Here is a 43,786-nt window from a genome sequence, read left to right as displayed (position 1 = left end):
GGATCACAACTTGATTCAGATTCAGTTTGGTCAAAGTTTAGCAGTGTTGGAATGGTAGAGTCCGTCCGCTCGTTAAATGATGAGACAACAGTTGAGACTCGTTATTTTATTAGTAGCCTTGAAGAAAATATTGAACAGTTTGCTAATGCTATTCGTAGTCATTGGGGAATTGAGAATTCATTGCATTGGATATTGGATGTTGCTTTTAAAGAAGATGAGTCCCGCATTAGGAAAGATAACGCTCCACAAAATTTTGCAATTATAAGGCAGATTGCGGTCAATCTTTTAGGTAAAGAGAAGCGTGTAAAACGAGGAATTAAAAATAAACAGTTCCTCGCGGCGATGGATAACAACTATTTACTAAATATTTTAGCGTTAGCTTAAAATAGTACATCAAAACTTAAGTCGAATATTTCACATGAAGAATTTATCAATTTTCTAGGTAAATATACTTTTATGTACCTCCTAATTAAATTGTTTTCTGATTAATGAATTGTTCATTCAGATGAAGATGAACTCATTGATATTTCAGAACAAGTTTGATTTACTTTGCTTATCGTTTCATCAATTTTTACAATTATCTATGTCATTTTGTAATCTTGCTTAGTTTTTGTTAGTAAATAAGATGCGTTTGCCCTGGCTTACTACTAATTGTGCTGGTAGCGATCGCCTTCTTTCCTCATCAGCTTTTGTAGTAGCGATCGCCTGCTCAATCGCCGTTGCAGGGATAGCTGTCTCAATCGCTTTCAGTAAATCGCTACTTTGTATCTTTGGAGACAACACTGACAAATCTTTGAGATGTACCACGATTCATTTTGATGCTTGGGAACAATGCTTACTTTACCTAACTTTCAGGCTTAACTGAACCGTATTGACTTATACCCCACTGTAATAGTTTTAGATTTTAAAACCACTGCGTTGGTAAAAATTTTTATACATTATAAATAATTATTGCAAGTATATTAATTAGCTTTGCAATGTGTTCCATTTTACACGAGCTTGGGAAGATTTAGCTTTAAAATTAAGTTGGCAAATTATTGCCAGCCTGTAAAAGCAGGAATCTCTATCAAATTAGTGATAACTTTTTGAGATATGCAAACAAAAAACTTAATTGCATCATTCGCATTAGGTATGACGCTAACAGCCATATCTATACTCCCGTCTTATGCGGAAACAAAAACACCAAACTTGTACAATCTCAGTAGTTATAATCACCGTGGATATAGAATCAAGGTTACTTACTCAACGTCAAGCATTACTGGTAGGCCACTTTTCCACTATGAAGACAAAGAACAAACATTAGATTTTACAGGAGATGAAATCCGAACTGCGGAATTGGAAATTGGCACATTAGTGACTGTAACTACCCGCAGGACGGTGGATACTGGTTCTACAACATTTAGCTTGCTTATACCTCGTGTAAATCTAGGAGAAAACAACCAAGCCCAAATTGAAACTGACGGGATCACAACAGTCAACAAATTTTCTACGATTCCGGTATTTAACCAAGGGCAAACACAGACTTATATAATTACCCCATTGAAAGGTACAGCTGAATCTGTGGCATTCTAACTAATCGTCATTCTGATATACAGCAGTTTGCTTTTAATTGAGGTAAAAACGCAGGACTCAAAATCACATATGAAGAGTTTCTACCTCCTGCCTTTTTCAAGTAGCGATCGCAGCCCAAAACAAACCCGTTATCAGGACAGCGATCGCTTCCCTATACCTTGAAAAAGAATATTCATAGTTCGGCGCATGTAAGCTTCTACTGGCTCTGTTGTGGGTTTGAAAATCAGTGCGTAATATAAAGATCCGCTTACAAGGTCAATAATTAGGTCAATATCTGCATCCAAGTGAATTTCACCTCTAAACTTGGCACGTTCTAGGACTTTAGCAAATGCTTCGCGCCTAAGTTGTATATATCTTTTCCAATAAACTTGGGCAAACTGAGGGTTGCTAGATGCTGTACTAATAATTAAAGCTAGTGTTTGACGGCCAAGGGGACTATCTATTTTTTTGGCAGCATTCTCAATGAGGATATCCATATCTCCCCAAAAGCTGCCAGTATCTGGTATTGATATATCCTCTCTCAGGCTTTCAATCGCGTCTGCAACTATTTCTTCTTTAGAAGTGTAACGCCGATAGATAGTAGTTTTGCCCACTCCAGCACGGGAAGCGATCGCTTCTATACTCATGCTTTGGTATCCTACCTCCGCTAGCAAGTCTAACGTCGCTTGCAAAATAGCTTGGTCAGCATGGGTACTACGTGGTCGTCCAGAAATACTGTGAATTTGCTTATTCATCTATAAGTATGGTTCAAGAATTGACTATAAAGCATGATTCTTTAGAAGAATCGCCGTCACTTTTCGGACAAAGAATGTCAGGAAGCTATCACCCCAACTAATGTGATTGTGACAATTTGCTAGTAAACTTTTCAACCTTTGGAAAGATAACCTTGACCAATTATATACGATACGCTACAGTAGCGTATATAAATTTAATACAGTTTTTGCTCTGAAGTTGTAATGACTGAAGTAGCCGCCTGTAAATCAATTATAGTAAAAATACGTTTAAAGGAGTATAAATATTTATAAATATTGCTGAGTTGAAGACAAGTATTTAAGCTTAAATTTAGTTGTTTTATTCTTGTAGGGTATGGAATGAAGCACAGAGACTTTACCTACACTCATCCAATATTGGAAGTTACAATAAATACCAATATTTATAAATAAATATGGCTACCCCTCATAAACAAACTTCTATTAACCAAGCTGGTTATGTGCAAGGATCTTTGAAATGGGCGATCGCTTTCACTGCTTCCTTGGGTGCAATTTTAGAAGTAATTGATACTAGTATTGTTAACGTTGCCTTAACTGACATCCAAGCTACCCTTGGTGCGACTGTCAGTGAGGTTGGCTGGGTCGTTACTGGATATTCTATCGCCAACGTCGTCTTAATTCCTTTGTCGGCATGGCTAGGAGACTACTTTGGGCGTAAAACTTACTTTATTTTCTCCCTAGTGGGTTTTACCATTGCCTCGGTGTTATGTGGGCTTTCCTTGAATCTACCAATGCTGGTTATTTCCCGAATTATCCAAGGTTTATGCGGTGGTGGGTTGTTAGCTAAAGCCCAAGCAATTTTATTTGAGACTTTTCCCCCTGCTGAACAGGGACTTGCTCAAGCAGTTTTTGGAGTGGGAGTAATTGCTGGGCCAGCCATTGGCCCGACCTTGGGAGGTTTTTTGGTAGACGGTTTAGGATGGCGCTGGATTTTCTTCGTCAACATTCCTTTTGGGATCTTAGCAGTGGTAATGTCTTTGCTGTTTTTACCAAAGGATGGTGATAAGACCAAAGCGCAGAATCAAGCTGTTGATTGGTGGGGAATTGGGTTTTTAATTGTAGCCATTGGCTCTATGCAAACCCTGTTAGAGGAAGGTGAAAAAGACGATTGGTTTTCTTCCGGTTTTATTACCTCTTTACTCGTTACTAGCATCATTGGCTTAGGGCTATTTATTTGGCAAGAGATGAAAACAGATCACCCGGCTGTGAATTTGAGAGTTCTCCGTCATCGTTCTTTAGCAGCAGGAAGTCTTCTTTCTGCCTTGGTGGGGATGGGGCTTTATGGGGCACTCTTTGCTGTACCAATATTTGCTCAGAGTGTGCTGCACTTTACAGCAACACAAACAGGACTATTGTTAGCACCTGGGGCATTAGCATCTGCGATCGTGATGATTATATTAGGGAAACTCTCAACCAAAATTGATGCTAGATTTTTAATTGCAATGGGTGCTGTAGGAACATCTGGAGTCATGTTTCAACTGGCAGGAATTACCCCAGAAAGCGGTACAGATGATTTATTTTGGCCCTTAGTATGGCGGGGAGCTTTTACTGTATTGATGTTTCTCCCTTTGAGTTTGGCAACTCTAGGAGGGCTACCTAAACAGGATGTTTCTGCCGGCTCTGGTTTTTATAACCTGACTCGACAACTAGGTGGTAGCATCGGCATTGCCCTACTCACCACTTTGCTAGATCGAAGACAGGCTTTTCATCAAGCCATCCTCTTAGCAAAACTTAGTCCTTATAACCCAGAGACTAATCAACGTCTTGATGCGCTCAAAGGGTTCCTCCAAAGCCAAGGTATGGATACGACAACAGCACAACAACAAGCACTTGCTTTATTAAGTCAAACAGTAAATACTCAAGCTGCCGTTTTATCTTATGCAGATATCTTTCGAGTTGTGGGAGTGGCGTTTATTTGCTCATTACCCTTGTTACTGTTTCTAGGTAAGGGTGGCGCAGGAGCAAAAGCGCCAGTAGGACACTAGTAGTTCACCAAAAAAGGCAGAGGGCAGGAGGCAGGAGGCAGCTATGTATGTCTCCTGCCCTCTGCCCACGACTGCTCATGAGTAAGGGTCTGAAGCCCCTCCCAAATCAAAGATTTGGGAGCAACGAAATTGGTAGGGGTCACAATCCCCTTCCAATTGGTTCCTTCTGCCCTCTGCCCTCTGCCTTCTTGAACAACCCAAAGTTGTCGGGTGGAGGGAGGCAGGGGAGCTGGGGAGCAGAGGAGCAGGGGAGAGATTTGTACAAGTCCTTTCCCTTGTGCCCTTGAAGCTGAACACCATTGAATTTTAACGTGAGTCTCTTGAGTCTCTAACGAAGGCGCACCTACGGGAAGGGCGAAAGAAAACGCAGTTTTCTTAGGAGCAGCTGCACTGGTGGCACGCCACCCGCTATGAATGAAAGAAACACTTTCTTTTCCCATTCCCTACTCCCCACTAAGAGTGTTTCTTGAAAGCGTCCGACGGGCGGCGCACCACCCGCTATGAATGAAAGAAACACTTTCTTCCCCTACTCCCTACTCCCGAATATCACTAAGTTTAGTTTTATCTGTTGAGGCAAGCGTTCTTGAACTGGGGGAGACCAAAACATAAATGTATTCCTGGTAAATAAAGTACTAAAAAATACTCTTTTCTCCCCCAGCCTCCCCAGCTTTCCCAGCTTTCGAGCGTGCCATTCCACACTTGCCTCTTTGAACTGCGCCAAATTCAACTACTTACGTTTTTGTCGTTTGACAGCATAGCCATAGGGTATAGGCCAGTTCGGTGCTTCATCCAAGCTCAACTGAGCATGAATAGACCAGTATGGGTCGCGCAGCAATTCTCGACCGATGAGAACCAAATCCGCACAGCCACGAGTAATGATTTGATTAGCATACTCAGCATCAGTTATTAAGCCTACGGCTGCTGTATTGATTTGAGCTTGTTGCCTGATTTTGGCAGCGAAAGGCACTTGATAACCTTTTTGTACAGGAATTTTTGCGTGAGGCACTAAACCGCCTGTGGAAACATCTATCAAATCAACACCATTAGCTTTGAGTTCACTAGATAAGATGACTGACTGTTGAATGTCCCAACCACCTTCTACCCAATCAGTAGCAGAGATACGAACCAAAAGTGGCATTCCTTGAGGTATTTTACCTCGTATGCGTCTTGCCACTTCCAGTAATAAACGCATTCTATTTTCTAAGGAACCACCATAAATGTCTGTACGCTGATTACTCAACGGTGAAAGAAAAGAATGTAACAAGTAACCATGAGCCGCGTGGATTTCAATAACTTGAAAACCAGCTTGTAGCGCACGGTCTGCCGCAGTAACAAACGCGATAATGACTTGTTCAATACCATCCTCATCAAGGGATGTTGGAGGAGGGCTATTATCATGAAACGCAATTGAGCTTGGTGCAACTGTAGTCCAGCCCCCTTGTTCAGGTGTTAGAGGTGTACCACCTAGCCAAGGAACATTACAACTTGCCTTGCGTCCAGCATGAGCCAGTTGAATACCCGCGACTGCTCCCTGTTGGCGAACAAAACGCACAATACGTGCCAATGGTTCAATCTGAGCATCGTTCCATAGACCCAGATCACCAGGTGTAATTCGTCCAGTAGATGTTACGGCTGTTGCTTCCACCATAATTAAACTAGCACCACCAACGGCCCTGCTCCCCAAGTGAACAAAGTGCCAGTCATTGGCTACTCCATTCTCTGCTGAATATTGACACATTGGTGACATTCCTACACGATTTGGCAGAGTTAAATCTCGAATTGTTAATGGACTAAATAAGTCCAATTCAGGTATTTCTTGGTCATGTAAACAAGCCGATTGGCATCCGTAATCAGGCAAAAATTGTAATTCCTTTGGAGCTATGGATGATGAAAGATTTATTGTATTATCTGTAGTCATATCTTTTTTAAATATTTTACTCTGCAAATTAATAACTAAACGTAAGAATTCAGCACCCAGGAGACAGAAGTCAGAATTTATAAGGATTTCAGTACTATTTCGATATTCATTTATCAAATTGTCTTCTGATTCAATACTATTCTGGCTCCTGAATTCTGACGGAGTGAATTCTTACAACTAAACTTCAGTGTAGATTGTGAAAAGTCATTTGTTAAGCACTAGTTTGCTCGACATAACCTTGAATATTTTCTGGTTCAAAGGAGCGTAGAATATGTGTAGCTTGGCGGGTTAAATCCTCTGTTCCTTTAACCACTATTAAATACTTGCCTGCATTTAAACGATTGCGATATGCCAAAGCATCACCACTGCCTACGCTTATACCAACTGCACCACCTACTAAATAAGCACCTAAGACACCAGAAGCCGCTCCTAAAAGCCCACCAATCATATGACTGCCGAACTCACCCAGTGCAAAAATTTCAATACCAGTTAGATAATTAAAGGCATAACCAGCTATAAATCCAAAAGGTACTAGCCAGTATAATAATCGCTTTGCCTGTTTTTGTGCTTGTTGCTTTGGTTCAATCAGCTTGTAATCATCAGCACTTTTATAACCACTTCCCAAAATATCTACTTGGTTTGGAGACAAACCATCTTTTGTTAAAGCAGAATAAGCTGCTTCTGCTTTTGACTTATCTGGTAAAACTGCAATCAGGTAATTCATCAAGAAATTCCAACTAAATTATTTTCAAAAGCTCTATGAAATAAGCTAACTATTAATCACGTTCTCCCAACTACCGCCTCTGCTTGTGCAGAGTCAGTGCCACCGTGTTTAACTTTAACTAAAGTTTGCTAATATGGACATCTTCTTTGTGATGTTAATAATAAGAAAAATCTCTTTCTCCAGGGGGTAAAAATGTCGTTGAAATATGCTAAGCTCCTGACATGAGACTACGTAAGCCGTTGCATTAATATATTCCTTTTGCGATCACAATCCCCCGACTACAAATAGCCAACCTATACCCGAATGGCACTAAGAAAAGCTCTAAGCTATGCGGAGTAGGAGCTACAGCTTTAATGCCCAGTCGTGCAGTCATGGCATGAGTCAGGCGATCGCTGATGGAAGGATAATGTACAGTTGTCCAAAAATTTTTGTCGGTAGAAAAAGCTTACTCGTCCGTGAAATACTTTTATGAGAACGAGCAAGCACATACGATAACTACTACTGTGACACTACGAGTACAAATTCTCAAGGATAAATTTAGCCAGAGTTTAGGGCTACCGTTTAAAGAACTGTTACCAGAATCGGTAATCAGACAAGCCATAACAGAGCTAAAAATAAAATACAAAAAGCGATTATTTGACCCAATCATAACGCTGTGGGCATTTTTATCTCAAATTCTAGATAGTGATAAAACTGTACGCAAAGAAATTTATGTTTATTTACTAGCTTACAATCTACTTCGTAGCTTAATGTGGTCGGCTGGAACTACTTATAATACTCCTCCCTTACGCTTATCCCTGCAAGGTACTCGTCATCATTTACTTAATTTTATCCCCAAATTAGAAGCCGCTAACTTTAAAAAACGGTTTAGACTTTACCGCACTTTACTCAAAATTATTGTTCACAAGACTGTTCCTGACCGTCCCGCACGCAATGAACCACGAGTTATTAAACGCCGCCCCAAAGCTTACCCCAGATTGACCAAACCCCGGCACGAATTACGTAAGCAATTGCAGAGTGCTTAAACCACAAGCTTTTCAGCTTTTCTTAGTGCCATTCCTCCCTACTCCCTACTCCCCACTCCCAGCCCTAGCTGTGGTCTATGCATCTGAAAATAGCTGTAATATTGCCGTTTCCAAGCTGTGTCTAAAGACGTATTAAAACCAAACTAAAAATATACAGCATTTGGATGATGGCCCTCTTCAGGAGTATACTAAACTGCTTATTAATAACCAATAATAAGCTGATCTGCATCGCCCTTAAAGAAATCAGAATTGTACCTAAGCTAATGTAAATCCAAGTTGCATAATCCTCGTGTTCGCGTAGCGTCTTTGAAAGGATAAGACCGTCATTAGCCATTAGTCCTTTGTAAATACAAATGACAAAAAACTAATGACAAAAAACGACGACTACAAGTGATCATGCAATTTAGATAAGTTTTAGCTTACTAACTAAAAATGCAACTTACATGCTGATTAGCTTAGCCAACTTGCTACTAACAAAATAGCAGGATAAAAGTTATATGCCGTTATCGAACCAGCTTCAAAACTGTTCTGTACTTCAGAAACTCCAAAAGGCTGTTGACTTTATAGAGTTGATTAAAAAATTACATCAACTCTACATTAACATAGTTACTGCTCAATTCATAGATTTTGGGAAAACAACAGTATTTTTCAATCCTTTCCTGAGAATACAAACAATTCTGAGCAATGATAGAAAACATTTTGTTTTCAAAGAAGATTGGGAAGATCAAGTAAGGCTAAAAGGCATAATTTCCCATTTAGTTTTTGCAATTACTGTGTCATTAAGATTGCGTCGGATTTTTGCAATATTAATGACATTAGTAATTCTATGGTGGGGAATGATGCCAGAAGTCGCCATAGCTCAAACTCAAACAACATCTCCTCCACAAGAAAGCCCAACTCAAACCCCACCAGCCCCAAGTTCAATACAACCTTATCTAGATCGAGCGATTAAGCAGGTGAGCGAGTTTCGTCTCGATAATGGACTCAAATTTATTGTTTTGGAACGGCATCAAGCACCAGTAGTTTCCTTTATCACTTATGCAGATGTAGGTGCAGTGGATGACCCAGACGGAAAAACTGGTATAGCTCACTTTCTAGAACATTTGGCATTCAACGGTACAACGCGCATTGGTACAAAAGACTATCAAGCAGAGAAACCGCTGTTAGACCGCTTAGAAGAGTTGGATGCTCAAATTAGAGCTGCAAAAGCTGAGGGGAAACAAGATGAGGTTGCTCGGTTGCAAGCCGAGTTTGAGCAAGTAAAAGCGCAAGCAGCCAAACTAGTTAAGGACAATGAGTTCGAGCAAATTATCACACAAGCAGGAGCTACAGATTTAAATGCTGACACTTCTACAGATGCCACCCGTTATTTTTACAGCCTTCCTGCTAATAAGTTGGAACTGTGGATGTCGCTGGAGTCAGAGCGATTTCTAGAACCAGAATTTCGTCGCGGGTTTTATCAAGAAAAAGATGCCGTTTTGGAAGAGCGACGCTTACGGGTGGACAACTCACCTACTGGACTGATGAGAGAGAAGTTTCTCGATACTGCTTTCAAAGTCCATCCCTATAGACGACCAATAAGTGGTTATGAAGAAGATATCCGCAACTTAACACCAAAAGATGTGCGGCAGTTTTTTGAGACATACTATGTACCAAGCAATTTAACCATCGCTATTGTCGGAGATGTCAACCCAGCTGAGGTTAAAAAACTGGCACAAACTTATTTTGGACACTATCAAGCCAAACCAAAACCAATTTCCCAAATTCCGGCCGAACCGCCGCAGACACAAATGCGGGAGGTGACTTTGCAGCTACCATCTCAACCCTGGTACTTTGAAGGTTATCACCGTCCGGCGCTTAGTCATCCAGATAATGCAGTTTATGACATCATTGGCAATTTATTGTGTTGTGGGGGCAGGTCGCGGCTGTATGAGTCTTTGGTAGAACAGCAGCAGTTAGCACTATATGTAAATGCGATCCTTAGTGAGCCAGGCAACAAATACCCGAATTTGATAGTTTTCTTTAATCCTACGGTTTCTGGTGAAACCGTAGATGAGTTGGCAGCAGCTTTACAAAAGGAAATAGAGCAATTGAAGACTGAGCCTGTTTCAGCGAATGAGTTGCAACGTGTGAAAACCCGAATCAGAGCGGGTTTATTAGCTAGCCTCAATTCCAATATGGAAATGGCTGAGCAATTGTTGGAATATGAGGTAAAAACTGGCTCATGGCAGAATTTATTTAAGTATTTAGATGCAATTGCAGCAGTGACTCCTGCTGATATTCAGCGAGTGGCAAAAACAACGTTTACACCTGAAAATCGCACTGTTGGCAAGTTGTTGTCGCAACAGGGGTGAAACGCACAGAGATTTGCAGCAGGCTAATGCAAAAGATGCAAAGGAATTAGATATATGCACAGGTACAAGGTGAATAGTAGAAAGCAGAAGGAAAATCACCGTACCCCTTTGGGGAAGCAAGCTAGCAAGAACGTCTTTGACAGGAGAAGTTCCAAGCAGCACAAGCCGGCGTTTAGACTTCTCTCAAAATTTAAAATTCCCAAAAGCAAGAGGTTTTTTTATGCTTTGAGTCTTGCTATTGCCTTTTTAATTGTAATTTTTGACTTGACTGTGGCAGTGCCAGCAACGACAAAGCATTATACCGAGTTGCAGTTTGCCCCACTACCTGAGATTAAACTACCCAAGTATGACCGATTTGTCTTACAAAACGGCATGGTTGTGTATTTGGCGGAGGATCATGAGCTACCTTTTGTGGGTGGTACAGCATTAGTGCGTACAGGGAGTCGCTTGGAACCAGCAGATAAAGTTGGTTTAGCTGATGTTGTTGGAACAGTAATGCGAACTGGGGGAACTGAGAAACATTCCCCTGATGAACTAGACGAGATATTGGCACAACGAGCAGCTGGGGTGACAACTGACATTGGCGAAACTTTTGGCAGTGCTGATTTTAGTACACTCACTGAAGATTTAGAAACAGTGTTTGGGCTATTTGCTGAGGTGTTGCGAGAGCCTGTGTTTGATCAGGAAAAGGTAGATTTGGCTAAGGCTCAGTTGAAAGATGGTATTGCCCGTCGCAATGACAATCCAAATAGTATTGCGGGTCGGGAATTTCTGAAGTTAATCTATGGCAAAGATAGCCCTTATGCCCGCACACCAGAGTACGCAACGGTAGATCGGATTACTCGTGAAGACTTGCTGAACTTTTACCAACAATATTTCCACCCCAATAATATAATTTTGGGGGTTGTAGGGGACTTTGACACCAGTAAAATGCGATCGCTCATCGAAACTCAGTTAGGCGATTGGCAGCCCAACCCCAACATCGCTAAACCCCAATTACCAGAGGTATCGCCAGCAAATACAGGTGGTGTCTTTTTTGTCAATCAGCCGCAATTAACTCAGAGTACTATTCGTATGGGACATTTAGGAGGACGCTTAGATAGTCCTGACTATGGGGCGCTGAGTGTGTTGAATGAGGTATTAAGTGGGGATAGTGGACGTTTAATGAATGAATTGCGATCGCGTCAAGGGTTAACTTACGATGTACGAGGTTTTTGGAGTCCCAACTACGATTACCCTGGACTGTTCATTGCTGGCGGACAAACCAAATCTCCTAATACTGTACAGTTTATCAAGGCTTTACAGACTGAAATCAAGCGTATCCAAGAGGAAAGAATAACACCAGAAGAACTAGCTTTGGCTAAAGAGTCTACACTCAACTCCTTTGTATTCGAGTTTCAACGCCCTGGACAAACCTTGTCACGGTTGATGACATACGAATATTACGGTTATCCTGCGGATTTTCTATTTCGACAGCAAAAAGCCATAGCAGCAACCACAGAGGCTGATGTACAACGGGTAGCACAGCAATACATCAAACCAGATAATATGGTGACTCTGGTAGTGGGAAATCAAACTGCTATTCAACCACCTTTGACAGAGATAGCAACACAAGTGACACCGATAGATGTAACGATTCCTGGTTCAGGGGCTACCCAAGACTAGGCATTGTATAACAGTGAATTAATTTGGCAAGCTGGGGGAGCAGGGGAGTAAGTGTATATATAGTTGACACCGAATCAATGACTACTAAATACTAGTCCTTAATCCCCCATCTTCCCCAGCTTTGACAGTTTTTATTAGTGCCATTCTACACAGATGGCTTTAGAAATAACTCCCTGATTTTCGATGTTCGATCGCAGTTACGCCATCATTCTCTAACACTTCTCCTTTATCGACTACGGCATAAATCAACAACCTATCACCACATTCAATCTGGTTTTGTACTGTACATTCTAAATAAGCTAATGCCTCATTCAAAATCAAAGAACCATTCAGAGCAGTTCGTGTAGAAAGATTAGCAAAAGGATTATCGCCTAAAGCGCTATGACGAGAAAAATATCGTCGGATGTTTCTTCCTTCTTTGAGAATATTGAGTACAAATTTATCACCTGGATGACGCATTAAATCTGCGTTCTGCTCTTGAGCAATGGCAATCATAATTCCTGGTGGGTTAAAAGTTGCTTGAGATACCCAAGAAGTTAAAATTCCTTTGTGGTTTTCTCCGTCACGAGTTGTGACAACACACAAAGAGCCAATGATTCGCCCTACTGCTTGTTCAGTCCGGTCTATTTTCGCTTCTGTGACAGCTTGGCGAGGAGTACGCAGTTTTTTGGTTTTTTTCAAGGTTTGGGCAAAGGCAGCACCTGCTTGTTGGCATTGTTGTAAAATCTCAGGTGTAGGACTAAACCGCACTCGAATAGTTTCAAACCCTAATCGATAATTGGCATCTTTGAGCTTACTTTCTATTACATCAACTGCTTCTCCACTCCAACCATAGGAACCAAACACACCTGCTAACTTAGTTTTAGCTGCTGTTGATAAGACAATTCCTAAAGCTGTTTGAATTTGCGTTGGTGCGTGACCGCCTAAAGTGGGTGAGCCAATAATAAAGCCGTCGCAAGCTTCTACAATACGGGTGATCTCTGCGGGGTCTGCTAATTCACAATTGATTGACTCAACATTAACTCCGTTTTCAATCAAACCTTGGGCAATACCATTAGCCAATATTGCTGTATTTCCATAAGCAGAAGCATAAAGTAAAGCCACACTTAACTCTTGAGATTTTTGTTCTTGAGACCATTGACGATAGTCAAAGGTAAAACGGCTGAGGCTATAACGCACAATTGGGCCATGAGCAGGGGCATAAAATTTTGCTCCCAAAGCTGTTAATTTGTCTAAGGCAACTTCAACTTGTTTAGCCTGGGGTGCATGAAGACAGTCAAAATAGTAACGACGCTCTGCATCTAAGGCTTTCCAGTCTTCATCAAATAAGGTATCTTCGCAAATATGAGCGCCGAAAAATTTGTCTGTGTAGAGAATTTTGGTCGCAGGATCATAGGTACAAAGTCCATCCGGCCATCGAGGAGTTGGTACCGTGATAAATGACAGTTCATGTCCTTGTCCTAAATCCAAAGTATCGTTAAAGCGCACGGCTTGGATGCGTGATTCCCAGTTAGGAAAAGCAGTTTTAAGAGTATTAGCAGTAGGACGAGAACAAATTAAGGTGACTTGAGGAGCTTGAGCAAGCAATACCTCAAGGGTAGCTCTGCGGTTGGGGTTGACGTGACCCAGAACAATATAATCAAGGGTAGTGAAGTCTAGGTGTTGTGCTAGCTGCTGGAGATAAATTTCTGTAAAAGATTCACCAGGAGGGTCGATGAGAGCTTTTTTATCAGCTTGGATGAGATAAGAATTTGCGGTGGTTCCCCGTTGACGGGAATACTCAACCTCAAATTTTAGTCTTTCCCAAGTCCGCGATCGCAAGATTATAGTATTTTTACCAATTTCTGTAACTTGAACATCTCTAGGACGGTTGGAGGTGATTGTAGTTGCAGACATATTAACCTCTGTTGGGAATTGGGAATTGGGAATTGGGAATTGGGAATCGGGAATTGGGAATCGGGAATGGGGAATTGGGAATGGGGAATGGGTAATTGGGAATGGGGCATTAGTTATTTCTCCTCATCACCCCATCACCCTATCTCCTCATCTCCCCTGCTCCCCTGCTTTGTCTTACTCCCCAGTCTACAATTTCGACTTGGTTTGACTTTTATAGCGTTGAGATATTTGTTGTTCCGGATCGATGCCTTCAAAGGTGGGAGGTAGCCAAACTCGCAAAGTTAATAGTATTCCTAGAACTAGTAAGAAGGCACAAGTCGCTAAAACTTGGCTCCAATTAGTTTCTAAAATACCTTTGACGATGACTTCTCTTAAAGCAGAAACAATGGAAACTTCCACAGCTACGCCAATAGATATTCGTTGTTCTTGTAGGTAAATAATTAACAGTCGGAATAACTCAACTAAGATGAGCAAGAAGAGTATATCAGCAGTAACAACATGAAAATCTAGAGGGGGAAGCAGGGAGAGAAACATATCTCTTACCTGTAACACCATGAAGCTAAATAAACCTATACACAGAGAAATTACAATCACATCTTGGATTAATTCCAAGCTTCTGACAATGCGTCCGCGATTAATTTCATATAGGGAAATTGGGTTATCTTCAACAGGCTTATACATGGTTTTTTGAGAGGGGGAAGGGGAAGGAGAAGGGGTTTTAACTCTTGACTCTTAAACAATGCCTAATGACAACTGACAAAGGACTAATGACAAATGCCCATTTAGTAATGATTGCCAATTTTGCGATGATGGACGGCGGTAAGTGCATTTACTTTGGCGACTCTTCCAGTTTGGACGGTGCTATAAATGACCCAATGGTCGCCGCAGTCCATACGGGTGGTAATTTCACATTCTATATAAGCTAGAGCGTCAGCGAGAATAGGAGAGCCATTATTAGCAGGATAGGTTTTCACTCCAGCAAAGCGATCCGCACCAGGAGTAAAACGTTTAAGAAAATGTTTCATTAATGCTTGATAGTTTCCCTCTTCTAAAACGTTGAGAACGAAGCGATCGCCAACATGCATTAAGGATTCTATTGCTCGGTCTTTGGATACAGCGATCGCTACTCCTAAAGGATTCAAACTTGCTTGGGTCACCCAAGAAGCTAACATGGCACTTTGAATTTCTCCTTTTTTGGCGGTTATAATGTATAGTCCGCTGCTAATACGTCCTAGGGATTTTTCTAATTCTGTGTTGATGGATTTAATTTGTTTGATTGTGCGATCGCGGTTTAACCATTGACCCATATCTGTACCCGCTTCATCGCAAAGTTGTAGTGTTGCTGGAGTCGGATTTTCTTTGACTAAAATAGGGGTAAAAGCTTCTGTTAAACCCAATTCTTGAAATTTATTGCGTAAAGGGTAAATGGGTTCATCTTCTCCTCCTCCTGACTCTACTAAACCAATAGATTGCTTCCTATGAGCAGCAGCTAAGATAGTGCTTAAAGCAGCATGAGCCGCCACTGAAGATTGTGCTGGCATTCCAATTACTAAACCAGAGGCTTGTGTGGCTAATTCTCTAATTTCTTGAGGCTCAGCACTATTAATATCGACTAATTCTACTGCCACACCTGTTTTTGCACATCCATGTGCTATTGCACGCACTAAATGCTCACTATAACCGTAATCTTCTGCGTAAAATAGGGCTACTAAAGTATCTATTTTTGCTTGTTCTAAGCTCCAGTTTTGATATAGCGAAACCCATTGTGGAATATAGTTTTGTAGTAAAGGCCCGTGTCCAGTTGCAACTGTTTTGATTTCTAAGTTTTCAATTCGCTTCAAAGCTGCCAAAACAGAGCGAGCATTCGGGCCCATGAGACAATCATAGTAATATTTGAAATCTTCCTCTATTAATTCTAAATGTTCATCATAGGTATGATCATCACAGTAGTGCATTCCAAACACATCACAGGTGTAGAGCGTGCTAGTTTTGTGGTCATAAGTAAAGATGGTGTCAGGCCAGTGTAAGTTAGGTGCAGAAATAAATTCTAATTCGTGACCATTACCTAAATCTAAGCGTTCTCCGCTTTTCACCAGTTTTGATTTAAATGGCTGGTGAACCATATTTTCCAGGAATTGAATAGCTACCTTAGCACCAACAATGGTAATAGAAGGAGCTAATTGCAAGATATCTTTGACTAAAGCGCTATGGTCTGGTTCTGTATGACTAATAATTAAGTATTCTATTTTACTAATGTCAATTACGCCTGATAGTATCTCAAGATATAACTGCTCAAACTTGCGGTGAGAAGTATCAATTAAGGCAATTTTTTCTCCCTGAATCAGGAAAGAATTATACGTAGTTCCATTTCGTAAACCAAATTCGACATCAAAACGTTCTCTATCCCAGTCTAGACAACGAATAGCAGTTGTTTGAGCAGCAATTTCGACGGTTTGAATGGTTAAACGTCCTGGATTAGAAATATTTTGATTAATTTTAGTGATTGCAACCATTAGTTTTTACCAAAATTTTGTCTAGAGGAAATTTGCTTATTACTATATTTGCTTGAAATACTCAAATGGTAAAATGCTAATTTTTAAAGGTCATCATTAGAAATAATTATTGTTGATTACTATGGAATTACCATTGAATTACTCAATGTTGAGCATTAGTTTTTTTTCAAAAATTAGAGATAAACTAAGTCTTCAGTTAGATTATTTACTCATGTCGGCAATTTTTCTGCTGCTGTACAACAAATCAATTAGGATTGCTATATACTCTTATTGATAGTTCTTATGAAAATCTTGCAAGTTCTGGAACAAAGGTTTTCACAGGTTCCGATTATTGATATTCAACCACTGATTTGTGGAGAGGGCGATCGCCACGCAGTTACAGCGCAAATTGGGCAAGCGTGCCGTGAGTCTGGGTTTTTCTATATTGTTGGACATGGGGTAGATCAAGGCTTGCAACAGCGACTAGAACAGCTTAGCCGCCAGTTCTTTGCCCAAGATTTAGCAACTAAGCTGGAAATTCGCATGGCATTGGGTGGTAAAGCATGGCGGGGATACTTTCCGGTGGGAGGTGAACTGACATCAGGTAAGCCTGACTTGAAGGAAGGGATTTATTTTGGTGCCGAGTTGGACGCAGATCACCCACTGGTGAAAGCTGGTACACCCATGCACGGTGCTAATTTATTTCCCCCTATTCCTCTGTTCCGTGAGACAGTCCTAGAATACATGGCAGCTATGACACAGCTAGGACATACCCTAATGGCTGGTATTGCCCTCAGCTTGGGATTGCCAAAATCTTACTTTGCTGATCGTTACACAAAAGATCCCCTAACATTGTTCCGCATCTTTAACTATCCTCCTGATTTGTCACCATCACACGGTGAGACTAGATGGGGTGTTGGTGAACATACAGATTACGGTGTTTTGACAATTCTCAAGCAAGACGATTCTGGGGGATTGCAAGTGAAATCAAAGTCAGGTTGGATTGCTGCGCCTCCGGTTCCTGATTCCTTCGTATGCAACATCGGCGATATGCTCGATCGCATGACGGGAGGATTGTATAAATCAACACCGCATCGTGTTCAGAATCAAGCGGCAAGCGATCGCCTTTCATTCCCCTTCTTCTTCGACCCCAACTTTGATGTTGAAGTTAAGCCAATTGAATTAAAGGGTTTAGAAGTAGTGGTTGACGACAAAAACGAACGCTGGGATCAAGCTAGTGTTCACGACTTTCGCGGAACGTATGGTGAGTATGTGTTGAGTAAGGTTGCCAAAGTTTTCCCACAGTTGCGTGACACTGTTTTATAGAAATTGTGTTGTTAATACCAATTTGAAAAAAGAATGCAACAGATATTTTGTAGGGGCGATTCGTATCAATATTAATTTTTATTATTTTTCAATAATCTTTTTTGGATCAGTATTTAATATACAGCAGTTTTCTTTGGCATAAAGTACAAAAACTACAGGTTTGGAGACAATTTGATATCTACCTCTTGACAGAGATTACTCAACCCCATAGAGTAAATCTACGGTAATACGACTGAAATTTAGGTGTATAGAAAGTGGGTACAAGTTCCAGAACGGATCGGTACATAATTAAGCGTTTTATTTTGCTAAGTTTGGCAGTTTTGTTAGTAGTTGTAGTTACACCAAGCTTTTTGCATCAGTCAGCGCAAACTGTAGCCCAGACTACCAACACGAAGACCGCCAAGGCTACCAACGTAGTGACTGATTGGAATGAGACAGCCATCAAAGTCACCCAAGCCGCCGCAGTGAGTGCTACATCTCAGTTTCGGGCTTTGGCAATCACTCATGCAGCGATATTTGATGCGGTAAATGCTAGCGATCGCCGCTATACTCCTTATGCAGTAGATATTAAAGCACCCAGTGGAACTTCCATAGAGGCGGCGGCAGCATCTGCTGGATATAGCGTTCTAACGAGCCTTTACCCAGCACAGCAAACAACACTTGACGCCGCGTTGACAGCTTCATTAGCAAAGATTCCAGAAAGTCAAGGGAAAACAGACGGGATTAATCTTGGGAAGCAAGTTGCGACAAAAATTATCGCCCTACGCAGCCAAGATGGATGGGATGCAAAAGTAGACTATAAACCTGGAACTGGGCCAGGAGTTTGGCAACCTACCCCGCCGACATTCGCCGCAGCACTGACACCACAAATTGCCAAGGCGACTCCATTTACATTCAAAAATATTGACCAGTTCCAAGTTCCCCCTCCTTTAGCTTTAAACAGTGCACCATATGCCAAAGAGATTAACGAAGTAAAAAGCATTGGAGGCAAAAACAGTAAAGTCCGAACTGCTGACCAAACCGCAGCGGCTATTTTTTGGACTGTACCAACTCCACTAATTTGGAATGCAGCAGCAAGGGCAGCAGCGATCAAGAAAGGTATTGATATTCTTGATAGTGCAAGACTGTTTGCCCTGCTTAACTTGGCAGGTACAGATGGATACATTGCTGGATATGGAATTAAGTACAAATACAATTTCTGGCGTCCGGTAACCGCAATTCGTAATGCTGATGTTGCAGGCAATCCAGCGATTTCTGCTGACCCCAATTGGGAACCGTTACTGATAACACCAGCGCATCCAGATTACATTTCTGGACATTGCGTATCGTCTGGCGCACCAGAGCGGATTTTACAAAAGTTTTTTGGCAGTGACAAGGTAAATTTGAGTTTTACTTTTCCCTTAAACACTGGTGTTACACGTAGTTACACTAGTTTTTCACAAATTGGCAAAGAGGTTGGAGAAGCTCGAATTTGGGGTGGTATTCATACCCGTACAGCAGATATCCAAGGAGAAAAACTTGGTTATCAGGTTGCTGACTATGCCTTCCAAAATTTCTTGCGACCAATTAAAAAGTAAAGACACACCATCATGTGTCTCTATAAAAGTCAGGAGGTTGATAAATTCTACTCCTGGCTTTTTTTCTTTGCTGGCGTTGCTGAACTTGAGTTTTCTTCAATTAATTAACCATTGGAATTAATCAACTTAATCACGAGAAGTAATAGTATTCATCCTCTAGACGATTAATAATTGGTTCTGCTGGTAGATTGAATGTCAATGTTGGGATTGCTATTGTGTATTTGTCAGTAAAAAACGTTTATCAAAGTAAAACAATGAATATTCTTGCTTGGATTGTTTTAGGTCTAATTGCTGGTGCTATAGCAAAAGCTATCTACCCTGGTCATCAAGGCGGCGGAATCTTAGCAACAATCTTATTAGGAATCATTGGTGCTTTTGTTGGTGGTAGTTTGGGTGTATTCTTCAGTACAGGAAACTTTGCACTAGCAGCTCCCACACTCAGCATTCCCGGTATTGCAGTAGCAGTTCTTGGTGCGATCGTTGCAATTTTCTTGTGGAACGCGTTAGCTAGCCGCAGTGCTTTGTAATATCTGAAATCTTGCTTAATTAATAGTAAACATCAGGGAACTCCTTTTACTATATTTTCTCCCTGAATTTATATAAAACAATAGCGCCTACCTGTATTTAGGTGGGCGCTACTATTATTTTGATAAATAACACAAATTTCTGATTATGAGCATTGGCTTTTGAGCTTGCCAATCAGAGAATTGAGATTAATCTGAGAGGGCCAACCTTGAGGAAGATTTGCAGAATTATATCCTCTGTCTTTCAACCCTTGAATAAATTGGTTGCGGATGTATGTAGTATCAAAATTCCCAAGCCCATCAAAATAAACATCAGTCAGATGAGCAGGGTCTAAAGCCATTTCACCTTTATATACTGCACCATCGTTGGAATCATCCCAACCCCAAGGTGCATTAGCAGAATTTGTACTGCAAGTAGGTGTACCAGCACCACAACCACCACTAGAATCTCCCTTAAAAGTTCCCCAGCTAGCAAAAGTCGAAGCAGAAGAACTTGATAAAGAGGCTTCATCTAATTGATGTTGCCACATTCCATTAGCAGCAAATACATCAAGCAATTGATATTGCACATACCTATCATTCCCCGAAGCAGGAAGTTCTGCTGTAGTTTCCGAAGGATAGTAAATAATCCCATCTTCACTGCTAGCACCTTCAAAATCTCCAGCATAAGGCCAAGCTTTTAGTCCATGACCTTTAGCTTCTTGAGTTGTTAATGGGTGCAGTGAACCACTGTAACTATTCATTGTCAGTGTGCCATCAATATTTTCTGCACCATTTTGTAAAGAACTACCTGTTGGGGTGTAAGAGTAAAAATCTGTATGAAATACAGTGACAACGCCCTCTAATTTACCAAAAGCTGAACCATCCTTGCGGACTATTGCTAGTAAACCCTCTAAATCATTTTCGTGTTCTTGATCAAAAGGAATATCAGTCCAGTCTTGAGGATGGAAAAAGGAATATGTAATGAACCAATGAGTACAAGTTTCAGCTACAGAATAGTAAGCATGAGCATTCAGAGGATATTGGGAAAGGTTATCCCAGTTATTCGTACCTTGCCAATCGCCATCATAATTAAATCGTGTAATGTAATCTCCACTATACTTAGTGCTATCTGTGTCTTGATAGTGAATAGGGGCATGATATAAAGCTAAAGCTAAATCAGTAGCAGATTGAGAAATTACTTTTGTATCTGTCAAAATACCAATGACTATTGCTACAAGTAGTCCAAGAGCAACAAGAAAAAGTTTTCTGAAACTCATCTAGTCTCACCTTCACTCATAAACAAGGTTCAGCATAAAAGCCTATATTTAAGAATTGGTAATGACTCAGGTTAACATTATCAACAATCTTGATTTGGCAGTAGCCAGTCTACATGGTGTTATATCGTGTTCGGTTAAAGACTTATCATTAAGACTGCAAGGGAGCAGGGGAACTCGGGGCCCCCACGACCGAAAGGGAGTGGGGATTAGGGGTGAAGGGGTGCAGGGAAGAGGATTTTAAGGTTGATGTACACATACTCCCAATTATAAGTAATAAGCGCGAACGTGATGTTAGCAGCGATCGCCTATAAACATTTTAGAAACCTTGCTCTTCAGGTGGCAGCAATCCAGACTCTTGCTTGGAGCCATTCAAAGAGGAATAGTTGCAATGGCGATCGCTCTTTGGGCGCAGCACGCTAGTACTATGTCTAAGATTCCAGAGTGCGATCGCAGCCACAACATCTGCTGGACTTTCATTTTTGACTAAACAGGGCGGATTCGACTAAATCAGACCCCAATGAGTAACAACTGGTACGAACATTTTCTGGTACTGACAATAAAGCTATATTGTGAGGATATGTAAATCCCTCTTTGAAATCAATGCAACTTTTCACAATTGTCCATGAATCTGCAATCGCTGTGGGTAAATGTTTGTCAAATCCATGATTTGTAGCATCTTGATATTCCTGTTGTAGTTTCTTCAAGGATTTTAAAAACCGCGCCTTTTGTTTGGCGTGTGATTGGCGTACGGCACAAATCTCACGAGCTGCTGCTAATGTTTCTTTCTCGTCCCAAGCTGTCACCTCTTTTACATCTGCAATACATTCATTTAGCTTGATTCGTGTGGGCTGGGAGTCGCCATCTAAATTGGGGTTTGCTGCCCAAGTCTGGATTGTACCTGAAACAAGTATGGCAATTAATATAGCCAAAAATCCCAAAATCACATTCTTGCAGACAATTTTAATCATAATTTTGCTTTTTATACCGTTGATGGTGCGATCGCCTACTTTCCTCTTTGAATGAGGTTCAGTAGTTATTCCCCCTGATAAGCAATTTTTATTACTGCTATCAGCCTTTTAGTGTCAAGTCCTGTTGACTATTTGTAACAATTTTGTTATATTACTTAACATAAGGAAACAAACAAAAGAAAAAACTATGTACACCACAGTTAATGAAGACGGCGTTCTCAACAACTATCCCACTGAACCCCAGGTATACTGCGCTGAGTACCCAGCAGTTTGGGAACAACGTAACTACGTTTTACAAGGTGCAGTTGCAGCTATATTTGTTAGTGCTTTAGTTTTGGTTGCTTTTGCAGTTAGCTAAGATTTTTAGATTTCAGTATTGGTATCTCCCATCGACAGAAAAGATTTATCACCCTCGGTAGTTAACACCGGGGTTTTTTGTTTGGGGGATTGTTCAAGTTTCCTCTAGTTGGGGAGCGATCGCACAAGCTTATATTAACGGTACTTATTACTTGTAAACCCAATATCAAAGTGCATCATTTAGCTACATATAGTGACGATATTTCTTTCCCCTTTAATGGGAACTCCATTGATATAATTTTTCCTAGAATTATCTATAGTGTTAATTTTTTGACCAGTAATAATAGTACCTACCTCTGTACTTTTAGGTTGAATTTTTGGCTGACTCGGATTTTTAGTAATATTGACTATATAAACACAATGATAATCTTCATCAGGCTGGCAATAACCTCCCAAAAAAGTTTCTGCTTGGCTAGGAGTGATGTCTTGTAGCAGTAAGTCTACATCAGTACCATGAAATTCTGAATCTATCATTTTACTCCTTATTGGTAAAAATCAAATTAGATTAAGTAACATGTGTTTTCATTTATAAAGATATTAGATAAAAATAAAATTATCCTCTAGCTATAAATAAAAGTAGACCTTTGGTAGTAGCTATCAGTTAGCTTTTGTGGCGTTGTTGAAAGAGTAATGTTTAACTTCGGAGCATCGCCCCACCCGTCAAACGAGGAAAAATTGCAATGGCGATCGCTTGCTTTAAATAGTACACTAGTACTATTTAAATTACCCAGTGCGTTCGTCGCAGACGTTGGCGCAGCCATCGTTGCTGCTCTCAACTAATTATTAGAGGATAAAGGCGATCGCGGGTAAGGAGTGCGATTGCGGCGATCGCGCTGGCTCCCCAACTGCCTCACCACGTGACTGGCTCCTAAGTTTACCTCAAAAAATAACTTTGGCACAGCAAGGGTTCCAGGAAAACAGACAAACTTCAAAAACTGTTACAACAGTTACGCGAAATACCTTGTAAACTAGGATTCCGCCTAAATGCAGAAGTTAAAAGTATAGTGAAGTGTTATTGGTCAAATGCATCGCAAGCGATCGCCTATCTCAAACAAACACTCCGAACTGGGAAAAAAATTCAAACCCCCGAAGCTGTATTTGTCGTAGCTTGAAACTCTAATGCAGGCTTTTATTTCGTGTTAGTAGATTAAGGAATACTAAATGCCTAAATGGAAATTAGTAACAGAATTTACATTTGATAGCGCCCATTACATTAAAGATTATGATGGGCCATGTGGTAGGATGCACGGACACACTTACAAAGTACGGATTGAGGCAACATCATCAAAGTTACACTCTTCACAATACTGTCCCCATGCAGTTATGGTTGCTGATTTTAAAACTTTACGCTGGGCTAAACAAGATGTGACAAAAGGGGGACTAGATCACTGTATCCTCAATGAAGTATTACCTCCTGAGTATGAAACAACAGCGGAAATGATTGCCAAATACATCTATGACGTAACTAAGAAGCAAGTGCCATCTGATGTCCAGCTAAAAATTGCAGTGTCAGAAACTCCTAATTCTTGGGTAGAGTATGAGGATGATTAAATCAAATAATCGCATTTTTGCAGCAGCTGGCTCACCATTAAACGAGATACATTTTTATATGACACAGCTATTATTGAGTCGTACAATTTTCGTCAAGTAACTTCTCCGCAGCTGCATTATAGCCTTTACTGGAGTCACTTTCAGTCTTCAAAATATAAAATCCTCCCTGCTTTCTTCCTACTACAGCAATACTTTGGTCAGCCATCTTTTGCGAGGAATGCAAGGATTTTTTTACAAGATAGAAAGGGTTATTATTTGTAAGCGATGCATTATCTAATCGCATTACATTATATTCGTTATTTAACAATTGAATGCTAAACTTTTGAAAATTACCCTTGGGAATCTGATTATCATTCTTCTTAAGCTCCATACTCACATTTTTATCAACACAAGACATATGAATATGTAATTGATCCTGATGGCGAGCTTGTTTGGAATTAATAGCTAATCCATATTGATCTCGGTATTGCACCTGAGATTTCTTTAAGGGTATGTACTCTCTGGCTTTTTCCCATGCATACTGCCAATATGGCACTGAGCCTGCTTGTGATACATTAGGGTCTTCTATACCTGTGATTTTATCAGTTGGGAGTAATAAATATTCAACTGAATTCTGACCATTTGCTACAGCGTATCTATTGCCAAGATTAACATACACACATGGGTCTGGTTTAGGAGGCTGTCCTTGCTCATTTGCAACACATTTCTGGACTTTGTGCCAGAGGTAATCTCTGCCGTTGTTACCTAATGCTTGTGAATTGGAAATAGTAGTTAAGCTCACTTCTACTAAATAAGTTAATAATATTGCTAAGAAAATTTGAGCTTGTTTCTTCATATAATTACCTTGATATTAATTGATGATTAATCAAATTAATTAACCTCTATTTTTTTGTAATCAATACTGTTGATAAAACCGTACCTCAAAAATCCAAAACTTCTAATTTGATGACAAATTTTGCTTTCCTATCACTTCAAAATATTTACAGTTCAACGTAAACCTTAATCACCAAATTTAAAGATTGTAAATCAAAAAAACATACCCCAAAAGGAATAGTCCAAAAGCTGTAAATGAAATAACTAATTTTGCTAATACTAAATATCAGAACGGCCCTTGCACTTTGGGCGTTATAACCCGCTAAACTGTTAGAGGATGTTTGAAAAGTCGTAAAGTATACTAATCTCGATTACTGCAAATTCTCAGACTTAGAAGTTGAGAAATGGCAAGAGTTCTACTGAAAAACTCGACAAGCTAAAAATAACGCGATCGCTTTACACGAGCGATCGCTCCTAGAAACCATTGATATCATGTCCGCCTAATTCAGTCATGGCAAAGTGCGATCGCATAAACCGCTATAGTAGTAGCCTGCCAAAAAGATTTTGACAGGCACAGAATTGGGTAAGGGGTAAAGGGTAAAGGTTTTTAATTTCTTTCCCTTTCCCCTTTCCCCTTTCCCCGGTCTTCACCTGTCAACATTTCCGTGGTGAACTAGTAGTAAGTCCCTTTGAAATTAAACATCTAAACTATGCGACTTATCTTAGTTGAAGATGAACCAGATTTAGGTACAGCACTTAAAGACATACTGCGTCATGAGGCGTATGTAGTTGACTGGTTTGTTGATGGTGATCAAGCATGGCAATATCTGGCAAGTGGATGGACTCAGTACACAGTGGCGATTTTTGATTGGATGCTACCAGGACTTTCAGGGCTAGAGTTGTGTAAAAGACTGCGCTTAGAAAATAATTCTTTGCCTGTATTAATGCTGACAGCCAAAGATCGGATGGAAGAAAAAATTATTGGCTTAGATAGCGGGGCAGATGACTATTTAGTAAAGCCATTTGATATGCCAGAATTGTTAGCAAGATTGCGGGCATTACAAAGGCGATGTCCTCAAATTCAACCCCGCCACCTGCAAGTAGGTTGCCTCACCCTTAATTACAGCACCCATGAAGTAATTCGTCAGTATGCCAATGGTAACAAGCTGGTCAACTCATTAACCATCAAAGAATTTCAATTGCTGGAACATTTGATGAAGCATCCTAACCAAGTTGTCACTCGAAATCAACTCATTAATCAGCTTTGGGAAATTGGGGCAGAACCCATGAGTAATGTGGTAGCAGCCCAAATTCGTTTACTCAGACGTAAACTAGAACAAGATAACAGTGAGTCTTTGATTGAAACCATTTATGGTGTAGGGTATCGTCTGAATGTGTAAAAAACTCTACACCAATTGCGCCCCTAGAGTTATTGTTTATGGCGAACGGGGAAGAGTTACCAATTCCCTATCCCCAAGTCAGTAGGCCCTTGATCCCCAGTCCTTAATTCCGAATTTTTGCTTGTGGAACGTAATGAACTGTTCTATGTAACTCGCCTACGATTAGCAGGTTGGTATGCACTAGTGATGGGCTGCATTTTAGGCGTATCTGGTCTTGGAATTTATCAAGTTGTTGCTCATGCCTATCACGAAACCATAGACGAAGGTTTAGAATCAGTAACCAAGGCACTGCATAAAAGTATTGAACCTGTTTCGGGACAACCCAAACAATTAAAGCAACTAGCTAAAGAACTTTCCTTAAATGTTTGCTTGACTCAGGCAAATTGTCTGTTATCTCAAACAGCAAAAATCCAGCATCCACTCACCGAAGTAGCAGATCCGGTTACTTACTATCTGCGCTTGTTAGATCAGTCAAAAAGACCGCTTACCATCGCGGGAGTGCAACTTGAACAATTACCTATAGCTTCACCAGAAATACATCGGCAAACACTAACAGACAAATCGGGCATACGATATCGTCAAATCAGTTTAACACTACGTACTCAATACCAGCTTACAGGCTATGTACAAGTGGGACGAAGCCTGAAAGACCTAGACCAGCATCTTGCTGCTTTGAGATTAGCTTTATTATTAGGTTGGCCTGTAACCATGATTGTCATCGCTATTTGCAGTTGGTATTTAGCAGGTCTAGCAATGCAGCCTGTTTACCGCTCTTATCAACAAATGGAACAGTTTACAGCCGATGCAGCTCATGAATTTCGTACTCCCTTAGCAGCAATGCACTCCACCATTGATGCTGCTTTTAGGTTGTATGGACAATCAGGGTCAGAGTTGCTAACTGAGCCAGTCAATAGAACTTTGCAAGTTTTGAAGCGGCAGACTGCTAGGCTGTCCAAATTGGTGGGAGATTTATTGCTGTTGGCGAGGCTAGACCAGCAACAATTGGCAGGCGAATATCAACCTTGTTGTTTGAATGATTTAATCAGCGACTTAGTTGAAGAACTGGCATTTTTAGCCACAGAAGCCCAAGTAAAGTTAATACAACAGGTGCAAAGTCCCAAAAAACTTTACGTTTTAGGCAATGAAGAACAACTTTATCGCTTAATTTCTAACTTGATGATCAATGCTATTCAAGCCACACCTAGTGAGGGACAAGTTACAGTGGCTTTAGAGCATAGTGAGCGCTGCGCCTTCATTATCGTGCAAGATACAGGAATTGGTATTGCTCCAGAACATCACAGTCAAATTTTTAACCGCTTCTACCGCATCAATAAAGACCGTTCTCGTGCTTCTGGAGGGTCTGGGTTAGGATTAGCAATTGCTAGTGCGATCGCCAGAACTCATAAAGGTAGTATTCAGCTATACAGCCAGATAAATAAAGGCAGTACGTTTACAGTCAAACTTCCTTTGCAACAGTGAACAAAAAGATGTGCAACTTAGGTGCGCTACAGCTGATCTATCATTTGGCAGATATAAATTTCATTTTAATTTCATATTTTATCGACAGACTATAAACAGGTATAAACAAAAAATATTTTTGATATTTTAGGAAACCCGTGCAACGCACTGCCTCCCCCAATACTACTCGCTTTGTGCATTTTGAACTCAGAATTTAGTTTGGGGAAAAGGTTAAAGGGGAAAAGTTAAAGGTTTTTTCTTTCCCTTTTCCCCTTCCCCTTTTCCCCTTAACCGACAAGTATTGCTGCCTCCCCTACCTGTGTCAATTGATCCTACTATTGTGCAACGCCAAAATATGTTGGTCACGGGAAAAATTCTTTGGTTAAGGCTTTCTCGTCAACTGCTTCGACCGAGGCGTTTGGCTTTCGTTGAAGCTTGCTTGATTGGTTTAGTTTCTGGACTAGCGGCAGTTCTGTTAGGACAAGCAGTAGACTGGGCAGGAGCATGGCGAGTGCATCTTTCTTATCTTTGGCCTGCCTACTTAATGCTACCAGCCATTGGACTGGTAGGGGGAGTTTTAGCTGGTTGGTTAGTAGAGCGCTTTGCACCTGAAGCATCAGGTAGTGGGATGTCCGAAGTGAAAGCGGTATTGGCTCGCGTGCCGATGCCGTTAAATCTGCGGATTGCTTTGGTAAAGCTAGTGAGCGCTACACTAGTGCTAGGTTCTGGAATGCCTTTAGGACGGGAAGGGCCAACTGTACAAATTGGGGCAGCTTTGGCAAATCAACTGAGTAACTGGGTGCCAACTTCACCAGAGCATCGGCGCCAACTCATCGCCGCCGGAGCTGGGGCTGGGTTAGCTGCGGCTTTTAATGCACCCATTGCTGGTGTACTTTTTGTAGTAGAAGAACTATTGCAAGATGTGTCAGGTATTACTCTTGGCACTGCTATTTTGGCTTCTTTTATCGCTTCAGTCATCTCCCGCCTTTATGGCAGTCACAGCTTAGATCTGAATTTGAATTTAGCAGTTACCCATACAACCTTCTTTGCTCAGGAAATCCCTTTCTATGTAATTTTGGGAATCCTAGCTGGGCTACTGGGTATTGTGTTTAATCAAGGTGTTATTGCCAGTCTAGGAATTAACCGCCGTTTGCTAAGCTTGAGTTTACCCTGGCGCATGGGAATTGCTGGCTTAGTCACTGGTGTTGTGATAGCTTTGTTGCCCGTGGCTTTTCGCAATAATGCAGGGCTGAGAGAGATTCTACTTATAAGTAATACTGGTTGGCCATTTGCAGCGATCGCTTTATTAGTCCAGTTTACCCTGATTATATTAACATACGGCTCTGGAGCGCCTGGGGGTTTGCTGGTTCCAACCCTGGCATTGGGAGCTGCCCTTGGCTACTTAGTAGGTGCTATCGAACAGAGTTTGCTGGGAATGAGTGCTGCAACAACCTACGCCCATGTAGGTATGGCTGCGTTTTTTAGCGCCGTCTCCAAAGTACCAATTACAGCAGTCATTATTGTTTTCGAGATGACAACTGATTTCAATCTAGTGCTACCACTAATGATTGTGTCTGTAATTGCTTACTTAGTAGCGGAAAAAATTGACCCTCGGTCGCTCTACGACCTGCTACTAGAGTGGAAAGGCATTCATATCACAAAAGAACCAAGCACAGAGGGGCTGTTAGCACAATTAAACGCCGCAGATGTGATGCAGCGGCGTGTGGAAACTCTCTCTAGCCAGATGAGCATTGATGAAGCAGTACAGGCATTTTCTGATTCCCACCATCGCAACTTTCCAGTTTTAGCCAATGGGAAACTTGTTGGTATAGTGACTCAGAAAGATTTAATTAATTTTTCCTCGCAACAGTTAAGTAGAAATAGAGCTATTAGCGAGATTATGACTCCAGAGCCAGTGACAGTCAGTCCCACAGCGACCTTGGCTCATGTATTGCATCTACTCAATCGTTATCACCTGGGTTGCTTGCCTGTTACAGAAGGTCGAAAGTTAGTAGGAATTATTACTCGTAGTGATATTATCCGCGTAGAAGCAGAACGGCTGAGTGGGAATACTCAACAGGTAGAACCGAAATCAGCACCTTCTTATGTAATTTATCAAACTCGCGCTCCAGCTACAGGCAAAGGCAGGTTGCTAGTACCACTTTCACATCCACAGACAGCCCAAACTTTACTAGAAATGGCAGCAGCGATCGCAAAAGATCGCAATTACGAAATAGAATGCTTACAAGTAATTATCGTTCCACCTAACCGCATTCCATCTGAAACACCAGTATCAATTGCCAAAAGCCTTCAGCTATTGCAGCAAGCAATACTGTTAGGAGAAGATTGGCGAATTCCCGTTCACACACAGATTCGAGTTGCCCATAATGTCGCTGGGGCAATTTTGGAGACTGTGAAAGAACGACACATTGACTTGGTGTTGATGGGTTGGAAAGGCAGTACATCAACTCCTGGTAGAGTTTTCAGCCGCGTGGTGGACACTGTAATTAGACAGGCAGCTTGTGATGTTGTCTTGGCTAAATTGAATCATCAAAAAGACTTTGACCGTTGGTTGCTGCCAATGGCAGGCGGCCCTAACTCTAGCCAAGCAATTCAGTTATTGCCTGCTCTTGCTTGTTTAAGTACATCGCCCCAAATCAAGTTATGCCAAGTGTTTCAGCCTAATGAATCCATTGCGGACACAGCATTACTAGAAAAATCTGTCAACTTTCTTCAACGTCGAATTAATGGTCAGGTGATGGCTATTCCAGTGCGTGCTAATTCTGTTAGTGAAGCTGTACTTGAGTGTGCCCAGCAAGACAACAGTGATGTGATTGTTCTAGGTGCTAGTCGTGAAAGTCTACTACAACAGGTAATTCAAGGAAATATTCCAGAGAATATTTCTCGCAAAAGTAATTGCACAGTTATTATGGTGCGGAGTAAAACTTGACCGGAACGGGGTGTAGGGTGTGGGGTGTAGGGGGAGAAAAATGATACAAATAATTTCTCCTCTGCTCCCTTGCACCCCTGCCCCTCTGCTTGCCTAAATGTAAATGTATCAACTTTAAAGTGAAACAGTATCAGGTTTGTTGTCCGAATCCATCTAAAATTTTATAGACTGTCACCCTCGCCTGCATGAATACTCAAATGCGCTCTAATTCTCCAAATATCTATTCAATTTTGAGTCAAACTCAACGCTTGCGAATTAGTGATGGAGAGATGAAACCCGTTTTAGATGGTTGCACCCATACTTCAAAGTTACTCGTACTTATTTGGTCGCAGTTGGGAGATTTTGATAATTTAGAATACGCTTGGTGGCTGCTCAAAGAAAAAGAACAGATCCAAGCCAGAGGAATCACAATTCGCGCTATTGGAATTGGAAACCGTAATTCTGGGATCAAGTTTTGTAAATATACGGGCTTCCCTCAAGAATGGTTGTTTGTAGATCCAATAGCTGAAATTCACGGTATCTTAGGGCTTTATCGTGGTTTATCTATACAATTACCCATGCTATCAAGCTCACAAAAAGCTTGGCTAAATTTAATGTTAATGTGTGCAGGGATTGGCAGCCCTGGAACTCTGAAGGAAGTTTTTCGAGGTTATAAAGGTGATCAAAAAGCTCCTCAGTTAATTGCTGATGAGGAAGTTGTGCGGGGTACACCTTTACCACCAATAAAAGGTTCGTTTTTCAAAGCAGCTGGAGGAAAAGGTTTTCAGCGTCCATTTGAACTAGCAACCCTGCGCCTGCGAAACATGACCGAAGTTTTGAGCAACTGGAATGTTTACGTACCAGATTCATCTTATTTGACACAACGGGGAGGAACTTTTCTATTTGATTCTCAAGGAAATTTAATCTACGAACATCGCGATCGCGGTATTCTTGGTTTTGCCGAAAATATGAGCTATCCCTTATCTTTTCTATATAAGTAATTGATTGAATCTGCTCATACTTTTTGGAGACATTTATACGTTGCCCTTCCCTCAATTACGATCATTGCGATTAGATGCCGACAATTGAATCATCTCCAAGGAAGATATACTTAACTGAACTGTATTGAATTAAAAAGTAAAAGTAGTCCGTAGAATGCCGATGGTAACGGGGTCACTCTCTGATGAATGTCCCGGTTCCAAAATATGAATTATGCCAGGAGTAATGCTGAGGTTATCTGTGACTTGGAAACGATAAAATGCTTCAATATGAGTAGTTGTTCCTGGCTGTCCTCCTGCACGTCCTAAACCTGTATTGATAAAGTCAGGCACATTGTTACCCACAGGTAAGGTACTACTAATAATTTTAGGTGGTTGTCCGATATAAATACCGCCTAAATTTCCCTTGGCAAACAAATCAGGGAAATTTGCAAACACCATATAATTCGTCGTTTCTACAGTTCCTGATTGCCCAGCTATATGTGAATTAGTATAACCTCCCCACGCACCTAAAGTTAAGCGGGGCGAAATTTGCCAATTGACGGTAGCACCAACAGCATTAGTTTGTAAGGGCGCTGATTTTCCTGTGCTGCTATTAACTGTAGTTAAGCATTCGTCACCAACAAAGGTTAGTAAACAACCATCTGAAGAATAATTATTTACATAATACAAACTAATATCAAAGGCATCAGTGGGTGTTAACAAAAATTGCACACCTGTAGTCGTGTTGCCATCAAATAAACCACTGCGTTCACCAGGATTACCAGCTTTATTACTAGTATAAATTGCTTGCAAACTGGCACGTTTTGCAAACTGCCAATCTATAGCTATCCCACCCTGTCCGTATCCCATATTTAGAATTGGATTTCTTTGAGCAAACAAAGATAATGGCCCTGTAGCACCGCTTTCTACTCGATTTGGCCCTCGGAAAGCAGTAGGCATACTCACGTTGTTTGTTCCTATCATCACTGCAAAGTTATCAGTGACTAGCCAATGATAATGCAGGTCATTGAGAATTAAGTTATCGGTGGGAAATTCATAGCCCAATATCACGTCATTGCGAGAAACGCGATCGCGTGTAACATCATTATTGTTAAATCTTGGTGCAGTCCCACCTTTACCAAATAACAGACTGGTGAATAAATAACTACGAGGGCTAAATTGACTAGTTAAACTCAGCTGGCTCAAGGATATAACATTAGCGTTTATGCCGCCATCATCTGTATCTCTTATACCATCTCTAGGATTAACATCACCACGATTGCTAGTGCGACCTTGAAAGCCAATTATATGCAGTCCAGAGAGTTTAGTTGTGGTAGAAAATTGATTGGCTGCAATTTCAGCGTTGCGGGTTTCTAAACTATCAACTCGACCCCGCAAAGTTGTTAATTCAGCAGTAAATTCTGTCTGTAATCTTTGCAAAGTTGCTAAATCTTCGCGGGTAACTAATTCTTTGCTTGGTGTAGCAACTGATATGATTTGATTGATACTATCTAAACAAGCATTCACACCAGCAGCAAATTCATACCGACTTACAGGGCGATTACCTCGATATTTCTTATCTGGATAACCAGCGATGCAACCGTAACGTTCTACTAAAGACTGCAATGCTTGGAATGCCCAATCTGTGGGTTGTACATCGTTTAGTTGTGAAACCGATGTGATTTGTGCCATCGGTTCGGTATGTGCTTGTAAAGTCTGGTCTTCAACAGAGGTAGAGTCTATTGGGGTAGATGGTGAGTTTAAATATAAATTTTGGTCTACTATGGTATCTCTATAATCTTGGGCAATGGCTTTTTGCGCGACTGCGTGAAATCCCGCAAATATTAACCATGTAAATATCCAAACTTTGCCGTTCATACGGGTCATTAATTTAGGGTTCAACTTTCTACACTCTACTCCCACACTTAAGCACGAGTGTATTCACAATCATCTAGTAATGACATGAGAAATTTTACTGAGTTTTAGCGATCAGCTGAGGAATTTACCGAATTGGTCTAGGTGAGGCGATCGCACTTTGAACAGCCTTGTTGCTAATTGTTGATTAACTACGCTTATCCCGACATCCCCGCCCACAGGCCACAGCATCGCCAAGCTTGCCTCTTGATGTTTAAGCTATGAACAGTTAACCTTAATCTGTTGTGAGTGATTTAGAACAAGCACATAGTTAGCCCCAGTCCCATCTCCCTCGAAAAAAAATCGCTCTCAACACGACTTTTAATCGAGTTACGGCATATCACCGTATAGAGGTGATGGTATCCAGTACTCTGGACGACCATTGTTTTGAATCACTTCGTCAAAGATTTTGATGAGCCAGTCCTCAAAAGAGTTAGCAATTATGTGTTCTGCTTGCCACTCTTCAAACGAACAATCATGCTGACAATCAAGTACTTTGTATTCTGAATTGGCATAAGTTGTGATATCAAAACTACAAAAATCACCTGTAGCTATATAGCCTAAATAACAAAAAGCAATATACTTTTTCTCGCTATCTTTCTCAACGTAGACCTGATCTTGATCTTGATTAAATGGAACAATAGTACTTGTGCTATGAATCAAAATTCCACTATCAGCTAACCAGGGCAAAGTAATTTCAAATCTCGGCTGTTCGCTGCAAAAAACATTTGCCCCATTGCTAAATTTCAAAAATTCCTTGTAACTATGAGGCAGAATAAATCCTAGTTCTGCCTCACATCGCTGGATTTCAGCTTGACTAGCAGGAGGGTTGAATTTAAACCCTAATTCAATGTTTTGCTTGTCTAATATTTGTTGTGCCTGCTCAACTTTTTGTGGGAGCCATGTATACATAAGTCACTCCAGTAGCTATTTAGGCATAATTCCCGACAAAAAGGCGATCGCCGCTATGAGGCTATTAGTTCTCACCTACCATTTAGGAGCGAAAACACTTCTGTCCTCTGTGTTTTTTGTAAATGCTTTTTTAACTAATTTTAATTTTTAAATATTCTTTTACACTCAGTAAATCTACTATTGCCCTACATTATTCAAGTAATTCTTCACGAAAAGCGGCTTTGGTAATGGGTAATAGGTAATGGGTAATGGGCCAATTACCTATTACCAAATTCCTCGTCCCCTTGTGGACGAGAAATTTTAATTCTGCCTTTTGTCTTGTCTTGTAAAGATTTTAGACAACGTTTGCGAGCGCGTGTATAAAAGAAACAATCTTTGGACTGACTGAGAACTAACATGGCACATCGCTCGCGCAAGCTGACGCCAAAATTTTTTAAACGCAATCAGCCTCGTACAGGTACGGTTAAACGTATTTCCTCAAAAAAACGGGAAAAACCCCAAAAGAAAGGTTGGCTATCTTCATCACTAGTATTAGTAATTTTACTGAGCAGTCTTGGCTTAGTTATGGCTTTTGCCTGGTTTAGTATTTTGTTCATGTTTAATCCAGAAAAAATAGGTTGGTTGAATAAATTTTTACCAGGATGGGCGCAAATCCCACTGGGCTATAGTGAACCTCCTCAAACGCTGCAACAAATTAAAGACAAGCTGAGTCAACAAAAACAAATAGCTGGCACAACTCTACCTTTGGATGATCAGGAAAACTCGTTCTTATTGCCAGTTATTCAGCAGCGTGCTAATTGTCAATCTAATTGTCAAGAAGTTGTGGAACTGAGGGTTTATCAGCGTTCAACAGATTCAGAAGTGCAATCACAGCCAGAAAAATACTTTCGTTTGGCGCATTATCTACCTGTAACTGGGCCGGAAGAATATGAAGCGATCGCTCCTTTGAATGCTGTAACATCAGAAAGCCACGATAGCAACATTACCCTACCTTTAAATGAAGTCAAACGTGTAGAAGGTGATGGACAATCATCAGGGGTTTGGTTTGATTTGCGGGGTCATCGCCAACAAGGAATTTATGCGATCGCCTACGGTGAGATTGTGTACTACAATCCAGAACGCACTAACCTACAACAAATGTTGTCTTGGACAAGCCCCACTGGACAATTGCCCAAATGGCAACAAGTGACTGGCGATGGTGCTAAAGAATTAGTTATTGATCAAACTGTAGGTTTGGAACCGCAGTTAAATGTTTACCAAGTCAAATCAGTTAAACTGTACCTCAAGCCAATTCAACTAGAAGCAATTTCCCTCAAACCTCCAGCTTTTAAGAATTCTGCTTACGAAAATGCTTTGTCAATTGCTCGCAGTGGCTTGTGGACACCAGCTTTTCAATGGTTACAATTTATCCAGAAACAGCATAAAAAAACTTTACCAGCAGCAGCCCAAGCCCAAATTGATGTGATTCGCTTACACGCCCAATTGAGTAAAGCCCAAGCAGAGAAAACTTGGGCCAGTCCTGGTCAACAAGCCCTAGCAGAGTTGATTGATGGTCGCTGGGAAAAAGCTTTACAAGTGTTTGCAGCATCACCTGAAAATACACAGGAAATTGCTAGTCTATTGAAAGCAGATACTGGGCGCTTGTGGAATCGTACAGTAGCAGCGTTGCAGGTGAAGCCGGATAGACCAGAGGTGCAAGCTTGGGCTGCTTTGATTTTGGCAAGTAAACATGGAGAAGAACGTGCCAATTCTTGGTTAAAGGAGCAACCAAAAATTACACAGGCTACCCTTGTCTATATTCAAGGTCTGTTAAAAACCCTCAAGGGTGATGCGGCAAAGTTACAAAACTCTTCTAAGCACCCCAGCCTGATTGTAGGTGGCGTGCAACCCATCTCTCAAGTTAAGTCTGACGAGTGGCTACCAGCAAACCCCAAAGCAGACATCAAACTCACAAATAACCAAGTTTGGTATCAGGTACAAGTCAGTGCATTTCATGACGGTAAACGCTGGCTAAATTCACCTTTTACAAATTTGCCAGTACCCAAAAATGCCCCAGCGAAATATCTATGGGAAACTTTGGGAATTAATTCCGACCCTATCATCCAGATAACTGTTTGGCTACCAAATGGTGAACAGCAAGCAACTACTGCCACTATCAAAGGGGTGCAACTACAAAATGGAGTGCTGCGGCTGTTAGCTGCGGGAGAATTGATTTCCCCTTCCCCTTCCCCTTCCCCTTCTCCACGATCTTTAGCTTTAACAAATAATGCATTGGAATGGGTGCAGCCATCTCCTATAACTCTTGCAGAACTTTATCAAAAAGACCCACGAGTAGTAGAAAATATGTTACCGATTGTGTGGCGTTCTCTACAACAATCAGGTCAGCTTGCAAATGGTGAGGTTCCTAAGTTCTCGCAGATTCAAGACCAAATAAGTGATTGGCCCGTTCAGCTAATTGACTTAACAAATGATAATAAGCCGGAAACCGTGCTAACTATCTCACCACAAGCTATAGCATCTTTAAAAAATTTAACATTGACAAATCAGGAAAGTGATAAAACTGCTTACCTTTCCTGCACCTTAATTTTGTCTGATAGTGGTAAGGTGATCTACACTGATTTTCAAAAAAATTCACAACAAGCACTGACAGCGATCGCCAAGATTTTAGGTGATAGCTCTCTAGCCTTGCTAGTGGAAGATAGCAATAATTATAGTCTCAAGCGCTGGTCTGTTAAAAATCAGCGCTTTGAATAGTAGCTGCTTGCTAAAATTCAGACCATAGAAGTACAGCGATGGCTGCGCCAATGCCAAGGGCGAACGCTAGCCAAGGAACTAACTTACTCTTCTTGTGCGGTAGCGGCTTGCCGTTGCTCCTTCAGGTTTTGCAATTGCTCCAACAATGAGTCCACTTCTGCTTGCAAACATCTCAACTTGAGTTGCTGATCGTCTTGGTAACAAGATTTGCTCAAATCTTTTACCCAAAGAGTTTGGGATTGGTGTTCGGAAACACTAGATGAAGAATAAGTAGGCATTGCTCAATAATCCACAAATTAACTCACACCTTTAGTAAATAATATAATAATGTAAGTTTAAGATTTGTTAAATGATTGTATATTTTCAATCACTTACGCTAATACATTACTGGTGTTTTAATAAGTGACCGCGATTGTCTAGGTTGTGTTCCGCAGGGGTGCAGGGGGGATGGGCTTTCAATGGCATCAACTTCCCCGCCAACGCTGACTTGCCGGCAGTCCGCGATGTCTAGCAAAAAGCCGCTACTCTTCTCCTTCGGAGACGCTAACGCGAACGAGAAGGCTTCGCCAACGCGTCTACGCTCGTCGCACTGGTAATCGCATCTGAACACTTACCCGAAATAACTAGCATCTTCAACATTCTCATGCACTGAAGCGCTTCATCAGTCGTGTTCGTCAGCGTGTCGAAGGTGTTTTTCACGAAAAATCTGATACAAATTTTTTCTCCTCTGCCCCCCTGCCCCTCTGCTTGCCTAAATGTATCAACTTTAAAGTGAAACGGTATTACTCCCCTCTCCTTGTAGGAGAGGGGCTGGGGGAGAGGTCAAAACTAGCACTTGTCGAACTCACGTTAAAATTACACAACCTTTATGAAGGTTGGAAGCTTGCTAGAGAGACTTAACGGGAAAAGTCAGATTAGTGATGAGGCATTTGAGGCTTTAGTTCGCTATGCTTGTTCTATTTTTAGAGAAAATGAATTAGAACAAAGAGTGCAAGTTGCTTTTGAGCAGAAGTTTATGGATTTTTGGGAATCAAAATTATCTTATGCACTAGAGAAATATATTAATACGAAGTGAAAGAATATCTGAAAATTTAACTAGGTCTGTATTGTTGATATTAGAGTTATATGTCTAATCCAGAAGATGAAACAAATAAAGATTTAGAGACTTTAAAAGAAAATCAAGATAGTGAAAATGAATATTGAATAGAAAAATTACCTGAATAATTAGAAAATCTTCCACCACAAATCAAGAGATAAATAAGAACTTTTCTTTCTATGGGGCGCTTATCTACCTCTTCGATTTCGCCACTTTTAGATAAAGATGTAGCGGTTTATCAGGATATTCTCAGAATCCTTATAATATTTGGTGGGGGATTTGGCAGCGGTATGGGTTTTCAGAAATACTTAGACCGTAAAAATAAATAAATTAGGGATATATAGCAATCCGATTTGATTTCTGAATCACTCGTAGAGTTAAGGGACTGGGAAGAAGGAATAAAGGTGTACTGAGTTTTGTTCAAAAATCAAATATGAGTCCTATAGAGGTATAGTGATTATAACTTTACATAAGTTATAAAATTTTTAGTAGCTATGTCAGTTAAAGTTGGAGACACTGCACCTGATTTCACTCTACCTGCCCAAAATGGCTCAACTGTGAGTTTGAGAGATTTTCGGGGCAAACAAGCCGTTGTCCTGTACTTTTATCCCAAGGACGACACCCCAGGATGTACAGCGGAATCCTGCGCTTTCCGCGATCAGTATGAAGTGTTTAAAAATGCTGGCGCTGAAGTAATTGGCGTCAGTGGCGACTCCAGCGAATCGCACCAGCGATTTGCTGCGAAGTACAATCTCCCTTTTACCCTCTTGAGTGACAAGGGCGACCAAGTGCGGAAGCTATATGGCGCAACAGCAGCTTTTGGTTTGTTCCCTGGTCGCGTGACTTACGTTATTGACCAGCAGGGAGTTGTGCAATACGTGTTTGATTCCATGTTCAACTTTAATGGTCACGTTGAAGAAGCCTTAAAAACCTTGAAACAGCTTGCAGCAAGGTGAGGAGTTAGGAGTTAGGAGTTGGGAGTTAGGAGTTAGGAGTTATTTCTCCCCTATCTCCCTCATCTCCCTCATCTCCCTCATCTCCCTACTCCCCAGTCACTATTTATTCGAGTGCAACTTGTCCGGTATGACAACATGGGTATGGGCTGATTTGCCATTCTTGCCGTTGGTATGACCGTTACTGTTACGGGGTTGAATTACACCATAACCGCCGTGGTTGCGTTCGTATATTACGTTAATTTCTCCAGTTTCCGCATTGCGGAACATATAAAAGTCATGTCCCACCAGTTGCAGTTGTTCTAAAGCTTCTGCAAGGGTCATTGGGGGCATAGAAAAATATTTGGTACGGACGACTTCGTTGGGTAATTCGGGAGTGCGATCGCCAATTAAATCTGCTGCTACTGGTTCTGGAACTAATGCTTCGTTAGTTGGTTGGGCTTGAGTTTTCTTATCTTGTCGCCTTTCTTTATATTTACGCAGTTGACGAGCAATTTTATCTGCTACTAAGTCAATGCTGGCGTATAAGTTTTCACTGCTTTCCTCGGCACGGATGACACTACCATTGGCATAAATAGTTACTTCAGCCGCTTGCTTGGGATTGATTCGGGGATTACGGGCTACGCTTAGGTGGACATCCACTTCGTTTGTAATGTTCTGAAAGTGACTAACTGCTTTTTCAATCTTTTGGTGTACGTAATCCCGAATTGCTTCAGTAATTTCAATATTTTTGCCGTGGATGACAAGCTTCATGTAAACTCTCCCGCTCAATATTTAAAGTGAATTTGTTTTGTATGAAAAGAAGCTGCGGTCAGATATATAACTACCGCCAAAACAAATCGTGATCTATTTTGATATACTGTTGCACTTCCTCTAACTTGGCTGTATCTAAGTTGTTATCAAACATACCCTTGATCGACCTCCCAATTTTATCTGCGCTGGTTTCCAACTGGTTCTAAGGCAATGGGATGGCACACAGAACTATCGAGTAATGCAGTCTCAGCAATAGTTCCTATGACTGTTGTCTTCGTCAAAACAACGTTTACACAACTGTCAGTGGTTATTCCTTTTATATTCCAGGAGATTTGTTTGCTGTTGATAGATAACACAAGTTTTTGTGGAAGTTTTATCCGGTTTGAAATGCAAACAGTTGATTAGAGCTATCAGCCAATGTATTTATTCTTATTGTCTGGCGTGATGCTGCTTGTAGAGAATTCCTCCCAACACCTATTAAGGTTATATATTCAAACTAGCACTTTGTATTTTCTAATGCAGGTTCCGTTGATGTTCCTTTAAAATCCTTTGCATAGCTTGACAATTGTTGATTCCAGTCTTGCAAGTTGAAATATATTTGGTCAATAACCCAGTTGATTTTTGGCATGATCCGTAGTAATAGCCCAACCCATAACCGCTGTTTGTTATATAACACTGGATTAATGCCATACTTGGATGCTCATAGATGGCAGCGATCGCTACTCACTGAACGCATTCATAACCCTAGTCTAGATGATGTGTTAATCTTGCTGGAGCATCCACCAGTCTACACTTTGGGGCAAGGAAGCAATCCAGAATTTATCAAATTTCCTCTTGACAAAAGTAACTTTGAAGTGCATAAAATCGAACGTGGCGGCGAAGTTACTTACCATTGTCCCGGTCAACTGGTAGGGTATCCGATTTTAAATCTGCAACGTTATCAAAAAGATTTGCATTGGTACTTGCGGCAACTTGAAGAAGTATTAATTCGTGTACTGGCAGTTTACGGGTTACAAGGCTCACGCATTCCGTCTTTGACTGGTGTTTGGTTAGACGGACGGAAAGTTGCTGCTATTGGCATTAAAGTCAGTCGTTGGATTACGATGCACGGTTTTGCATTAAATGTTTGTCCTGATATGACAGGCTTTGAACGCATTGTCCCCTGCGGTATTGCTGATAAACCTGTGGGGAGTTTAGCCCAATGGATTCCGGGTATCACTTGTACTGAGGTACGTTCTGTTGTCGCCAAGTGCTTTGCTGAGGTGTTTGGTGTGGAATTAGAAGAAAAAGTGCTGAGTGCTGAGTGCTGAGTGCTGAGTTAGGAGTTAGGAGTTAGGAGTTAGGAGTTAGGAGTTAGGAGTTAGGAGTTATTCTCTTTGTCTCCCTCATCTCCCTCATCCCCCCTGCACCCCTGCTCCCCTGCGGTAAGATTTTTAACGAACCGCCAAGGCGCAGAGGGCGCAGAGAGGGAAGAGGGATGAAGGCTGGATTTGTTGTGAGTTGGTTGCGGTTGTGTGTGGTTGTGGGTTTGAGTTGTTTGTTGTTGGCTGGCTGTGGGGTGAATTCTGGTGTGGGAAAGACTTTGCGGGTTGCTACTGAACCGGCGTTTCCACCTTTTGAGTTTCGAGGTCAAGGTGGTGAGTTGCAGGGTTTTTCTATTGATTTGATGAATGCGATCGCTACTGCTGCTAGTTTTAAGGTGGATTTTCAAAGTTTGCCTTTTGATGGCATTATCCCAGCTTTGCAAGCGAAAACGGTTGATGCAGCCATTAGTTCGATTACTATTACCCAGGAGAGGGCGAAGACTATTGCTTTTTCTCGTCCTTATTTTAAGGCGGGGTTGGCGATCGCTATTCGGGCAGATAATCAAGCTATCACTAACTTTGATAGTCTCAAAAATAAAAAAATTGCAGTGCAACTTGGTACAACTGGTGCCGAAAAGGCTAAGAGTGTTCCCGGTGTACAAATTCGGAGTTTTGATTCTGCACCTCTAGCCCTTCAGGAATTAGCTAATGGTAATGTGGATGCGGTTATTAATGATGCACCTGTAACTTTATATGCAATTAATACAGGTAATCTCAAGGGTATTAAGGTAGTGCAGCAATTGCTGACGGAGGAGTTTTATGGCATTGCTACAGCTAAAAATTCTCCCAATTTGGCATTAATTAATAATGGTTTGGATAAAGTTCTCAAAAAGGGCACTTATTCTCAAATTTACCAAAAATGGTTTAAAGCTGAACCGCCATCATTACCAACTAAATCACCTTTTGAGAACCAGGCTGGTGCTGGTTTATCTGGGATATCCGCGTCAATTAATGTGATTGTGCAGGCTTTCCCCGTTTTATTACTGGGGGCGTTGGTAACGCTGCAATTGACGATTTTTTCTGTGGTGCTGGGTATGATTGGGGGTTCCCTCATTGGCATTGTACGCCTTTCTCGGATTGCACCTGTGCGTTGGGCAGCGAGGGCTTATGTGGATTTTTTCCGGGGAACACCTTTGCTAGTGCAAATTTTTATGATTTACTTTGGTTTACCTGCGATCGCTCAACAACTCGGTTTCACTTTTAACTTTGATCGTCTCACAGCTGGGGTAGTTGCTTTAAGTTTGAATAGCGCTGCATATATTGCCGAAGTTGTCCGCGCTGGGATTCAATCAATTGAAGTAGGACAAACGGAGGCTGCACAGTCACTAGGTTTAAGTCCTCTGCAAACTATGCGCTTGGTGATTTTTCCCCAAGCTATCCGCCGGATGATACCGCCTTTAGGTAATGAGTTTATCAGTTTATTGAAAGACACTAGCTTAGTTGCAATTATCGGGTTTGAAGAATTGTTCCGCAAAGGACAGTTAATTGTGGCGGAAAACTATCGTGCTTTTGAAATTTACGCGGCTGTGGCTTTGGTGTATTTGTGTTTGACGTTGCTTTCTTCTCAAGCATTTAGTCGCATAGAAGTGTGGATGAATCCGATTAAACGGTACAAGAAACAAAATTAGGAAACTCTAAGAAAATAGCCGTAGTCGCATAGGTTAGTACAATGTTTATTGCTCAAAGCCGTGAAATAACTGGGTTTATACTCAGCACTCAGCAGTAGAGACGATTCGGCGAATCGTCTCTACTCAGCACTACTGAAGCTTTATATACCTTTACAAATCGAGTTTGTTTTCTGGAGTCAGTGAGGTAAACACGTTAGTGTGAAGTTGCTGATTTATGAGGCAAGGGGGCGATCGCGCAAATGTAGATAATCAAGAGTGCCTATTACATTGTTTAAAGTTATGTAGCCTTTTGAGTACAGCCCATCTGCCACTGCGGTAAACTATGCCTTGATTATGATTCTTTCGCAGAGAAGAACACTCGAAAGGAGCCGTTTTTTCATGTCTCATACCGTAAAAATCTACGATACCTGCATTGGTTGCACCCAATGCGTCCGCGCTTGCCCCACTGACGTACTGGAGATGGTTCCTTGGGATGGCTGTAAAGCTGCTCAAATTGCCTCTTCACCCCGCACAGAAGACTGCGTAGGATGCAAGCGTTGTGAAACTGCTTGCCCCACCGACTTCTTGAGCATTCGGGTTTACCTGGGGGCTGAAACGACTCGCAGTATGGGTCTGGCTTACTAAGAAATCTCCTTCACGATTTCTCACTTAGCCCACTGTTAGGTGTCTCCATAGCAAGCTACTTTAGCATCGCCAAGAGGAGATAGGGGGACAAGGAGATGAGGGGGATGAAGAGGATGAGGGAGATGAGGAGGATTTTATTTTTCTGTCTTCCTCATCTCCCTCATCCTCTTCATCCCCCTCATCTCCTTGTCCCCCTATCTCCTCTTGGCGATGCTAAAGTAGCTTGCTATGGAGACACCTAACAG

At 41.3% G+C, this 43,786-nt stretch carries 40 protein-coding genes; 23 read left to right on the top strand and 17 right to left on the bottom strand.

Annotated elements, in window-relative coordinates; translation table 11 throughout:
- A partial coding sequence (locus tag I8748_RS20760) for an ISAs1 family transposase (protein ID WP_198126451.1) occupies positions 1 to 384 on the top strand: 384 nt, incomplete at its 5' end.
- 219 nt (positions 385 to 603) lie between these two features.
- Here I8748_RS20760 and I8748_RS20755 read toward each other — a convergent pair.
- The gene (locus I8748_RS20755; protein ID WP_198126450.1) at positions 604 to 807 is read right to left on the bottom strand and encodes a transposase domain-containing protein; all 204 of its coding nucleotides are present in this window, start codon (positions 805 to 807) and stop codon (positions 604 to 606) included.
- A gap of 285 nt (positions 808 to 1,092) precedes the next feature.
- Here I8748_RS20755 and I8748_RS20750 point away from each other — a divergent pair, with 285 nt between their 5' ends.
- Positions 1,093 to 1,572 (top strand): hypothetical protein, encoded by a 480-nt coding sequence (locus I8748_RS20750; RefSeq protein ID WP_198126449.1) that lies wholly within the window; start codon positions 1,093 to 1,095, stop codon positions 1,570 to 1,572.
- 131 nt (positions 1,573 to 1,703) lie between these two features.
- On the opposite strand, the gene I8748_RS20745 is transcribed toward I8748_RS20750, so the two are convergent.
- Positions 1,704 to 2,306: a TetR/AcrR family transcriptional regulator gene (locus I8748_RS20745; RefSeq protein ID WP_198126448.1), complete on the bottom strand. Its 603-nt coding sequence runs from the start codon at positions 2,304 to 2,306 to the stop codon at positions 1,704 to 1,706.
- A 431-nt stretch (positions 2,307 to 2,737) separates the two neighbouring features.
- Here I8748_RS20745 and I8748_RS20740 point away from each other — a divergent pair, with 431 nt between their 5' ends.
- Positions 2,738 to 4,327: a DHA2 family efflux MFS transporter permease subunit gene (locus tag I8748_RS20740; RefSeq protein ID WP_198126447.1), complete on the top strand. Its 1,590-nt coding sequence runs from the start codon at positions 2,738 to 2,740 to the stop codon at positions 4,325 to 4,327.
- 727 nt (positions 4,328 to 5,054) lie between these two features.
- Here the strand turns inward: I8748_RS20740 and I8748_RS20735 are convergent.
- On the bottom strand, positions 5,055 to 6,245 hold the full coding sequence (locus I8748_RS20735; protein WP_198126446.1) for an NADH:flavin oxidoreductase/NADH oxidase: 1,191 nt from the start codon (positions 6,243 to 6,245) through the stop codon (positions 5,055 to 5,057).
- 211 nt (positions 6,246 to 6,456) lie between these two features.
- Complete coding sequence (locus tag I8748_RS20730) at positions 6,457 to 6,969, bottom strand: hypothetical protein (RefSeq protein WP_198126445.1); 513 nt, start codon at positions 6,967 to 6,969, stop codon at positions 6,457 to 6,459.
- Between the two features lie 455 nt (positions 6,970 to 7,424).
- On the opposite strand from I8748_RS20730, the gene I8748_RS20725 reads away from it, so the two are divergent.
- The 3 genes from I8748_RS20725 (at position 7,425) to I8748_RS20715 (ending at position 12,013) form a co-directional block, all read left to right on the top strand.
- Positions 7,425 to 7,994 carry a hypothetical protein gene (locus tag I8748_RS20725; RefSeq protein ID WP_198126444.1) on the top strand — a complete coding sequence of 190 codons (570 nt, stop codon included), beginning with the start codon at positions 7,425 to 7,427 and terminating at the stop codon, positions 7,992 to 7,994.
- Between the two features lie 809 nt (positions 7,995 to 8,803).
- Positions 8,804 to 10,348 (top strand): M16 family metallopeptidase, encoded by a 1,545-nt coding sequence (locus I8748_RS20720; protein ID WP_198126453.1) that lies wholly within the window; start codon positions 8,804 to 8,806, stop codon positions 10,346 to 10,348.
- 54 nt (positions 10,349 to 10,402) lie between these two features.
- A complete protein-coding gene (locus I8748_RS20715) occupies positions 10,403 to 12,013 on the top strand; it encodes a M16 family metallopeptidase (RefSeq protein WP_198126443.1) in 1,611 nt (536 codons plus the stop codon).
- 159 nt (positions 12,014 to 12,172) lie between these two features.
- Here I8748_RS20715 and I8748_RS20710 read toward each other — a convergent pair whose 3' ends face one another.
- The 3 genes from I8748_RS20710 to I8748_RS20700 form a co-directional block, all read right to left on the bottom strand.
- A complete protein-coding gene (locus I8748_RS20710; protein WP_198126442.1) occupies positions 12,173 to 13,909 on the bottom strand; it encodes a diflavin flavoprotein in 1,737 nt (578 codons plus the stop codon).
- A gap of 186 nt (positions 13,910 to 14,095) precedes the next feature.
- Positions 14,096 to 14,590 (bottom strand): phosphate-starvation-inducible PsiE family protein, encoded by a 495-nt coding sequence (locus I8748_RS20705; protein WP_198126441.1) that lies wholly within the window; start codon positions 14,588 to 14,590, stop codon positions 14,096 to 14,098.
- Between the two features lie 101 nt (positions 14,591 to 14,691).
- On the bottom strand, positions 14,692 to 16,422 hold the full coding sequence (locus I8748_RS20700) for a diflavin flavoprotein (RefSeq protein ID WP_198126440.1): 1,731 nt from the start codon (positions 16,420 to 16,422) through the stop codon (positions 14,692 to 14,694).
- Positions 16,423 to 16,704: 282 nt separating this feature from the next.
- On the opposite strand from I8748_RS20700, the gene I8748_RS20695 reads away from it, so the two are divergent.
- From I8748_RS20695 to I8748_RS20685, 3 genes are all read left to right on the top strand, one after another.
- On the top strand, positions 16,705 to 17,727 hold the full coding sequence (locus I8748_RS20695) for an isopenicillin N synthase family dioxygenase (RefSeq protein ID WP_198126439.1): 1,023 nt from the start codon (positions 16,705 to 16,707) through the stop codon (positions 17,725 to 17,727).
- Positions 17,728 to 17,981: 254 nt separating this feature from the next.
- On the top strand, positions 17,982 to 19,304 hold the full coding sequence (locus tag I8748_RS36090; RefSeq protein WP_198126438.1) for a vanadium-dependent haloperoxidase: 1,323 nt from the start codon (positions 17,982 to 17,984) through the stop codon (positions 19,302 to 19,304).
- Between the two features lie 254 nt (positions 19,305 to 19,558).
- Positions 19,559 to 19,831: a GlsB/YeaQ/YmgE family stress response membrane protein gene (locus tag I8748_RS20685; protein WP_198126437.1), complete on the top strand. Its 273-nt coding sequence runs from the start codon at positions 19,559 to 19,561 to the stop codon at positions 19,829 to 19,831.
- A gap of 143 nt (positions 19,832 to 19,974) precedes the next feature.
- Here I8748_RS20685 and I8748_RS20680 read toward each other — a convergent pair whose 3' ends face one another.
- The gene (locus I8748_RS20680) at positions 19,975 to 21,087 is read right to left on the bottom strand and encodes a hypothetical protein (protein ID WP_198126436.1); all 1,113 of its coding nucleotides are present in this window, start codon (positions 21,085 to 21,087) and stop codon (positions 19,975 to 19,977) included.
- Positions 21,088 to 21,442: 355 nt separating this feature from the next.
- On the opposite strand from I8748_RS20680, the gene I8748_RS35775 reads away from it, so the two are divergent.
- Positions 21,443 to 21,574, top strand: a complete 132-nt coding sequence (locus I8748_RS35775; protein WP_263976195.1) for a hypothetical protein — start codon at positions 21,443 to 21,445, stop codon at positions 21,572 to 21,574.
- Here the strand turns inward: I8748_RS35775 and I8748_RS20675 are convergent.
- Entirely contained in the window at positions 21,561 to 22,055 is a 495-nt protein-coding gene (locus I8748_RS20675) for a hypothetical protein (protein ID WP_198126435.1), read from the bottom strand. The genes I8748_RS35775 and I8748_RS20675 overlap by 14 nt on opposite strands.
- A gap of 187 nt (positions 22,056 to 22,242) precedes the next feature.
- On the opposite strand from I8748_RS20675, the gene psb34 reads away from it, so the two are divergent.
- On the top strand, positions 22,243 to 22,413 hold the full coding sequence (gene psb34 / locus I8748_RS20670) for a photosystem II assembly protein Psb34 (protein ID WP_198126434.1): 171 nt from the start codon (positions 22,243 to 22,245) through the stop codon (positions 22,411 to 22,413).
- A 179-nt stretch (positions 22,414 to 22,592) separates the two neighbouring features.
- Here psb34 and I8748_RS20665 read toward each other — a convergent pair whose 3' ends face one another.
- The 3 genes from I8748_RS20665 to I8748_RS35770 all read right to left on the bottom strand — a co-directional run bounded on the left by I8748_RS20665 (position 22,593) and on the right by I8748_RS35770 (position 23,311).
- Entirely contained in the window at positions 22,593 to 22,886 is a 294-nt protein-coding gene (locus I8748_RS20665) for a hypothetical protein (RefSeq protein WP_198126433.1), read from the bottom strand.
- A gap of 86 nt (positions 22,887 to 22,972) precedes the next feature.
- A complete protein-coding gene (locus tag I8748_RS34690; protein ID WP_214662682.1) occupies positions 22,973 to 23,173 on the bottom strand; it encodes a hypothetical protein in 201 nt (66 codons plus the stop codon).
- A gap of 15 nt (positions 23,174 to 23,188) precedes the next feature.
- Positions 23,189 to 23,311 carry a hypothetical protein gene (locus I8748_RS35770; RefSeq protein ID WP_263976191.1) on the bottom strand — a complete coding sequence of 41 codons (123 nt, stop codon included), beginning with the start codon at positions 23,309 to 23,311 and terminating at the stop codon, positions 23,189 to 23,191.
- A gap of 262 nt (positions 23,312 to 23,573) precedes the next feature.
- Here I8748_RS35770 and I8748_RS20655 point away from each other — a divergent pair, with 262 nt between their 5' ends.
- Positions 23,574 to 23,963 (top strand): 6-pyruvoyl trahydropterin synthase family protein, encoded by a 390-nt coding sequence (locus I8748_RS20655; RefSeq protein ID WP_198126431.1) that lies wholly within the window; start codon positions 23,574 to 23,576, stop codon positions 23,961 to 23,963.
- A gap of 70 nt (positions 23,964 to 24,033) precedes the next feature.
- Here the strand turns inward: I8748_RS20655 and I8748_RS20650 are convergent, their stop codons facing one another.
- Entirely contained in the window at positions 24,034 to 24,798 is a 765-nt protein-coding gene (locus I8748_RS20650) for a CDP-diacylglycerol diphosphatase (RefSeq protein ID WP_198126430.1), read from the bottom strand.
- A 688-nt stretch (positions 24,799 to 25,486) separates the two neighbouring features.
- On the opposite strand from I8748_RS20650, the gene rppA reads away from it, so the two are divergent.
- From rppA to I8748_RS20630, 4 genes are all read left to right on the top strand, one after another.
- Positions 25,487 to 26,176, top strand: a complete 690-nt coding sequence (rppA, locus tag I8748_RS20645) for a two-component system response regulator RppA (RefSeq protein WP_198126429.1) — start codon at positions 25,487 to 25,489, stop codon at positions 26,174 to 26,176.
- Between the two features lie 123 nt (positions 26,177 to 26,299).
- Positions 26,300 to 27,655, top strand: coding sequence for a two-component system sensor histidine kinase RppB (gene rppB / locus I8748_RS20640; RefSeq protein ID WP_198126428.1), 1,356 nt, complete (start codon positions 26,300 to 26,302; stop codon positions 27,653 to 27,655).
- A gap of 334 nt (positions 27,656 to 27,989) precedes the next feature.
- Positions 27,990 to 30,584: a chloride channel protein gene (locus I8748_RS20635; protein WP_198126452.1), complete on the top strand. Its 2,595-nt coding sequence runs from the start codon at positions 27,990 to 27,992 to the stop codon at positions 30,582 to 30,584.
- A gap of 185 nt (positions 30,585 to 30,769) precedes the next feature.
- Entirely contained in the window at positions 30,770 to 31,564 is a 795-nt protein-coding gene (locus I8748_RS20630) for a peroxiredoxin-like family protein (protein ID WP_198126427.1), read from the top strand.
- Between the two features lie 129 nt (positions 31,565 to 31,693).
- Here I8748_RS20630 and I8748_RS20625 read toward each other — a convergent pair whose 3' ends face one another.
- Positions 31,694 to 33,430 carry an iron uptake porin gene (locus I8748_RS20625; protein ID WP_198126426.1) on the bottom strand — a complete coding sequence of 579 codons (1,737 nt, stop codon included), beginning with the start codon at positions 33,428 to 33,430 and terminating at the stop codon, positions 31,694 to 31,696.
- A gap of 357 nt (positions 33,431 to 33,787) precedes the next feature.
- A complete protein-coding gene (locus I8748_RS20620) occupies positions 33,788 to 34,369 on the bottom strand; it encodes an SMI1/KNR4 family protein (RefSeq protein ID WP_198126425.1) in 582 nt (193 codons plus the stop codon).
- Between the two features lie 396 nt (positions 34,370 to 34,765).
- On the opposite strand from I8748_RS20620, the gene I8748_RS20615 reads away from it, so the two are divergent.
- Complete coding sequence (locus I8748_RS20615) at positions 34,766 to 37,123, top strand: hypothetical protein (protein ID WP_198126424.1); 2,358 nt, start codon at positions 34,766 to 34,768, stop codon at positions 37,121 to 37,123.
- Positions 37,124 to 37,206: 83 nt separating this feature from the next.
- Here I8748_RS20615 and I8748_RS20610 read toward each other — a convergent pair whose 3' ends face one another.
- The gene (locus I8748_RS20610; protein WP_198126423.1) at positions 37,207 to 37,401 is read right to left on the bottom strand and encodes a hypothetical protein; all 195 of its coding nucleotides are present in this window, start codon (positions 37,399 to 37,401) and stop codon (positions 37,207 to 37,209) included.
- Positions 37,402 to 37,991: 590 nt separating this feature from the next.
- On the opposite strand from I8748_RS20610, the gene I8748_RS20605 reads away from it, so the two are divergent.
- The 3 genes from I8748_RS20605 (at position 37,992) to I8748_RS20600 (ending at position 39,175) form a co-directional block, all read left to right on the top strand.
- Positions 37,992 to 38,198 (top strand): hypothetical protein, encoded by a 207-nt coding sequence (locus I8748_RS20605; protein ID WP_198126422.1) that lies wholly within the window; start codon positions 37,992 to 37,994, stop codon positions 38,196 to 38,198.
- 200 nt (positions 38,199 to 38,398) lie between these two features.
- Positions 38,399 to 38,548: a hypothetical protein gene (locus I8748_RS35235; RefSeq protein WP_225896490.1), complete on the top strand. Its 150-nt coding sequence runs from the start codon at positions 38,399 to 38,401 to the stop codon at positions 38,546 to 38,548.
- Positions 38,549 to 38,713: 165 nt separating this feature from the next.
- On the top strand, positions 38,714 to 39,175 hold the full coding sequence (locus tag I8748_RS20600; protein ID WP_198126421.1) for a peroxiredoxin: 462 nt from the start codon (positions 38,714 to 38,716) through the stop codon (positions 39,173 to 39,175).
- A 99-nt stretch (positions 39,176 to 39,274) separates the two neighbouring features.
- Here the strand turns inward: I8748_RS20600 and hpf are convergent, their stop codons facing one another.
- Entirely contained in the window at positions 39,275 to 39,925 is a 651-nt protein-coding gene (hpf, locus tag I8748_RS20595) for a ribosome hibernation-promoting factor, HPF/YfiA family (protein WP_198126420.1), read from the bottom strand.
- A gap of 626 nt (positions 39,926 to 40,551) precedes the next feature.
- Here hpf and lipB point away from each other — a divergent pair.
- The 3 genes from lipB (at position 40,552) to psaC (ending at position 43,541) form a co-directional block, all read left to right on the top strand.
- Positions 40,552 to 41,235, top strand: a complete 684-nt coding sequence (gene lipB / locus I8748_RS20590) for a lipoyl(octanoyl) transferase LipB (protein ID WP_198126419.1) — start codon at positions 40,552 to 40,554, stop codon at positions 41,233 to 41,235.
- Positions 41,236 to 41,402: 167 nt separating this feature from the next.
- Positions 41,403 to 42,917 (top strand): ABC transporter permease subunit, encoded by a 1,515-nt coding sequence (locus I8748_RS20585; protein ID WP_198126418.1) that lies wholly within the window; start codon positions 41,403 to 41,405, stop codon positions 42,915 to 42,917.
- 378 nt (positions 42,918 to 43,295) lie between these two features.
- Positions 43,296 to 43,541 (top strand): photosystem I iron-sulfur center protein PsaC, encoded by a 246-nt coding sequence (gene psaC, locus I8748_RS20580; protein ID WP_012411495.1) that lies wholly within the window; start codon positions 43,296 to 43,298, stop codon positions 43,539 to 43,541.
- Positions 43,542 to 43,786: the final 245 nt, after the last annotated feature.

The sequence above is a fragment of the Amazonocrinis nigriterrae CENA67 genome (assembly GCF_016056305.1).
Classification (GTDB): Bacteria; Cyanobacteriota; Cyanobacteriia; order Cyanobacteriales; family Nostocaceae; genus Amazonocrinis; species Amazonocrinis nigriterrae.
The sequence above is the reverse complement of the archived record's forward strand: the minus strand, read 5'-3'. Positions and strand labels throughout refer to the sequence as shown.

Bases quoted from the DNA above. Each gene is read 5' to 3' on its own strand.
- I8748_RS20750 (WP_198126449.1), top strand. From the start codon at position 1,093: ATGCAAACAAAAAACTTAATTGCATCATTCGCATTAGGTATGACGCTA.
- I8748_RS20745 (WP_198126448.1), bottom strand. From the start codon at position 2,306: ATGAATAAGCAAATTCACAGTATTTCTGGACGACCACGTAGTACCCAT.
- I8748_RS20740 (WP_198126447.1), top strand. From the start codon at position 2,738: ATGGCTACCCCTCATAAACAAACTTCTATTAACCAAGCTGGTTATGTG.
- I8748_RS20735 (WP_198126446.1), bottom strand. From the start codon at position 6,245: ATGACTACAGATAATACAATAAATCTTTCATCATCCATAGCTCCAAAG.
- I8748_RS20730 (WP_198126445.1), bottom strand. From the start codon at position 6,969: ATGAATTACCTGATTGCAGTTTTACCAGATAAGTCAAAAGCAGAAGCA.
- I8748_RS20720 (WP_198126453.1), top strand. From the start codon at position 8,804: ATGACATTAGTAATTCTATGGTGGGGAATGATGCCAGAAGTCGCCATA.
- I8748_RS20715 (WP_198126443.1), top strand. From the start codon at position 10,403: ATGCACAGGTACAAGGTGAATAGTAGAAAGCAGAAGGAAAATCACCGT.
- I8748_RS20710 (WP_198126442.1), bottom strand. From the start codon at position 13,909: ATGTCTGCAACTACAATCACCTCCAACCGTCCTAGAGATGTTCAAGTT.
- I8748_RS20705 (WP_198126441.1), bottom strand. From the start codon at position 14,590: ATGTATAAGCCTGTTGAAGATAACCCAATTTCCCTATATGAAATTAAT.
- I8748_RS20700 (WP_198126440.1), bottom strand. From the start codon at position 16,422: ATGGTTGCAATCACTAAAATTAATCAAAATATTTCTAATCCAGGACGT.
- I8748_RS20695 (WP_198126439.1), top strand. From the start codon at position 16,705: ATGAAAATCTTGCAAGTTCTGGAACAAAGGTTTTCACAGGTTCCGATT.
- I8748_RS20685 (WP_198126437.1), top strand. From the start codon at position 19,559: ATGAATATTCTTGCTTGGATTGTTTTAGGTCTAATTGCTGGTGCTATA.
- I8748_RS20680 (WP_198126436.1), bottom strand. From the start codon at position 21,087: ATGAGTTTCAGAAAACTTTTTCTTGTTGCTCTTGGACTACTTGTAGCA.
- I8748_RS20675 (WP_198126435.1), bottom strand. From the start codon at position 22,055: ATGATTAAAATTGTCTGCAAGAATGTGATTTTGGGATTTTTGGCTATA.
- psb34 (WP_198126434.1), top strand. From the start codon at position 22,243: ATGTACACCACAGTTAATGAAGACGGCGTTCTCAACAACTATCCCACT.
- I8748_RS20665 (WP_198126433.1), bottom strand. From the start codon at position 22,886: ATGATAGATTCAGAATTTCATGGTACTGATGTAGACTTACTGCTACAA.
- I8748_RS34690 (WP_214662682.1), bottom strand. From the start codon at position 23,173: ATGGCTGCGCCAACGTCTGCGACGAACGCACTGGGTAATTTAAATAGT.
- I8748_RS20655 (WP_198126431.1), top strand. From the start codon at position 23,574: ATGCCTAAATGGAAATTAGTAACAGAATTTACATTTGATAGCGCCCAT.
- I8748_RS20650 (WP_198126430.1), bottom strand. From the start codon at position 24,798: ATGAAGAAACAAGCTCAAATTTTCTTAGCAATATTATTAACTTATTTA.
- rppA (WP_198126429.1), top strand. From the start codon at position 25,487: ATGCGACTTATCTTAGTTGAAGATGAACCAGATTTAGGTACAGCACTT.
- I8748_RS20635 (WP_198126452.1), top strand. From the start codon at position 27,990: ATGTTGGTCACGGGAAAAATTCTTTGGTTAAGGCTTTCTCGTCAACTG.
- I8748_RS20630 (WP_198126427.1), top strand. From the start codon at position 30,770: ATGAATACTCAAATGCGCTCTAATTCTCCAAATATCTATTCAATTTTG.
- I8748_RS20625 (WP_198126426.1), bottom strand. From the start codon at position 33,430: ATGACCCGTATGAACGGCAAAGTTTGGATATTTACATGGTTAATATTT.
- I8748_RS20620 (WP_198126425.1), bottom strand. From the start codon at position 34,369: ATGTATACATGGCTCCCACAAAAAGTTGAGCAGGCACAACAAATATTA.
- I8748_RS20615 (WP_198126424.1), top strand. From the start codon at position 34,766: ATGGCACATCGCTCGCGCAAGCTGACGCCAAAATTTTTTAAACGCAAT.
- I8748_RS20610 (WP_198126423.1), bottom strand. From the start codon at position 37,401: ATGCCTACTTATTCTTCATCTAGTGTTTCCGAACACCAATCCCAAACT.
- I8748_RS20605 (WP_198126422.1), top strand. From the start codon at position 37,992: ATGAAGGTTGGAAGCTTGCTAGAGAGACTTAACGGGAAAAGTCAGATT.
- I8748_RS35235 (WP_225896490.1), top strand. From the start codon at position 38,399: ATGGGGCGCTTATCTACCTCTTCGATTTCGCCACTTTTAGATAAAGAT.
- I8748_RS20600 (WP_198126421.1), top strand. From the start codon at position 38,714: ATGTCAGTTAAAGTTGGAGACACTGCACCTGATTTCACTCTACCTGCC.
- hpf (WP_198126420.1), bottom strand. From the start codon at position 39,925: ATGAAGCTTGTCATCCACGGCAAAAATATTGAAATTACTGAAGCAATT.
- lipB (WP_198126419.1), top strand. From the start codon at position 40,552: ATGATCCGTAGTAATAGCCCAACCCATAACCGCTGTTTGTTATATAAC.
- I8748_RS20585 (WP_198126418.1), top strand. From the start codon at position 41,403: ATGAAGGCTGGATTTGTTGTGAGTTGGTTGCGGTTGTGTGTGGTTGTG.
- psaC (WP_012411495.1), top strand. From the start codon at position 43,296: ATGTCTCATACCGTAAAAATCTACGATACCTGCATTGGTTGCACCCAA.